Source organism: Legionella sp. ST3F1 (assembly GCF_048553315.1).
Classification (GTDB): Bacteria; Pseudomonadota; Gammaproteobacteria; order Legionellales; family Legionellaceae; genus Tatlockia; species Tatlockia donaldsonii.
The window spans coordinates 1-57,671 of sequence record NZ_JBLZIO010000020.1; the positions used below are offsets into that span (position 1 = coordinate 1).

The following is a 57,671-nucleotide window of genomic DNA, read 5'->3' on the forward strand; positions in this document are numbered from 1 at the left end:
CGTCGGGCCCTTGGCCCGACACCTATCTTGAACGAAGCAAGGAATTCGGCTTCGTTGCAAAAAATATAAAAGCTACACAAATGCACAAATGGGGGCAGGGCTTAAATCTTGCATGCAACAATCAAAATACAAGCCCTGACCCCATACTGCGCTGCATATTGCGATAATATTGCCAAGAGGAACAAGAGAGTATTTATAAGAGAAATGGAAAGTAACTATTTGTAAAAGGTAATAGTCTCAAAAAACGGTCGTTTTTTGAGACATTGAATAAGTGATCCCCTATTAATTAAATACTTATATTAGGCATTGGTTTCAGACGTGTATTTCGGATGGGGTTTAATTGGAAAAGTAGTTAATGTCGTATTTTTGTATTCTAAATGTCGTATTTTTGCTATAATTTTTAACATGTGCATTACTTTTATCTATTATGAAACGTCAGTCACTGAAAGAACAAATAGAAAATAAAATAGCTCTATCTAAAGAGCAGGTATTTCTACGAGCTGATTTTGATAATAGCAAATATGATCAGGTAGGGCGTGCATTACTCATTCTTACCAAAGAAGGAAAATTGATACGAGTAGGATATGGTCTCTACGCTAAAGCACGCCCTAATAGGCTAACTGGAAAACCTATGTTTGCAGCGAAAGGTGGGTTTGTACAAGTAGCTAAAGAAGCTTTAACACGGCTTGGTGTTAAATGGCGTCTTTTTCCTGAATACCAAGAAAATTCCCCTCAAATACCCGTAAATGCCCAATTTGTTGTGCCTTCTAGATTTAGTCGTAATATAAGAACAGGCAACTACAGACTATTAATAGTAAAGAAACGTGAGTATTGATACCTCATATTTTTTAGATATTGCTGATTCTATGGGGATCAGTAGCCCTACGATAATCGAAAAAGATTATTATGCGGTTCAGTTATTAAAGGAATTAAGCACAATTTCTTTAAGTGGGTATACTTTAGTTTTTGCAGGTGGTACCAGCCTTTTGAAAGCTCATTTTAATACCTTTCGCATGTCAGAAGATATAGATATCAAGTTAGTTCCTTCCTTAGATATTTTAAAAGAATCAAGAAGTAAGCAAAAGAAATTGCGCAAAGGGATAGAAGAAGCTATCTCCGAAAAGTTGAATGCATCCAGTTTATTTTTTATAAAAAGCATAAAAAAAAGAGATGAAGGTAAATATCAGCATTTTTTAGTCGAATACCCAAAAGAATTTGCCGAAATAAATGCATTACGCCCTGAATTGCAGTTGGAAATCACGGAGTCTGGGAATTTTGATGAAGCAGTTGAAAAACCAGTTAGCTCAATGTATGCGGAGGCCATGAAATTAGAGCCTGAAATAAAAAGCATTCTTTGCGCCTCAGTAGAATTAACTGCTAGCGAAAAATTTATTGCACTACTTCGTAGAATTGCGGCTTTCGAAAGAAATCCTTCCCAAAAAGATGATGCAACACTAGTAAGGCATGTTTATGATCTTCATTTAATCATCAATCACCATCCTAATTTAAATAAAATTACTGAGCTCGTAGAAAAAGTTATTCAGGATGATATCTTAGAATTTGGAACGCAACACATAGAATTTAAGAGGAGCCCCAAAGAGGAATTAAACTTTGGTCTGGAAATACTTTTGAACGATCATAAATATAAAAATAGATATGAAAGATTTATTGGCCCTTTAATTTTTCATCCCTCTCCAGCCAGTTGGGACGAAGCTATTAAAACAGTGGAGGAAATGGCTGAGAGATTATTAGGTAAATAGTGTGTTATTTTTATCCATTTGTTGATAATACCGTTAAAGTAATTTAGTGCCCATGTCGTCCAAAATAATATGTTATTAAGAATGGAGCCTCATAATTGCAATTTTGGAAAAATGTTTGATGCCAATATCTGAAGAGACTATCCTAACTTTAATTCAACACAATTTGGGCTTGCGTTTAACGTCCAGCAAAAGCGAACCTATTACGGGTGCATATGGGGATGCTGTTCCATTATCTAATCTTGCTTGTGCAGAAGATATTATTTTGTTTATCACTTTAAGCTGTTATCTTATTGACAATCCCAACGCAGAGGATATTCGAAAACAACTTCAAGATATTTACCATCGTTATACATGCTATAAATTCGATCATGACCCTAAAAGGAAATCTTTAACATACGTACCTGAATTAATAAGTACTTATGCAAAAATATTAACCATTGGTGATAGTGAGAACATAGAGGTTACTCCAGTTCAATTACCTGAAAATGAAGAAAAATATTTGTTGAAAATATATACGCTTTTTGGTGGTAGCTTATTTCCAGCATTACTGTTTAATAAAGATGGCCAGTATTACAATGAACTTCCTTTCTTGCGAGGAAAATTAATCGATAACTTTAATAAACTTCTAGACGAGCGTTTGGCTATAAACTATACCCATTATACTCATTCAAACACCATGTATTATGAAATATTGCAGTGTAAATCGGAACATTACTCACATTGTTATGATATGGATCGTTATCCATTAGGCAAAGCGGGAAAAGCATCTTTTGAAGGCACTGATATATTAGCACGCATTGAATTTTCCACAATAGTATCGCCAGAATGTCACATGAAACTCATACACCAGTGGCTACATTCTATATTGCAAAATGTAACCTCACTTACAACATTATCTGAAACATCGCAGCAAGATAAAGATATCTCATTTACAACTCAAGCGGAGCCAGCTTTTCTCGATCGTTGTACACAATTTTGTTCTAATAATAAATCCACCCTTATTTTAACAGCAATAGGCCTTTTTGCCACAGTCAATTTATTTGCCATGATTTCTCCAAAAGAAGAATCAACATATCAACCGCGGTAAGACATCAAAGAAGTTAGCAAATCACTGAAAACAGTAGGAGTAAAATTATTCTTTACTTTAAGCTCAGCTTTGATTAGTATTTTGATAAATGAACACTTATCAAAAAGGAAACTAATATGCCACGAGGCGGTAAGCGAGAAGGCTCTGGGCGGCCAAAGGGTAGTAACACCTACGGCGAGAGCACGCATCCATTACGGATACCGGCCTCACGGTTAGAAGATGTAAAAGCCTTTCTAGCAACTGGCGTTACCAATTATGCGATGCCCTTGTTTTCAAGCACAGTACGAGCAGGTTCACCAACTTCTGCCGATGATTATATAGAAGATTATATCGATTTAAACACTCATTTTAGCAAACAACCAGGGAGTACATTTTTAGTGACTGCCTCTGGTGATTCCATGGTCAATGCCAATATTCAAGATGGCGACATGCTAGTTGTGAATAAAGATATAAAACCCACGCACGGTAAAATTGTAATCGCTTCTGTGGCCGGTGAGCTGACTGTTAAGCGATTGGCAATCCTACCAGGAAGGATTCATTTAGTTGCAGAAAATCCTAATTATTTACCCATTGTTGTTAATGATGAAACGAGTTTAGTCATTTTAGGTGTTGTTACTCATATTATTCATTCCGCCACTTAATTGTAAAACCAGGAGAAAATGTATGCTTACTCTATTAAAGAAAATTTTAAATGCTCCTGATCCAAAAAAGGAATTAAAAAACCGAACAAAGCGCGTAGTTAATTTAGACAGAATTCGAACTATTGATGAATAATTAAATTCAAGAATGTTGGAAGTAGGGACGTTAGTAGTAAATAGCCAAGGAGGGCATGATTTATAGATATCTTCCGTTAGACCAGCATTGCCGATCATGGATAACTACATCTTATACACAGAGTAGCTCCCCATCTTATTCATCACTCTTAATCGTTAGCTATTAAAACAACAGTCAGTCAATAACTGGCTTAGGAATTTATTTACTCAAAATTCTGATGTACGGGATAAGGTGGGCAAAATGTCACAATCAATAAAACAGATTTTACTTGTGGAGGATGAACTTGAAACGCGCTTAATCATTCATCTCATGTTACATCTACGGCAATTCGAGGTGGATTTTGCTGAAGATGGCCAAGCAGCAGTGAAAATGGCTAACAATAAAGAATATGATTATATTTTGATGGATATTGGGTTGCCTAAACTAAGTGGAATTGATGCTTGTATTGCTATAAGAAATAATGAAGCACAAAAAATGCAGCTAAAAGTAACACCCATAATTGCTATTTCTGAGCGTGTTCAACTTCCTGAGATTGAACAATGCCTTGAAGTAGGTATGAACGCTATTCTCCTCAAGCCAATACAACCCCAATGTTTTGAACGATTAATAACTTCTTTAGAGAAAGAATCTTCTTATTGAGAGGAGAGAGTAATTAGACTTTATATTCAACTGAATAGTGCAACTTTAGACCGAGAAAAACATTAGGTTTTAAAACACCAACGATGTTATTTTTGTCCCAGACAAATGATGAGAAAAGAGCGGTTGCATTAAAGAGTTGAATCCGCGCCTCCACAAGCTTCGATAAGTCTGATACATATATTTAATCAGGCCCAAAGAAGTGGTAAGAGAAGAATTGGTGGGCAAAGGTTTTCTTTCCCTTCTGTCAACGTATAAATTATTTTAATATTAAAAGAGAAGACGATATTAACAGTGAAATCTGAGTACATCATAATAATCAACTCCGACAAAAGATATTAACTTAACACAATTATGGTACTTTAGTTGGATACTGAAAGTGAGATCTTATTAAAGCATTCCACTCAAGGAGAGAATCACATGAAACGTGTATTATTTGTCGGACAGAAACCGGAAACAGTCGATTTTTCCGACCCCGCTTTACCACCAGGCTTCAATGCAGAGAAAATCCATATTGGGATTGCAATTGGGATTAACAAATTGGAAGAACGCGGATGGCAAGCGGATGAATGTATGATCACACCCGACGAAAGGGGTTGCTCAACATTAGAGAAGCAGCTTACATCGACAAACTATGATTGCGTGGTCATTGGTGCTGGCATGCGACTACCATCTAAAGGATTAGTAATGTTTGAAAAGGTGATCAACCTTGTACATAAGGCTGCGCCTACTGCGGCGATTGCTTTCAATACGAGACCGGAAGACACCGCAGATGCGGCTGCAAGGTGGTTACAAGCAAATTGAGGATGTGAAGGGCGGGGGACACTAATTCGCTCAAAGAAGGCAGTGGGGGTAATCTTCCTGCCAGTTATCACATTTACTCTATCTGCTTTTTGTTTAACGGTTTTTTCATGCGTTACCCTTAGTATTCAATCTTTGTTTTTATGTTGATTTTTTGGCTTAGTGTTTTATGTACTGGACAACGATCGGCAATCTGCTCCAGACGTTCTTTCTGTGAACTGGATAAGTTACCTTTAACAGTGACGGTGCGTTTAATTGTTTCCATATAACCTGTAGAGTCATCACAGGCATCACAATCCTTTTGATGCAGGCGCGTATGGGAAAGCTCAACCTGGACAGAGTCCAATGGCCATTGGTTTTTATTAGCAACAAGACGAATGGTCATTGCTGTACAAGCACCCAGGGCAGCCAGAAGATGCTCATAAGGATCGGGACCCAAGTTTTGTCCACCGACTTGTTCTGGTTCATCCGCTAACCACTGGTGATCGTCGCTGTAGACTCGTTGTGTAAACAGGTGGTCCTTTTCTTCAACGACAACATGGCCCTCAGCAACTGATTTAGACGGTTTTTCTTTCTCTGGCAAGTTAACAAGATATCGGCTTGCCCAGGCAGTGATTACTTTAGCAGCATACTGAGCGTCTTCTTGCCGACTCAATAAATGATCGGCTTTATCCAGACTAATAAAACTTTTAGGGTGAGCGGCTGCTTTATAGAGTTTTTCTGCCTCATCAATGGATACGATTTTATCAATGGGTGAATGCATAATCAGTAAGGCCTTACCGTTAGTGCTTCTAATCGTTTGCTGATATTGATCAATATCCTCAAGAAACTGTTTTTTAATTGAAAACTGCTTTGGGCCCAGGTTGACTTTGGCACTGCCTTTGTTTTCTATTTCAGTCAAATCAGCAGAAAAATGTTCTTTGACATGTTGTGCCGTGGCGGGTGCGCCAATGGTCGCAACCGCCTGGACTTCTTTAATCTGTTTTGCAGCCAGCAAAACCGCAGCGCCACCCAGGCTATGACCTATAAGCATGACGGGTGCTTGATACTCATTCCGTAAAAAATCAGCCGCTGCAACTAAATCGTCTACATTAGAAGAAAAGTTTGTTTCAGAAAAATTCCCTTCACTACGTCCAAGGCCAGTAAAATCAAAGCGCAATACGGCAAATCCATTTAGGGCCAGCTCTTTAGAGATGCTTCGTGCTGCTGCTATATCTTTCCCACAGGTAAAACAGTGTGCGAATAACACATAGCCGAAGCATTCACTGACAGGTAGCTCAAGCTTACCTTCAAGTTTTATATTGTTACTGTAAAAATAAATAGTTTTTTGCATAGAATTTCCTTATTAAACTTATCTTCCCTGGAGTACTTTTCTGGCTCGATAGATTAATACAAATGCCTTCGTTTATGCTACTTTGAGCATCTCGCATATTTCATCAAAAGACAATTGTTCAAAGAGGTTATCGATGTATTTCTTAAACCTACTCCAAAGGTTGAAAGCAAATTAGAAGCTAAACGTATTGAGTTTGCTGACTTTAATGCTTCTCTTAAACGCATTCAAAAAAACATGCTAAGAAAAAAATAAGTCAGGGATGCCCCTTTGTGCCCTAAGCAATTCTCGGAAATATTCAATAGAGTACCTCCAAGAATTCGTGCGAAGCAGGGAGGTAGCTTTATAAATATGGGGTTAAATGAATACGACGAGCAGCAAGTCCAATAAGAGCAATGACACAAAAGCTAGCCCCCATATAGAATGTAAAAGATGGACTGGCGTATTCCCACAAAAATCCAGCCAGCATACTGGCTACCAGCATCATTAACCCGCTTGCTAAATTAAAAAATCCATAGGCAGTACCACGTAAATCGATAGGTGAAACATCGGCTATCATCGCAGCCAATAAACCTTGAGTCATGCCCATGTGTATCCCCCAAAGAGAAGCACCTGCCATAACAGCTATCCACTGATTAATTGCAAGCAGTATATCGGCAACCATTAAGACCAATAGGCCTATCATTAACAGCCTGGAATGACTCATGTTATCAGCAAGTTTTCCGAATGGATAAGCAGAAACAGCATAAAAAAAACTCATGATAACCATTACAAAAGGTGCTGCAGCAATTGACATTCCAACATTCATTGCACGTAACACAAGAAACGCTTCACTAAAACGGGCAAGGGTGAAAATTGCTCCAATGGCAACAAGCCACCAATAAGCCATACCTAAACGAGATAGATTTTGACGCTGAAGCGGATTGATGCGCTTTTCATTCGGCTTCTGGATTTTTGGTTCAGTTACCCCAACAATAAGGAGTAAAACAGATAAAATTCCAGGAATGACTGCAATCCAGAATACTGCTCGGAAATGATTAGCAAAAAATACCATCAATCCGCCTGCTAATAAAGGACCCAGTACGGCACCTATTGTATCCAGTGATTGACGAAGCCCAAATGAGCTGCCCCTTAGATGACAGGGTGCAATATCAGCAACCAGTGCATCACGAGGAGCTCCTCTGATCCCTTTTCCTACTCTATCGAGTACTCGGGCACATAAAACAACCCCACTGGTCGGTGCTAAGGCAAACAATGGTTTTGATAAAGCACCCAATGCATAACCAATAACAGCGAGCGCTTTTCTTTTACCTAAATAATCACTCAATATACCTGAAAAAATTTTCACAATAAGTGCAGTGGATTCTCCTACCCCTTCAATGACACCAATTGTAAAGGTGCTTGCACCTAAGGTAGTCGTTAAAAATAATGGCAATAAGCTATGAATAATTTCTGATGAAATATCCATTAGCATGCTGACAAATCCTAAAATCCAGATGCTTATCGGAATCTGTGATAAAACCGAATTTGATTTATTATTCATGGTGAGTACAAGGTTTCAGTTATTTATTTATAACACTCAGCGAAACAAAACGTCGATTTTTTTAGTCGGATCTCGAGTTAAGCATTTAACAATCTATTAAAACTTAGCCCCCTTTGGATGTCAGCCACCACTCTATGAGAGGAAGGAAGTTTCCCTTCATCGTTTATGTGCTCTCTCTTTTCTGCCAGGGGTGTTGAGAAATTAGGTGGTGCTGCTTAATACTCTGCATTATATTTATAACGTTAACAAGGCTGTGACATTACCCAAAATATCTGGGAGATATTATGGACATTATTTTACCTGATCGAGTGAAGCTTCATTATGATCAAGCAGGTTCTGGCCATCCGACGTTTATTTTTGTACATGGTGGTGGTGCAGATACATCACATCTTGCGCCCCAATTTAATTTTTTTTCTGCTTATGGTACGGCTATCAATATAGATTTGAGAGGATATGGAAAAAGCGATAAACCAAGAAAATATGGGACTATCGAGCAATATGCCGAAGATATAGCATATCTTTGCCAGCACTTGGATATTAAAAAACCCATATTGATTGGCCATAGCATGGGTGGCATGGTCGCTGTAGAGTTTGCAGCCAAATATCCATTGCTTCCTTCAGCGATTGTTTTAATCAGTTCTGGAGTATTGTTTCCTAAGGCAGCCTTAGACGACGAAGAAAATGTTCTTCGAGGTCTTAAAAGCCCTACTTATCGTACCGCCATTCAAAAACTGATTGACCAAATTTGCCTACCGTCTGATCAGTTTAAATCTCATATAGAAGACACTTTTTTTGCAATTTCACAAGCGCAATGGATCTCCCATTTTGAGACAATGTTTGCTTGGAATAAACTAGCCCCTAATCGTGTAAAAACTTGCAAATTACCCCTGTTATACATTGAAGATAGTGGTGGATGCTATAGTGATTTAACTCTTTTTTCAAAGCTTTGCCCTCAACTAATTATCGGCAAGGTTGTGGGTGCAGGCCACTTTCCGACCTTAGAGGTGCCCGACCAAGTGAATAGCATGATAGCGCATTTTGTAAAAATATATATTACGAACAGAGGGCTATTAAAATAGTTAGTCAATTAACAGGATATTGCCCTCACGCCGTACACCATTTTTGAGAATAATTCACACAAAAGAGCAATGTTTCCAGATTAGAAAGGGGGCAGTAAACCTGGTTGGAAAACGTTACAAAATTATGCTCGCGCCTGTGGGTTTGAAAGTTCAATGAAAGTTAACGATTTAAATTCAGAACGCCATAGAACATAAATGACAATTTCTGATTATTATGGAGCAATATTTCATTGAGGATTAATGGATTTTCGCTGCCAAGCTTCTTTCGATAGCTCCCATACTTCATGCTCTTTAAAGTCAGGATCGACAAATTTAGCTGGCTTGGTATATAACAATCGAGCTCCCATTTTATCTTTAATTCGATGAGATGGGCCATTACCTACGGCATTGGTGAAAACCATTTTTTCAAACCCCAGGACGTCAAAGGCGTAGTTTGTAATAGGAACTAACGCTTCTGTCATAATGCCCCGACCCCAAAATTTCTTGCCTAGCCAAAATCCACGGTTATCTGGATTCGCTTTGCGCCTCAGTTCAATAGCACCTATCAATTCGCCAGGGGATTTTTGGAGAAATATACCCCATAGCCATCTTTCTTTACCTAAATAAGGAATGATTTCTTGGTTTAAATAATCCCGAACACCTTCAGCTGGGTATGGCCATGGCACAGAGGCAGTTAAATACCTTATGACCTCATAATCTATGAAATATTTTTCATAGTTTGGTAAATCCGCCTCAGTCATTTCGCGAATAATCAAGCGCTCAGTTTTAAAAGTTGGGATCATGTTGCTTTCCAATTAATGATGAGTATAAATAACGATAGAGTGTAGGCTTGGAAATTTTTAAACTTAACCAATTTATTCGATTTCGCGCTAAACGCCAAACAACCAAAAGGTCGCCAAGAGGAGCAATTGAGTATCTATAAGGATTCTCGAAGATTACTATTTCCTCTTTTAGAAACATACATTTCAGAATCAGCAAGAGCCATTATATCTCCAAGTGTTTGATGCTGTTTGGGATCATATTGGATTACACCCACACTGAATTGAATTGTATAATCGGTTGTTGTTGCAGATTTTAATGAATCTTTTAAGCGTTGAATAATACCAGATACATCTTTTTGGTTTAGTCCGGAACAAAATACACAAAACTCGTCACCACCTAACCGTGCGATTACGTCATAATAGCGAAAGTTTTGGAGAAGACAGTTTGCAAAAATTTTTAATACCCTGTCACCTTCCGCATGCCCGAATTGATCATTGATGGACTTAAATTGATCTAAATCAAAAAATAATAAAGTGAAAAGCTGATTTTCACGTTGGCACTTTTGAAACAAATAGGAAGCTAGCTTTAAAAATCCCCTACGGTTAGATAACCCGGTTAATTCATCAGTCATAGAGAGCTGCAATTGCTCCAAATCCATTTCGACCATTTGAGCAAGATCGTAAATCACATTATGGTCAACTTCATTTCTTGCTCTAGGCTTATTATCAATTAAGCAAATCACACCTACATTATATCCTTTGATTTTTAAAGGACAGCCTACATAAAATCTGAAATTGGGTTTCCCCAGGACAAAAGGATTATCATGAAATCGCTCATCTTTGGTTGCATCTTCAACGACCATAATTTCATCTGAAAGAATCACATGGCCACAGAATGATGTCTTTCTTGCAGCTTCTTTTATGTCAAAACCTTGTGTAGATTTCATCCATTGGCGCTCTGCCTCTAGAAATGAGATAACAGAAATAGGAACTTCAAAAAGCTTGCATGCAATACGTGTTATTCTATCGAAGCGTTCCTCTTGCTCCGTATCTAGTATTTGTAATTTATAGAGAGTAGCCAAGCGCTTGGCTTCATTTTCGGGTATGTCTGGAGGAATCATATTGTCTCTGCAAATCAATGTAAAATATCCATATGAAACATTATAGTTGCCCTTTCGGGTATCGACAGGAAAGGGGACAAAAATTTTATTAACAACCGGAATATAAATGGGCAGGGCGTGTGTAAACGGGTTAGGGCTTGACGCTTGTATTCAATAATCAAAATTGAAGCCCTGCCTGAGATTTTCCTACTTGTACAAAGAACCTCTTATATTTTTTTATTGGTACCTGCTGGTCTTAAACAATAAGGGGGAGGATTGGGATTAGTTGTTGAACAATTACCTCCCGCAACTTTATTTAATTCTTTAGTGGATAGTTTTTTACCTTGTTTTAGAGGTTTTTCTGACTTGAGTGATTTTCTATTCATAGCAAACTCCGCACGGCAGTTCAAAGACAATATTCAGTTGTCACTGTATAATTTTAGTACATATCAGTGTCTTTCACATTATTGGTTTGGTATGAGGTTATATCCATCAGAGGTAGGGCCTGACTTGGTAGATAATTAGACTCCTGTCAAGAAAAGCAGGGGATATCTGGAACAAAGGGCGCCTCAAAAAGATGAACGATTATTCATTCCACGTTAAGGGGCATGGTTACAAGTACTGGATATTTAGCGGATTTGCGAAAGAGTTTTAAAGCAAGCGTTGGCTTTTTTGCCTGAACACGAAAAATTTGCATTTAATCCACATAAATTAAGGCATACTTTCTTGAAGAAAGTCACTGATAAACAGGGGAGTTAAGATGAGATTTATATGTAATATAGATAAAACAGATCGCATAAATCGGATAATAATTGGTTTAGCACTGTGTATTGCGGCACTGTTTGGAATGGGAAAATATTTTTATATTGCATTAGGACTGGTATTGATCATAGAGGGCATTGTTGGTTGGTGCTCTATCCCCTATCTGCTAGGTAAGGTCAAGCGGCTGTTCTTAAGACGATAAAAGAACGAACTCTTGCTGGTCTTGAAGCTGCTCGGGGGGCGGCAAAGATGATGTGGGGAAGACTACCACGATGCAGAGACTTCATCATTGTTTAACGAGTCTCTTTCTGGCATGAATGAGATTGATCCTGAAAAGAGTAGTTAAAAAATAACTCAGTAAATCGCATTGCCAGGTTAGGCTAGATAGGCGGGAAAACCCAAATCTGAAATAGCTGGGACATTAAAAATTGGTAGAACGTCTGTTCGACGCACATTATTGTTAGATAATAAGGAATCATTTAAATGGGTTATCAATTAGAGATTATTACGGACACGTCATTGATGGAGGAGCAGAATAAAGTTGTTCGAGAAGGCATCATTAGTTTCAATGAGCCATTTATAGGTAGTAAACCAAAAAGATTTTCAGTTTATGCTAAAGACAAAAATCAGATAATAGGCGGGGCTATTGTTTATGCTCATACAACGTCAATTTATATCGATGTCCTGTGGGTAGACAATAACTATCGAGGCTCAGGTATTGGGACAGATTTATTAAATGCTGTCGAACAAGAAGCCTTGAAGAGAAACATTAGCGAATCAACTTTAGACACATTTTCTTTTCAAGCTGAAGAATTTTATTTAAAACAAGGATATACCCATTTGGGAACTATTAAAGATTACTTAGAAGGTTATGACCGTATTTATTTAAGAAAAAAACTGAGATGAAACCAATGAGAGTGGGTTAATTAAAATAACCATGATGATCTCCAATGCTGTTTATATCGTGAACAGGAGCCTTTTTTACCAGGATCCCGGCCGGGGTCAAAGGGGGGCCTCATGATAACTAATGCTCCTTTTAATCAGTTAAACTCCAGTTAGTTACTTTAGGAAGACACTCAAATCCTGGACTTGCAAAATAATAACCTTGCATGAGTGAAATTCCATTTTCTTTAAACCACCTGGCTTCTGCGGCTGTTTCTATACCTTCAGCAATAATTTTTATGTTTAGTAGCTTTACAGTTAAAATAATTCCTTTAACCATAGCTTGTTTTACTGGGTTAGAATTAATATTACGAACCAATTTAATATCAATTTTAATGAAATTCGGTTGAAAATCAGAAAGCAACCCAAGACCGGCATATCCCGCACCAAAGTCGTCAATGGCAGTTGCAAAACCCCGGTTTTGATAATACTGAAAAATAGTAAGTAACTTTTTTGGATCATGAATTTGTTCACTTTCAGTCACTTCGAAAATAATTTTTCCTAAGGGAAAATTTGCTTTTTCTGCGGCGGCTATAGTAGTTCTTATACATAGTTCAGGTGAGTAAATTGCATTTGGTAAAAAATTAATTGAAATACATTCCTTCATTCCAAGTTTTTGAGCAAGAAAAATACTTCGTATACGGCATTCTTGATCAAATCGATAACGATTTGTATCGTTAACTTTGGAAAGAATCTCTTCTGCCCCTTCTCCTTTTAATCCTCGAACTAAGGCCTCGTATGCAAAAATTTCTTCTTTATTAACATCAACGATGGGTTGAAAAGCGAAGGTAAAATCAAATTTGAGATTAGTTTCACATAATCCACAGGCAGGATTTAATTGATCCTTTAAAGTCCTTTTTTTCAAAATTAGTTCCTTTTAGGCCTAGAGTTTACGTAGCTTATAGGGTTCTTTGCTCTTTACCACGGCATTTAATGGTTTGAGTCCCTGATTACCAAAATAGGTATGACCCAAATCACTATAATGTCTAAAGAAAAGTTCTGACAGACATTTTACAGGACTTTTTTCGGTTAAAAAAAGTATGGCCAAAAAATCAGCTTTAAAATCAGATATCGTTTCAATTCTGGCTAAAAAGCTCATGATTTTTTATCAAAGTCTTGGTCTGATTTTATAAATAACTCCCCTTTTGGCCCTATGTGTACGTAGACCAAATCCATTGAGTAGAGAAGCTTTGAAAGAGGCGCCGTTATTTATGGGATTCCAGTCCAATCGTATGCTTGTCAAGGGCACAATCGCGACTGTAACATAGAGGAGAGCTTCATTCTATTTGTTAAAGACTCCTATGGCTTGGATTAAGCTGGATACATCACAAACCAGGGCCGAAGAAATCGGTAATGCCTCAACTCATGCGATTGGAGCATTATTAAGTTTAGTCGCCCTTATTTTATTAACTCTATTTGCTGCCTATCAAAATGACAGCTTGAAAATAGTATCAAGTATTGTTTTTGGTTGTACTTTACTCTTGATGTATGTGTGCTCTACCGTTTATCACAGTATGACGGATCCAAAAATAAAGCATTTATTCCGTATCTTGGATCATGCGTCAATCTATTTGCTAATAGCTGGAAGTTACACACCATTTTTGTTAGTGACGCTTAATGGCTCTCTAGGATGGACCATATTCACCATTATGTGGTCTTTCGCTTTAGTTGGAATATTATTCAAATGGTTTTTTGTTCATAAATTTGACCTGCTCTCTACACTAATTTATCTTTTGATGGGTTGGATGGCTTTGATCCTTATAAAACCTCTTTATCAATTATTGCCGCCAGGGGGATTAACCTATATCGTAGCAGGAGGTTTATGTTACACGGTTGGTGTTATTTTCTATATTTGGGAGCGATTGATATTTAGTCACGTGCTTTGGCATTTGTTTGTCTTATCGGGGAGTATTTGCCATTTCTTTGCAGTATTATTTTATGTGATCATTGTTTAGTACATTGTACAATAAATGACAACTACTACATCACCAAGGTAATGTAGTAGTAAAAAATGCCTCTCGTTAAAGAGCCATTATATTCTGTGCTTGAGGACCTTTAGTCCCTTGCGTTACAACGAATTGCACTCGCTGTCCCTCAGTAAGCGTTTTAAAACCAGAACTTACAATCTCTTTAAAGTGGGCAAATACATCTGGGCCAGACTCTTGTTCAATAAAACCAAATCCCTTCGCTTCGTTAAACCACTTCACAATCCCATTTACTGTTGTAGACATGTGTATATCCTTTAATTTTTTATTAAAATGCCTTTAATAGGCGAAAGTAGCTGGAAACAGGTCAGCAATAAAACTACAGTACGAGGGATTAAATGAATAAAACGACGATTTGGAGAATGTAAAAAAGACATTTTTCTAGCTGAGGTAATAGTAGTACTATTTGTGTTAACAAGCTAGCTCTATTTTTTACAACGATTAAATTAAATAGCTTCAAAAGGTAGAGGCGTCAGCAAAGACTCTCAGGTTCAACTCAATAGCTGCACTATAAATTCATGTTCCCCCACCAACGGTTTGCCCTAGAGCTCTGGAACTTCCACCTTGATGCAAAATCGACAAAGGTTAAATCATACAATCAGCTGGATTAGAAGGAATACTTATCTTTCTATAAAACACGGAAAACGATACTTGCGGTATATCCACTAAATTTTATTCTGATTCCTTTGTAGAAGCTGAGGGCAGGGTAGCCAAAGGCTCTGTTGCAATAAATATAAAAGCTACAAAAAGACAAAATCAGCGCGTAGCTTAGTCATACCAATTAAACAACTGGTTAATAAATGAGACTTCATTACGAGTGTCCTACATCCAAATATTAAATTGCCCTATTTTTAAAAATAGGCATCACTTCAAACCATTTAATAGTGGCATAAGCTGTTTTCATGGATTGAAACCCTCTACGGGATTAATCAGCTGCTTGAGTTTTCCGTGATCTGGTTCAAGTCGGTTTTTACGATGTTTAATTTGGTGATGCTCAACGTTAGTTAACCTGTCTTACCAACTTGGAGTGGAGGGTTCATAACATGGGTGCCGCGGGTATAGATAGCCATCTACACCAGGCCCAATTGATTGACAGGCCCGCTCAGATTTTCACGTGACTGCGTAAGATCGGCTGTTCTTACTTTATCAAGCTGTTGGATAACCGCTAAATCACAGCTTCCCATACCAGCCGTCCATAAAAGAGTGCTAGTCGCTTGTGCACTCCTGCCCCGTACTAAAGCGAAATTAAAACCGAGACCTGAAGAAGACGAAGCGAGAGGAAACCAAGATTTATCATTCGTACGATAATTAGTGATAGTGAGCACTCTAGGCAGGTTTTCTTCATTAAAGGAAGGTAGAGGGTCAAATGATCGATCGGGCCTGCAATACTCGTGGGCGATGTGGGCAGGAACATCCCTTTGGGCCCTACCAACCGATAGCAAGCCCAATTCTCGGTCGTGATGACTCCATTGATCAAAATTGAGCACATAACTGTCAAGTGCTGTAATCAATGAATGAAAATCAAACTGCAATTTTTCACTGAGCGCTTTTGCTGAAGAGGATGTATAAAAGAATGTGGAAGTGCCCGGTGGTCTATATTGCTCTAATATTTTTTTAAGCGCCTCATATTCTACCGCTGTAAAGGAAAGCTTTTGATAATTGTGTTCGGTGGCTTGTTGTATTTTTGGACTGTTATGACCCACTATCGTTTGTAATTGACGAAACTCATCAACACTTAAATTTTTCAACACAAAACTCATATCATAATGTGAATTTTGGTAAGATACGCCATGTTGTTGATAAGCAAGCCCCGAAAGCTCAACCTCATCGATTTTTTCTAATAATATCGCTTTAGTTTCATTATCCATGTGTCTTTCTAACATGCGGCACATGTGGGTATCTTTAGCCCAATAGGCGTATTCATAAGCAGTACAATGAAAAGTTCGTCCTGAGTAGTCAGTAAATTTACCGGACATTCTGAGTAATGTTTGAATATCCTCTGATGATTGCAAAATAGCATTTGCTTCACTTTGTTTGCCTTTCGCCACATCAGTTAAAAGCTCGCGGGCTTTAAACGCAGGTAAAGCACGACATGCATCGACAATTTCTTTAGGAAGATTTTCCCATTGCACGTCGCTCAGTTTATTCAGGAGTACTTCGGGGGGAATATCAATCATTGAAACCAATTCATCTTGAGGCGTAGCCGCTTCTTGATGTGTTTGAGCGTCACTGCGAATCTCGTCAAAATAGTGTTTTTTTTCGCTTGTTATAGGCACAATATTCGCAAAATCGGTACAAATTAAACCCCTACTACTTGCAAAAAGGCCATTTTCGCCACGGGCTTCTGTATCCAGGAACATGAAATCATCCATGTGGGGATTTTCTTTGGTAGCGGTGACAGTACGGAAAGTGGTTTCAAATTTTTGTTGAATAGCGGCTTTATCATTTGGGATTCCATTATCCCCTGTGCTTAAATCACGTGATATATTAAATGACTTTTTATGAGCATTGAAAAAAGTAATAATCGCAGATTCCACATCATCGCCACGAGATAATGCTTGCGACACAATCTCGACGAGCTCTTGACTTAAGACGGGCGAGCTATCCAGAATCACCCCAAAATTTTTATCACTGATCTCTTTAGCTCGACAGTAGACGTTTAAAACACTCAGGTAAAATTGCGTTAAAATAGATAAACGCTCGGCTCTTTCCGCTGGATTGTCTGAAACTTCCAGATAAAAAGGTGAGCCTTGCAGGGTACTGGGTAGGTTCGGTGCACAAAGACCTAACAGGGCATTGATATACTCTATAGGCTGGGTATTTTCATCAAATCCCATTAACCTATCAATATAAGCTTTATCGACCACTTGCTCCTGGCGACGCTCATCCACCCTTTTTTTAAAAAAATCATCCGGTACATTATACTGCGCTGCTAGTGTGGTTTGGATCGTTTCAAACGATGCATTTTGCGGTAGTGCATTTAATACTCTAGCGAGAAGCTCTTCGCGTGGATTCGATTTTCCTAGTCGAACTGCAGGAAAAACCTCATGCATTTTATTATACAAAGGGGATAATGGGATGCCTTCACTATCATTGAATCTATTAATCGTAAACACTGGATTCACCACTCTGGAATAAGGGTCCTGAGTGAGCGGCCTTAATTGTACACTGTACAAATTTGAGGGCCGTGCGAGAAAGCTACTCACAACAGTTTTATAGCTATTTCGCATGCCAATGACTGCCTCAAGGTATAGATTGATTTGCTCCAAGCGTTCTTTTTTGGCTTGATACTGCATATCACCTTCTTCTAATAAGGAAAGATGAAATTCAAGCGTGCTTTTATAGGACTCCAATTCCTTGACGGCACCCCCTTCAAAAAATGCCTTTAATTCCAAGTCTGACTTACAGGTGTTATCAGTACTGATATCAAGGCCAGCAATAAAGGGAACCAGAAGGTGAATGCGGTTGGTTGAAGCATTAATACGGATGTAGCGAAAACTGCTTGGTTCACGCAAGGGTATTAGCATGATAAATGGCTTATGTTTAATCGAAATATCTTAATTATAGGCAATCTAAAAATTTTATTTGCCTGGCAATCGTTTAATGGCTGGAGCCAAAGCCAAGCTACATTTAAGAGCCAAATGGGTTGGTTTGCGAGACCCGTAGGTTCGCTTTCCTTTGTCTAACAAGCTAATAGGCGATTTTGATGGTGTAAATGATGGCTTAATAGAATAGAACGAAAGGAGGCTGTAGTATTTATTAAATAAGAATTTTTATTAAACAACAAGACTAAATATTCTTCGGGAAAAAATCAAAAGCATATATACTAGCCATTTTATAATCTCAAAGGATAATTATATGCCTACTAAAGTGTTAGATCTCCCTAAAACACATACTGTTAACTACTCCTCAAAACCGCTCAATGGCAACGATGAGATTATGGAAGTTAGTCCTCAAGAGTTTGCAGAGCAGTTTAATTTTGAGTGGCACGATGATTTATTTATTGAAGATACATGGGTGGAATCGTATCAAAAAAAGAAAAAGGAATTGCATACTTTAGCTTGTGGTTATGCAGTTTATTCAGACCTTTATCCTCAAGAACCTATTGATGAATCGGTTATTGCACGGCAAATGCCTTTTCTTCCAAGGGTAATTAAACAGCAACAGCAACTAGCCGAGAAGTATTTGAAAGAGATTGAAACAATTATACCTAATCTAGTGGTGTGTGAAATTAATGATCAAGTTGGTAAAGGCTTATTTTGGAGAGGTCCGGAAGTCCTAAAAAAGGGGACCGCAATAGCCTGTTATGCTGGAATCATGGACGCCTCTCTACCAGGTACAGACACTTTTTCGGGTTATGGATACACGGTTCCAGCACACCCTCTATTTAAAAATCATTCCCTTGGCGCTAGAGGTGTAATCAATGGATTTCAGGGCAATCATGCGCGTTTTATACAGCATTTTCCTGATGCAGAGAATCTTTCTCAACATTTTAAGTTAGATCCTGGTCTTCAGGAACAGGATATTGCCACTGCAAATGTTGAAGCACTTAATATCGTATATGATGGAATGCCTTTAGTCGTGCTCGTCACTACCGAAGATGTCTTACCTAATTCACAATTTGGTTTTGATTATGGGGCTAGTTATTGGGCAAAGGCTTATCAGAATTGCCAAATTGAACCTTTACTATTTACCAGGCATTCAGAAACGCTTGATCCTAAAACCTATGAAAGGTTGGATTTAAATCTAATTTTAGGTAAGGAGGCTGTATCTTTGCCCCTTATCAATATTATGAAATGCCTATTAGCAAATCAACCCTATACTGTTATGGATGCCAACACAAAGAACATCATTGAATTATCACCTACAAAGTTGACCACCATGGTGATTGAAGAACTTGAAAAGCAAAACGCAGCACCAAATACCATTGCATTTCATTTCTTAAATTGGTTATTGCGGATCAAGGAAGCCCAAAATTCTGGTGGAAACTATGAAAGTAAGTTTATTAATAAGATTCATTCTATATTATTAAAACATTGGCTACAAAACAGCTTTGATCACCGTATTTCCGCTAAAACAAAAATACCTTACATCGACAGGGTTATGAGCGCAATTACAGAATCGATGACCGCGGATCAAGTCTTTTTAGAGGTAAGAACGAAGCTGAATTTCACAGACGATAGAGATTTTTATACTAAGCAATTACGAGAGATGCGTAGTGAAATAATTAGTGCGATGAAAACTTATAACGACGACAAAGTAGCCAGTAAAATGACACCCCCTGAGGTGAAAAGCCTTTCCCTCTGAAAATCCTCTCTATGCACCTATTGTTGAGAATTACCCCTCGACGAGGTGAGAAACCTACATAGGGCTAGTGCTTGAATTTTGATTTTCTACAAGCACTGGCTCTATTTATTCTCAATCAAAGGTAATATTGCATCAATGGATTAGAGAATTATCAGTCATAGATAATCAGATTGGTTTAGTAGCCAGTTCGGTTTTCACCCAATTATGGCGTAGACGGGTCTGAAGACGAACTGACAAATTTGTGCGGTAGTTGGTCTATTCAAATTTTGTCGGGCTTGGGTAACTCATCAAATCGTTTCAAGTCTGCTAACTGGTCTTCCCAAGCCGAACGACTGGCAAAATAAATATGGGCAGTTGGCTCCAAAGAGCTATCGTTATCCAGTGATCCTGCAGGTAAAACGACCTGAGAATTGTCTTCCTGTCGAGGAAGCGGGCTTCCACAAAGAGTGCAAAATGCACGTTGCTTCCTTGTTCCCTTCAACGCGAAATAAGTGATATTGTTTTCACCACTTTCCCATACCAATAGAGCATTGCTAAAGAAAACATTTGCCCCGTGGATGGTACCTGTTTCTTTTCTACATCGACTACAATGACATAAATACATCGCTTTCGGTTTTTCTCCGGTGATGACATACCGACAAGAGCCACACAAACATTCACCTGCATATTGATTCATTATCGAAACTCCCAAATTCTCAAGCAAAAAATCCCCTTAAGTATACTTCTCTAAAAGTTAAAAAATAGAGAAACGTGAAGCATTAAAGCCCGCCCCTATGTTCGCCGCTGAGTTCTCTCTTGAGGATGGACTTCTCAACTTAGTCGAAATTTGAACTATTATTAAAAAATACCTTCTTTGCTATAGGAAAAAAATATGAAAAAGTCTCCAAGGAATCCTTCTAAAAATAAAAATAAGAAAATCGTTAAAAACGAGGATTTAAAAAATATTTCTGGAGGGGGTTTAAAAGATGCATTCAACCCACCTGGACACAATGAAGATTTGCCTGATCCTGGTGATGAGATTCGTCGAATACTTAATGAGAAACTTAACCGTTAGTAGCATGAATTATTTTAAATAGGCAACAAGAAACTCCGACCATCACAGCCTCATAGTCAACGCTTGAGTTTTGTATTTAACCATCAAAACTCTGCCCCCCCTGGTGGACTAAATCACGATCGCTTATGCCGTATTTGCAATACCAACGAACATATTGCAGCATGAGAACTCCATGAAAATGACGTCATTTGAAATCGATTGGATTTTTAGATATTTACTGCGCTATAAAAAATGCGCATTATAGCTTACTCTTTATTTTTGTAACGCAGCCCGAAATACTACCCGGAAATGGATTTTACCCATGCGAAAACTAGTTAAAATAACTATTGCACTAGTTATTTTGTTTTTTTTAAACAATGCCTACACAGGTATCCCATTATGGACTGTTATACCTGATCCAAATTACCCGACTAGTCTGTATCTCACTTCTATGAGTAAAGCAAATGTCGTCTATACCATCACCAACAAATCACACCAAACACATACGTTGGCGATGCAACCCATTCGAGGGGTAACTCAAATTACTTCAGGGGACAATTGTTCGAGTGTATTCACTTTAGCGTATCAAAAATCTTGTACACTGAGCTTATCAATTAATGGCAATCTTTTGACCGGCAATATACACGGCGGACCTGTTGTTTGTGAGCAGGGAGGTACCTTTGCGTGCTATCAACCCAGTTTTCCCAATGTCTTGAATATTACCTTTATCCCTATTGCAAGGTATCTAATTACGCCTGTAGCAGGGGTCAATGGGGCAATTAATCCTGATAATCCGCAGACAGTACTCGCTGGAAGTAGCTTAACGTTTACTGCCAGGCCAAACTCCGGATATCAGGTTGATCAATGGTTGGTAGATGGCGGTATCGTTCAAAAGGGAGGAAGTACTTTTACCCTGGCGCAGATTGATACCAATCATACCGTAGAAGCAACCTTTACCCGAAGCGGCACACTCTTTGCTGGCACAGCCGGTGGAGAAGTTTATTTCTCAATCGATAATGGCTTAAATTGGAATACGACAACAACTCCCTCACCTGGATTTTCAGTCAACAGTGTCTTTGCAACACCGAATACACTTTATGCAGGTAGTGCAGATGGTAAAGTCTACTACTCGACTAATAATGGCGTTACGTGGAATGCAACTGCAGCCGTTCCAGGTGGAACAGCGGTAAACAGTGTCTTTATTACCTCCATCGGCAATGTCTTAACTATTTATACCGGCACCCAAGACGGGCATGTGTATTATTCTATTGATGGAATAACCTGGAATGCAACAACTAATCCGGGGGCTGGCGCAGTCAATAGCCTTTTTATTACCCCTGCAAATACGCTCTATGCAGGAAGTAATGATGGTAACGCTTATTATTCTACCGATAACGGTACTAATTGGATTCAAATTACAGGGCCTGAATCCAACTTATCTGTCCCCATCCAAAATATTTTTGCGGCCAATAATCAGCTGTATGTCAATATTCGCAAAATTTCATCCAACAGTACCTTACCAGCCGGAACGGTTGATTTTGAATACACCTACACCAGTAATAGTTTGACGAATACCAACCCTACATGGAATTTATTATCGCAAATAACGTACACCTTATTTGTCAATGCAGATGCCAGTGCAATTTATGCTGGCACGCAAGATGGCTATATATTCTCATTAACCACAGGCGATGAGCTGGGATTTATTACCTATAGCCCTATCTCCAGCTTATTTTTTATAAGTTAATCTAGGGAACTCTTTCATGACAAAACTTAAATTTTTGTTGCCATTGGGGTTTATTGTTATGACTTCCTTTGCGGCTCAAACAACGACTATAGTCAGTTTACCTAACCCTGGGGCACAGTTACTTAGTAAAGCCCGCTTAATTAAGGGGGCTGCAGCAGACACTCAATTCTCATTTAATGTTTGGTTAAAATTACGTAACAAACAAGACCTGGATCAATTGGTTCAGGATGTTTATGATCCTAAAAGTCCACGTTACCAGCAGTTTTTAACGCGCGCTCTTTTTGAAGAAAAATTTGCACCCGGCCAAGAGGCAGAAGAAGAGGTATCTCATTTTTTTCTGAATCATGGGATGCAGGCCAAAATAGTGAATCACAGTATTCGGGTCACAGGTTCTGCGGCACAAATTGAACAGGCCTTGCACGTGCAAATGAACTACTATCGCTATAAGCATAAAGTTTTTCACGCCAATGCAGGCACCCCGAGACTATTGCCTGAGATTGCTCAATATGTGGCTGAAATTACAGGACTAAATACCCTACCCGAATTTCAGGAAAACATCGGTCATGCTAAAACGGAAACTCAAAGTACAACTCATGATTTAAATTTCCTCGCGAATAATTTCATCCCTACCGCACTCCCTACTACTATTTCCTTACAAGGATTTTCTGGCGCCAATCTACGAAAAACGTATAACGTAGGTAATATTCCTAAAATTAATGGAGTACGTTTAAATGGCTCCGGACAAACATTAATCATTGTCGATAAATGCGGTACCAATGGGCCTGCACAAATCTTAAGTGATGCGAATCAGTATTTTAAGATGAATGACATTGCTCCCTTTATCATTTCTGGCCCTGCAAAAAATTTTGCAATCGTGAATCCTGATGGAAGTCCTTTTACAAATTGTCCAAATGCATCCTCGTTCAGCAGAGAGATTGTCCTGGATATTGAAGCGTCGCATACCATCGCCTCAGGAGATAATACCGTTTTGGTTTTAGGTACTGATCAGCGAACTACTTTAATGGATGTCATTAATACCTTAATACAGAATAATTATACTATTGCCGGTTTTACCAATGCGTATGTAATATCGAATAGTTGGAGCAGCCCTGAAAGCTTTGATGCGGCACTTGAATCAAGTTTACAGCTTGCTGCCGCTGCGGGAATTAGTATTAACTTTTCTTCAGGTGACTGTGGTGATAATACCTATACCAATGCAGGCAAATGTAATGGCTCGTGGCCTTCAGCCCCGACTGTCGATTATCCGTCAAGTTCAGCCTATGTGACAGCCGTTGGTGCAACCGCTTTGTTTGTCGACAATCATTACAATTATGCTTTTGAAACCGTTTGGGGAACTGTGGAATCGGTCGGTGGGGTATTATCATACACCGGAGGAACCGGTGGTGGAATTAGTCAATTTTATGGGCCAGTTCCCTGGCAAAGTTCGATTAGCAGTTTTACCGCAGGAGGCTATGGCGTTATAAATAATTTTGGCAACCGTCGTGCTTTGCCAGATGTTGCCATGTTAGGTGATCCTCGTACAGGTTTATTGATTATTGCTAATGGGACAGAAGTACAAGATGGCGGTACCAGTTTAGCGTGTCCCTTATTCTCTGCAACGCTGGTATTAGTGAATCAGGCACGCAGCCTTCTCAATAAGGCCACACCCATTGGTCAAGCAGCACCTTATTTATATCAGCAAAATAATCTTTTATTAGCGAACAGGGCAATTAATCTTATTATTCCACCGAGCCTAATGATTAATGGCGCTACTCAACCCCCTTCAACATTAATACATAATACACCCGCTCCCGCTTCGTCATTTACAATTGCTAATGTGACCTTTGGCTGGGATTCGTCTCTAACACTTGAGCCAGAAAATCAATTTTGGAATGATGGAGTAGGCGTGGGCTCGCCGAATATCCCTAATTTTGTAATGGCCATGGCCAATATGTAATGGATTGATAATGTAGAAAGGGCTTGAATTTTGTATTTAACCATCAAAACCAAAGTCCTGTCCCCATCGTTTTGAAAAGCATGCAGCAACCTTCCAAATGTGAAGTATATATAACGATAAAATTACCGATGTGATACGGTGTTCCGAGCTTGGGAGTAACAAAATAGGTTGGGTGATAAGGTCGGGCACAGGACCCGACCGATACTGCATCAAGCAAGAATGGCTGTTTTCAGAATTGGACCTTCGTCTACGCTGCTTTTTTCTCTCAGCACTGGCGCATAGAGCAATGAGTAACGGCAGCGCAAAAATCGAGAAGCATGAGAGCCTGGGTTCTCTATATGGGAAGGCTCTTCCTCTTGTGAAGGATTTGATAAGTCCTTAAACACCCTTACTTCCTCATTAAACGCATTTAAAAACTTTAAAAAATTAGCAGAAAATTGACAGGTTTCTGACAATTGACTAATTTTTTCCAGTTCCGCTATGATGAGGCTAATTTGCTCAGGATCAGCATTCTTGTCATTGAATCTTGCTGCACACGCAAATTCAACCTTGAGTTTATATAATCTTGCATAAAGGTTGCTTTCCAAATGCTGCATTTTAATGTGCTTGAAATCCAGGGCTTCAAGTTTTTCAATCAGCACATTGGCACGCTTTAACAAGGAGGCATTTTTTTCGTTGTTCGAAAACCCTTTCAATGTATCAACCAACGCCTCTTTTTCTCGATCTAATTTTCCAAGCTCGCGGTTCTCCTTTTCCCAATCAATGACATAATTCTCGTCCATTTCAAACGCTTCCTGATTTCTATCCTTTAGAAAACCTGAAACATTATTGAGCACGGAGTCAGTGAGGGCTTTAATGGAATCTTGCAGTAGTTGCTGACGCATGTTGGGTTGATTAGTGGCGCTTGCACTATTAAGCACTTTGCCAAATTTAACGGGTTTTGCCGGTTTTAATTCGTTACTGGTCGGCTCTAACAATTGACTTCTTTCATAACCGTCGTCGGAATCATAAGGGGCAACCGGCGTTTTCAACCTTTCTCTTAACAAGTCATTAAGTGGCGCGTCAATTTCTTCTGATAGGCGGAAAGTGCTACGATCATCTTGCAATCGCTTGAAAATGTGCATTATTTTCCGTCCGCCACCTGTCCTCCTGGTCATTTCTTCGCGCTTCTCATCTTTGCTTTCTAACTCAGATACGGTTTTATTACCATCTTCCAGGAACGTGACATCGCGCTGTATTAGAGGCATGGCAGGAATGACCGCTTGTTGGGCATTGAATATTGGTTTTAAGGCCTGACTGACAAGTAGCTCGTTAGACATTTTGTCCAAGGCGTCCTGACATTCCGGTGATAAACTGGCAAAAGTTTTCTTTAAACGGCCAATTTCGCTGCGTGAAAAAACGGATAAAATAGCATGGCAACCGGAGTAATCTTTGAGCTCGTCAAATAGATAATGAGCTACCCAAATCCAGCGCTCTATAATAATGGCTCTTTCTTCAATTGAATTGGCATCCAAAATAAGCCTTCCCACATAATCAGCCAAATTATTGTACTGGGCAGTATTGGCCATAATGCTGGGGGAACTCTTGAAAGCCCAGGGAGAAAATAATTCCGACGCTCGAATGTTTAAAAATAATTCTTGATCAATCCTTGCGATGGTTTGCGCGTAACGTATGATAACTTGCTTATTTAAATTTCCGACTTTGGCTGCAAAAATAGGGTTTGTTCTGATTTTGCTTTTCACTGCAGGATTCATAAGAAAGTCATTAAACGCTTGAAGGTCTAAGTTATTTGCCTTGAATCGGCTGATTATTTTTTTAAGGAGCTCGACGGGATTATGGTCGTCTTTGATTTGTTTCCTTTTGATGCTTATTTGATCAAATAGAGGTTTGCAATCGGGCGGTGCGGCTTGGAACGCTGCAACAAAACCCTTATTAAATTTTTCAAAAGTTTGCTTGCCCTTTGGGGTGTAATTAGCTTGCTTTAATGTATTATAGGTTTCTGCCATTTCTTTATACATGGCCGCGAGTGCTATTTGTTCCTTTTTAACCCGTTTTTGCAGACTATCTAATTCGTCCAGACTAGAAATTTCGGGAAGTTTTTTGCTGAGGTATGCGTTTAGACTCTCGTATTTTTCCAGGTACTTTGCCTGGTATTCAGAAAGTGCAGTAATATATCGTTTCATTTGCGTTTTCTTCATCGGCTACCTCTTGTTTTTGTAGTTAAAACTTAATGTACAGTTGTATAGTAAGGTATGGCATGCTCCCTTGCAAAAACCTGGTTGAATTATACTAGATTAATTTATAAAGGGTATCTGTCTATGCGAGAATAAAATATTATTTTGGTTGTCTAAATTTCTTTTCCTAAAACCCGTAACCGGGAATACGGCGACTTGCAGCAGAAATCTTTCGAAATTAGAGGCCTGTCAAGTGACAATTGAGAGCAAATGGGGGTAGGGTTTAGACTATTAATCCCGTTAAATAGCTTAAAAAAGCTGAGTCTGGAATAGATAATTTTTCAACCTATCTTGTTCCCCTCAGCCGCAGTTTTTCCACATAACCTATGTGATTATTCTACAATTTCTGTTACCTTTTAGCTTGTATTATCCATGTCAATATGGAAAACGATTAACTACATTATCAAGTTATTTAAAGGATGAAGAAATTGATAAAAAATAAATATGGGCTTCTCTTGGCTTTCGGATTAACTTCGATTGTAGTCCAATCCAGTATTGCTGGTGTGTCAACAGTAAAAAAGCAGACTGTATGGAAAGATCAAGTGGAAAAAACGGAAAGTAGGGTCTGGAAGCCGCTTGTTGCTTTGTCTGCTGGAGCAGCTTTTAGTAACAAAATAGGTCGTTCAGAATTTATTCCTATTAGAGATCCTATTGAGGATCAATTTTTTAGTTATGCGGCAGACCGTTCAACGCAAGGAAAATTTATTTATGGCGCGTCTTTGGGAATAGAATTCTTATTAAATCCCAAATGGTTTTTACAAACGAATGTGAGTTATTATCAACCTATGAAGTTTCATGCCCATGGCATAGTGACGCAGGGGGCGGATGCACTATCAGTCGATTCATTTTCTTATACCTATGATATCCAGGTGCGGCAGGTATTATTTGAAAGTAAGTTATTATATAACTGGCTCTACCGCTCAATGTCTTTTTATCCCTATATTTCAGCCGGTATCGGGGTGGGGTTGAATTCAGCCAGAAATTACAATGTCAATATTGTTCCTCCATTCACTACCTTTAGTAATCAATTCACGAATGAGCGAAATACGTCTTTTTCTTACAAAGTAGGTCTGGGTGTTGATTATGAGGTGGCTACTCATGTTCGAGTAGGGGTTGGCTATCGGTTTGCCGACTTTGGCAGAGTTCAACTTGGAAATGCTTCAATTAATCAAGTTCCGACATTAAATAATTTATCACAGTCTCATTTATATACCAATGAAGTACTGGGACAGATAACAGTGGTAATTTAAACGAATCTGGAAAATTGATTGATTTAATGATGACAGGCTTATTTCCACTTTAGAGATTGGCTTGGTACTGAAATAACGAAATCGCTGTTTCATTTGATAACATAACTAACTCAAAGGATGAGTAATGAAATACAACGCTTGTTTTTATTCGATTGGTTTGGCAGGATTTTTGGTGTCGATGACGAGTCATGCCCTACCTTTCACGATTATTCCTCAAGGGACTTTACCTACATCAGTTAGCCGAGGAGGAAGTGTTGATGCGGCCTATACTGTGACAAATAATACGTTAACAACTCGTGTTAATAATTTTGTGAGATGGTTTCCTCCGAATGTGACTCAAGTGCTTGAACCGACCGATCCAACCGTTTGTACGAGACAGTTTACTTTAGGGCCACATAATTCGGTTAATCAAAGTTGCACCTTAAAGCTAACTATATCGGGTGTGGTAAATGGTAATGATCCTGATCCTACGCATCATTTATTCGTTTGTTTTCCCGGAGGAAAAACCTGTGCGGGCCCGACGCCGGCTAATTCATTAAATGTGAGTGAAGCGAGTAATGGACAAAGTCCCACCAGGCTGTCTACGGCTGTAGGGGGATATCAAGTTGGTGCGGATAGCTTCCCCCTTGCTTATACCAGTAGTGACAATGGAGCGACGTGGACTGCCTCAGTGCCTCCTACTACAGGTCTTCTGGGAGTAACTTTCTATTTTGGTGTCGGGTGTAATGGAACGTTTTGTTCAGCAGTTGGTTTTTATGTGGATGGTTCTGGAGTCCAACTTCCGGTTTCCTCTTCAAGTTCAGATAGCGGCGTTACCTGGAGTGATCCCTATTTTCTTTCAGTAAATGGTCTTCCTCCTGCTGGGCCAGGTAGTCAAACCTATACTCCAGCTATTAGTTGCTCTGGCAGTAAATGCTCTGCTGTGGGCTTCTATGAAGAGCCAGGAGGTTCTCATAAGCCACTGACTTATTCCAGCTCTGATAACGGTGTTACCTGGTCAGAACCCTATCTTCCTTCTACAGCCGGGTTACCAGCGTTACAAAACCACTTTTTGGGTACTGTCAGCTGTACTGGTACGAATTGCACCGCTGCTGGCTTCTACAATACCGTATTAAATCAACGCCAGCCTTTAGTTTATCGCAGTACTGATAATGGGGTGAGCTGGTCGGCACCAATTATCCCCTCTGTAGCAAGCTTACCGGTTGGTAATAGCAATCCTAAAATACTTGGGATAAGCTGCTCAGGAAATAATTGTACTACCATAGGGCAATTTGATGATCCTGTTAACTCGATTCCATTCACCTATTTAAGCTCTGATGGTGGACTGACCTGGTCTGCTGCGCATGTACTATCTATAGCGGCTCTTCCCGCGGGAAATCAGGGGGCAATACTTAATTCGATCAGTTGTGTAGGAAATAATTGTGTTGCAGTCGGATATTATGTTGATAATGCCACTAACAGACAATCGGTTTATTATACGAGTGCCGATCGGGGGGTGACCTGGTCTCAAGCCTTATTTCCCCCGACAACAGGTATTCCTCTTACTGCCACAGATACAGCCTTATACAGTACTTCTTGCATTAATAAAACTTGCTCTGCCGTAGGTTCTTATAATATAGGTGCTACAACATTTCCTTTAACGTATTATAGCGTTGATAACGGCGCAACATGGACCATTTTTTTACCAAGCTTACCCTCCACCCCTGGCACTATTTCTGGCGGTCTTTTTGGTGTAGGTGGCTCACAAAGTGGTGTTTTACTCACCTAGAGATTATCCATTAGCCGGTTTTCTTCGGTGAGGTCAGGGCTTGAAGGTTGTATCCATGATCAAAGTTCAAGCCCTGATCCCATTGCACTGGAAATCCAATTCCCAAATAAGTTGCCCTGTCTGTTCGATGGCCTGCTGCCCCGCAATTAATAAGTTAAAGCCAGCCTTTTTTCCTGGGGCATATCTTCAACGACATTTATAGTATTTTTCAGGGTATTGAATACGTAAACCGCAGTGGGGATGACCATTGAGCATATAAGGGTTGTTGCGATTGGAGTACCCAGCATGGCTGCTACTGCGGTTAACGAGCCTAATTCGATTAAAAAACTTGATGTATCTTTCAAAAAAGATCTAATTCTTGGGTTTTCTTCTAAAAAAGAACTTTCCTCAATGAAATCCTGCGTTATAACCTGAGGAAAAGCGCCCAAGAAATAGGCTAGGGCACCTATCCCAGCGAATGTGGCGAAAGTACCCGCTGTGCTTGCCATGGCAGGGCTAAAAAAAGAAAGGCTATATTTTCCTATAATTCCGCTAGCACCATTGACTAGAGCTCCAATTGGTGCGGAAATAGCTGCTGCAACACCAATTTCTACTAAATCAATCCGAACTGAAAAAAAATCTGGTTTAATAGCTCTGATTTGCTTCGATATTTCTTTTCTCACATTTTCAGAAGAGTTTGATAATACCTTACGAATATTAGTAATTTCTTCCTCTGACAAATCCTCATCTTTAATTAATGGAAGAAGAAGTAAGTAAGAATCATTTAATTCTTGAAACAATTCTTTCTCACCGTCCTTATCAGGGTGATACCTTAAAACCGCTTTTTTATACTGGCTTTTCAAATTTTTTAAATCAAAATTTTCAGGACCAAAAAGTTCAATTATTCTTTCAAATTTCTTTGGCATATTGATTTTATCGCTATCACTACAAGTAGCACATTATAACCTACAAAAATGATTAGCACAGGCGTAACTAGAGGGGCAAGCCATGAATATCCCGTCAAATCGGTGCGTGATCAAAATTTGCCCAGCCCATAAACTGTATTGAATCGTAGTTGATAGGACCACTTGTCCGGCTAACCGTAGCCAAAATCAAGCCTTGACCACAGGGTACTGGTTACTGAGCTGACTCCTCTCTGAAATTCTTAATTTTCCCTTAATGATGCCTAGATATAGTGTGCCCTAAAGTAGGGTATCAGGCGAAGTAATTAGTGAAATCATCTAAAGGCATTAAAAGGTTAATAAAGCTCGATAAAGACTATAAAGACGAGAAAAAAGCAGAGCGACTAATTTCGAGTTTTTGGCAAGAAGTGGAAAACACCGATTTAAAGGATCAATCTTATTTTCAAAATCAAATTCACGCATTAAAACCTTATTATTTTTCACCTATAAAGCAATCGAATTGCATCATCACAATTAACCAGGAAGGAAAATTTATTAATAAGAAAGGCGAGTTCCTTGATGGCCGATATATTTTTATAGTTAATAAGGATAAGCAAATCATTGCATTGCCAGCCAATCCAAGGTTACATCATTCGTTTCTAGCTAATGGCAAAAGGGTAAGGGGTTCGGGATACATGGTTTTTGAGAATGGAAGTTTAAAGGGCATTGATAATGATAGCGGGCACTATAAACCTACAATTAAACAAATGTATGAGCTTTTATTTTATGTTGCGAAGAAAGTTCACAATCAAGTTACGTTTACCGATTATAGCCATCAAGAGGACAATTTTTTTTATAAATTTAACTTAAAACAGATGATCAGTTCTATGAAAAGAGACGGATATGACTTTGAACTGCTGAAGGATAGTGCTGTAAAAATTAGACCTGATGTAGTTCGGTTACCTAGAACGGATATAATGAGTGAGCGTCTTGCGTACGTAGAAAAAAATATCGCTCAATTAAGGTATAATTTAAATGCACGGCTGTGTGAGAATGAAAGTTTCGATGAACCTGTTTATCACTATGTGAGTCTGGCCGAAGACGGTGATACCCAAACGAGTGATAAAGAAAATTCTGATATTGAAGGTTTGATGGCTATAACCAGTGGAGGAAGGCGTTAATACGCTGCTTAATTAGGAGTCGACTGTTCGAATAATGTTCATAGCAGTATGATCGGCCAGCCAGCTTGGCCGTCATGGAGCATTGCGTAATCAATGTTTACTTAAGACCTATAAAGTATCTTTAAATGTTTCTTTCATGCAAAAAACAACCAGCAACATGACCAGGCCTGAAAACATCAGATAAAAACCAGGTGCTATTATTGTCCCTGTTATTTTGATGAGATAGGTTGCAACGAGTGGCGCAGTGCCGCCAAAAATAGCATTCGATAAATTATAGGGCAAGGACATGGCGGTGTAGCGTATTTTTGTTGAAAACATTTCAACTAAGGCGGCAGGAACAGCCCCGTAACAGAGTGAAATTAATATCGCAAATGCAATTTGAGTCAGCAGAGCAGAATAAAAGGTTCCGCGTGTCATGAGTAAAAATAAGGGGTAAGAGAACAGGAAAATGGAAATAGCACCACTTGCCAAAATAGGTCTTCTTCCGAATTTATCCGATAAATGGCCGACCCAAGGGATAACAAATAATATAATAACCATACTAATTGAATTAATAATTAATGCGGTATGAAGGGAAAACTTCATATAAATTGTGAGGTAGGTGGACAAATATACAAAACACAAATAGAAACCCATCGCAGGTAAAAACACAAGTAATGTCGCTTTTAAGAGATTTAATGGATGCTCACGAAAAGAGTCCAGCAAAGGATGCTTGGCTGTATTGCCCGCTTCTTGAAGCTTTATAAAATCAGGGGTTTCAGGCATTCGTAAACGAAGATATAAACCAACGGCTCCTAATACAACGCTAAACAAAAACGGAAATCGCCATGCTATTTCTGCGTAGGCCGTTTGTTCGGACAAAATACCGGTCAATGCTGCAACGGTCGATCCTAAAAGTAATCCTGCAAAGGCACTAAACATGACCAGGCTGCCATATATTCCGCGTTTCTTGGAAGGAGCGTGTTCCAGAATATAAACAATAGAACCAGAAAACTCTCCGCCTACGGCTAATCCTTGTAATAAGCGACAAGCACATAAAAGAATGCCGGCCCAAATGCCAATTTGGGCATGAGTGGGCAACAGTCCCATAATGACTGTTGATACGGCCATTAAAATAACCGACGTTGCCAAGGTTTTTTTACGTCCATACCGATCCCCAAAATGGCCGAAAATAATAGCCCCTATAGGACGCATTAAAAATCCAACTGCAAACACTCCGAAGGTTTTAATAAAGGCTGTTGTTTGATTATCTGTTGGAAAAAACAGGGCAGAGATCACTGAGGCAAAATAACCATACAAAGAAAAATCATACCATTCAAGAAGATTACCAATCATCCCTGGAATAAGGACTTTATTATTTTTAGAGGGCAAATCAACCATATTAGCTCCCTGGCCAAGAAGCATTTTTCGTCTTCATGAGGAGGACAATATTGTTACATCATATTGTATTAAAAGGATATTCCTGTCAAACAGCAGCAAATCTCATCCAAGCCTACCGTCCTTTGTTTTAAAGAGTAGCGTCAATTTTACTCTCAGTGTTAAATTTCTCTGTTTCGAATTTAATGAGGTTAAGTAAGCGTCCTAAAAGATAGCAAAATCTGGGGTTATAGCCCGCATGTTCTTGTTTTTTTCGATTAACTTTTATTTTGCGAAGGTGCTCCAAGTGACTCTATAGCTTTGTTTGCAGCAGGATGCACTTATAATTTACCTCATTGTTCATTTTTTTTGCAAAAAGATAGCTTGTCATATATTATGAGCATATATATAACCAATTAAGAAGAAGAAATGCCAACGCAACTTTGGGATACTTTTCATGCTAAATTTCCAATATTTGCATACGAGCCAGCAGAAAAAATTAAATTCCCCGCCTATGAAAAATCGTCAATCCAATATAATGATAGCCAAGCGATTAAGAAAGAAGTCATTAAAAATGCTTTTAAGGCGTTAAGCGAGGGTAAGGGTTTGCTAAAACAACGTACCCGGGTATCCGCTCAACTATCTGGATTTAAGTTTTTTTCAAATCAACTCAACCTAGAAGAAATTAAGGAAATTTTAGCTCATGCGGCTAAAAACAATAAACTCAATACGGACATTGTTCGCTTTACTTTTTCAAGTAGTTTAATAGAGGTGGCTATTGAAGATCTCAAGAAAGAAAATGTTCTTCAAGACAAGCATATTAAGCGCTTGATTGAATTGAGAAAACAATATAAACCTGAGCAACATGAGTTATTTAAAAGTTTAAACTTTCAAAAAATACATCGATTAGTAAAAATTTTGAGAGAGGGGCAGTTAACTAGCCCAGAGTTTAAAGAACTATTCGAGGACCCGCAATTTCCCCATATGGTACTAAAGTTAATGGATTCCAAATTGGGAAAAGGGATAAACTATTCACAATTATTTACTATGCTTGAATTGCATCAAGCAGTAAACCCTCGAAAATCACAGGGTAAAGAATATAAACAATCATTTAGTGACGAAGAGAGTCGCCCCTTGCCGATTTATCAAATTTTAGATGAGTCAGGTGATTTTACTCCAGAAGCAAGACAATATTTTCTTCCCGCGCTCACCAGTAAAAAAGGTCCCCCGTTAAATGAAGAGGATCTGAAAGAAATGATTTCAAAATTACCTCGATCAGAGCAAATTTTTTACCGATTAAAGCGGGGTACGCAGGGCTCACTAGGTCATGCTATTGATACAGAGGGAGCTTTTTATTATTCGGATAAGAACGAGAAGCTCAATTTTATGGAACCCTCTTGTGGAGTAAGAAATGCTTTAGGCCTACTCCGTTACGGCGCAGATTATGCCCCTGTAATCCCACAACTTGGCCCTAAGACTATGGCTATGGTGCATAATGCTCTTAAAGGGGGGTATCGAGTCGGCCAAATGTGTATTGGCTCCGGCTTAACAAAAGGGTTTTCGCCCGCTGAAGTTCATCTTTCAGAAAATGAAACTTTTTTCACGATATTTAAGCATGATGTTTATCATAGTGAAGTCGTTTCACCTATACCCGAATATTGCCGAAAGGGCTTGCTTAAGATGATCGAGGTTGTTTTTGATGGTGCTAAGTTGCCACAGTCCAGCTGGACAAAACAATTGTGGTACTGGGCGGACGCAGATTATCGATTTTTTAAGATGACCAAAGAAGCAAGAAATTGGCTGAGAGATGTACCGCCAGATCAATTAAGTCCAATGGAACAGTTTTGTGTAATGTTGGATACCCGACAAACGAGTGGAATGAGTACATATGGGGGCTTGATCGAAAATAATCGATTGGGGTCTACCGAAGGAATTCTCGTTCTATTAGATATGGTTGAGCATCCCAAAAAATGGAAAGAGGAGATTGGATTAGATCCGGATGATTTTCCCGATGGTAGTAGGGAACCATTCAATGTTTTGCATGTACCTCAAAACTATAAACAGGTATATCAACGGTTAAAAGATACTGCTATGGCAATTCCTGATTTTTTTGGCAGGAGCAAGGCAGAGCAAGTCTTTCTAATTCAAATCCTGGAAGCTTTTCCAGAATTGGAACATAACTTCGGTAAATTAGCAGCGTTTTCGTCACTACTTCAAAAACAGGATGTATTTAATTGCATAAAGTTATTACCCACGACTCCAACTGCTGCAATAAGGCAAGACCCCGAGTTGTTGAAAAACAGGAATGGTCTGGTTTTAGCTATAAATGGGCAATATAACGAGCATCAATTAATTGGGGTAAGAAATCTCTTTATAAACACAATGAATAGTCCAAGTGTTCTGGAAAATATGAGTAAGGCAGAATTATCCCGGCAAATAACATTTTATAGAGAGTCACAAAATAAAATTACGGATTTTATTAGCAATATAAAAACTGCGGGGTATTCTGACCCTATACTTAATGGTTTAATAACTCAACAAGAAAAAAATCTAAAAAGTGGAATTCTAAATTATGCTTCTCTTACTGAAATTCAACGATATTTGTTAAAAATAACTGAAAAAAAATTGAGCTTTAGCTTATTCAGAGGCAAAGCTGAAGTACTTGCTTTAGGATTCGCCCAGAAATGGCTGCCAGAGATTAACAGGCTGATAGAGTACCTCAACAGTGCCGCAAGTCAGGTTTATTCTGAAACTCATCAATCAGATATTGATATTTCAGGTTTATTCACAAACAACTAATTATACTTGCGCATGAGTTTTATTGTCTGGCGGTAAAGAAAGTGTTTGCAACTTGCAACCTTCAATCTCTAAAACGTCTGATAATCGCTTTATAATTTCATCTTATTCTAAACCGATCAAATCCCTTGGCATTAAGTGGTACCTTATCAATCAAATTTTGTTGAATTTTCAACAGGAAGAGCCCAGGACTAATTAGAAATTGACAACTTTGAGCAGTAGCCTAATCATCGTTTACCAAACATAACGTTGTCTTAACGTAAAATGCTCTTGAGGTAAGTGAGTATTTCTTCCCTCAATTAAAAGAATGGTATTTCTTAAAATAATTAAAATTTCTTTAACTACTTGATTTTTAATTGTTACACAATCCAAGACTTGCCCCCTATCCCTAGTTCTCTCATCATTATTAAAAGCTAACTCTCATCCAGTTCATCCAATAGTTTTGCAAAATCAGGATTCAAATCAATAGAGAAATCAAACCATTCTTTAGGTTCCGGGTATTGTTTTAAATAAGCAGCTTTTTGCTCTTCAGTCAGTGCATGCCAAAAAGGGCGCCAAACATAATCCATCCAGGGCTGGCCAGCTTCTCGCCAAAAAAATCAAGGGGGCCGAATTCTGGATAGAGAATCCAGGGTGGTTCAATCATTTCAGTTTCTTTCAAATCAATGGTGGGGTATCGAATTGTAACTGATCATAGTGATGAAATGGACTTCCCTTCTCACAGGGGGGATAATATTAGTTCCAAGAGGCGTCTATTTCATTACACCAGCCCTTATAAAGACATCAGGGGGAGGAAGTTTTCGCCTCTGAGGGGATATGAAGGATTGAATCAAAGAGCAATATAAGTTTGAAATTTTGTTTTTCTAAAATCCCTTATCTCCATCTATACTGAAAAAAACGATAAAATTAACATGGTACTGTTATGCCTCCAAATACAAAAGTTAAAGAGTTTGCCGGGTCGAATACAAATTTTCAGCGCGTATTGGCAGGGAAAGTGACTGTCCAGGATTTCTTTACCAAGCCGGAATTTGCTGAAGACAAAGAAAAATTCATGAGTATCTATAAAGAAGCAATAGGAGAACGTTCGCCGGATAGCCTTTTTAATGATGAAAGTGTAGCTGCAGCCTGGATTGCCAAGCTTAGATTTAATCAGAAGATGACTGATGAGCAGTTTACAAAACTCATTAATCGCTCTGAAGAAATTTTTAAAGGCAATTTTGATGATTTAAACTTAACTTCGACGACCCCTGAAGAAAATGATAACTGCGCGATTATGTGGGGCATTGAGGCGTTAAACGGGACTCAAGCCTTTGACTCCGGCGCAACCCGTGTCCGTTTACCAACGGGAGTCGCTCCTAAAATAGTCAAAGCTTTAGAAGATGGCGGTGCATTTGCCAGGGATAGTACCCATGCTACTGGCACAAAACTAGTCGATAAAGGCTTAGGTAAAGATATCGCTCAAGAATCTATGAGGGCCTTCACGCCGAGGGGAATGGGCGCTCTATTAGTTGTCCCTACTTCCCCCGATGGAAGTGGTACGATGGTCAAAACCCCCGACGCTCGTCTTAGCCCACATATAAAAAAGGGGGACTATGATTTGCTTTTAAAACGAGAAGACTATGGTTTTAACGATTCCATCACTCATAGCCTTGTCCATTCAAAAGTTGGTTTTTTAAATCATCTAAGAGAAATCAGAAGCCAATATCAAGAAGGAATAGCCCTGATTAGAAACAAATCAGATCTTGCTAGAGATGCCGAAGCAATCCATGGAAAAGGCCCTCAAATTCATAGAAAAGAACATTTAAGTGAACTTAAGGGACAGTCCAAGACCTTAATCGATATCCTTGAGGCAGGAAAAGAACAGGGATTATTTAGTGATTTTACAACTAAGTGGACTATCCGCATAAAATGGCCTCCTTTTGAGAAAAAAATCGTATCAGCTGATCCGAATAGCCGGAAAGGGGTAGGGGATTTTTTACATCAAATAGCTGAAGCTGAAAAAGAAAAGCCCGAATTTAAAGAAAAAAATAAGGAAAACCTGGACAAAGTCAGAGGCTTATTACAACAAGCGGAAGAATTGCGCTCGGGTCCTTTTGAACGCTGCCGTGAAGGCAACGAAGTATTGGTAAACTGTCAGTCAGGTAAAGCGCTATTAGCTGATCCCATTGCCAAAAGTACCGATAACAAACCTGTTAATAGAGAAGAACTGGTTGAAGTCGGGATGGTATCGGAAACCGATCCCGAACTTAGTAAGGTAAATCAACAAACTCTGAAAGATTCTTTGCGGGATTTTAAAGAAGAGCAGGAGAAAGTTTCTCAAGATACTCCTAAAAGCCATTTTTAGGACTACGCATACTAAATGCGGGGCAGGGCTTGAAGCTTGCGATAGTAAAAATTCAAGCCCTAATCCAGGTATGCTGAGCTTTAAATTGATCATTCAATATGAGTTTTGTAGCTTTTGCATTTTGCAATGCAGCCAAATTTAATACCAATTACGCCTCATGTTCTGTTAGGAATATTATTGCTTGATTAAGACTCCTTCATGGATCAAAGAGCTGGGATACAGGATTACTTCATCGCCTGACTCTAAACCACTCTCTATTACTGCCTGATCCGGATTATGGTGTTTAATCATTATTCTCTTCTTATAAGCTCTGTGTCCATTTACAACATAAACTGCCCAGTTTTCTTCGTCTCTAAATAAAGCACTCATAGGCACCACAAGAGAATGAGCCGACTCAAAAAGGACAATTTCTACATCTACCCTATAACCATCTCCAAGATTCTTCCATAATTCGTAGGGTGTTGTTATATCAATAATGACATTGACCCGCTGCTCTTCTATTCCAAGCGCTGATATTTTCGTATAACCACTTGGTTCAACAACTCGTACACGACCTTCCAAAGGATAAGCCCCTCCCCACCGTCTTATGATTACTTTTGCATGAGGCGGAATTTGTGCCGCATCCTCGCTTAATATATCGGCGACGATTTCAAGACCTACAACATTAGCAATGTCCATAATTTTTGTACCAGGCTCAACGGTGGTTTCGCTTTTTTCGATAACTCTCAAAATTGACCCAGTGACAGGAGAATGAATCTCGACCTTCTCCTGGTGATTCATTGTCTTGATATCGGTTCCCGAAAGTGATGCTTTAACTTTTAAAATGTAATGCTCTGCTGCATGTAACTTACGTAATACGGCATTATATTCTTTCTGTCTCAATTGATATTCCAATTGAGTATGTTCTAATTCTGTTTCCGAAACGAAGCCCTTTTTAGCCAATGGTTCCTTTCTTTTCAAATCCGATTCGGCGGTCTTAAGTGCTGCTTCAGCACGAATCGACTCTGCTTTTGCCTGTTCATATAACGCCTCAGCCGTACCTAACTCTTGCTCTAACTCTTGTCTGGCTCGAATATCAAGCAAAACTGGGATTTTTGGTCTTATAGTAGCAATTACCTCATCCTTTTTTACTTTATCGCCTTCAAGCCAATTGATGCGTATAAGTTCACCTGAAACCGGAGAAACAATCGTGTATATTTTTATCGCGCGTGTTTTTGCATCATCTTCAATATACTGAACAAAGTGATCGTACTTTACTTTTGCTGTTTCAACCGGGATGCCTTTATGAGAAAGGAGCCAGAGGATAACACCAAAAACGACAATGATTGCCAGTGAATATCCGATTAGTTTTTTCAAATTCAGGTTCATTATCTTCATTAGTCTGTTACCTTTAAGACAGAGGTCAAATTCAGATGGCTTGCTTTACGCTGAATAATATAAAAACTAATTAAACTGGCAAAAAATATAACCATAATTGAGATAATATAGGTTTTAAGCTCTATAACAAATGGAATCTTAAACCAATCGGTTTGCATTAGTTGCAGTATAGACCAGGACAACAGGTACCCAGTGATTAGCCCTAAAGGGATAGCAAGTACCATTTCAAACAGGTGATTTAAAATAAGTAACGTTGATACTTCCCCCTGAGTAAATCCTAAAACTTGTAATGTAGTTAACTCTCTTGCTCTTTCTGCCAAGGTAATACTCGCATTATTATAAACGACGCTAACCGCAATAATAATGGCAAAACCTGCAAGAATAGTTGTAAATACAAGGATATGTTTCGCAAAGGTTTCTTCAAATGTCTTAATGATCGATGTTTTAAAAGTAATGGTACCTATCTTGGGTATTTCTTTTACCTTTTTATACAAATTTTTGATGTTTTTTGTGTCTACAGTAATAGCTGCTGTGTTGATTAACCGATCCTCATTTAATAAATGATTAAGGGCTTCAATTTCCATATAAGCAAACATTCCTACATAGTCATTTATAATTCCTTGTACTTTCAATTGAGTTTTTGCTTTGTTCCCTTCAAGTAGTTCAACCTCAAGCTTATCACCAATAGCCAAATGCAGTCGTTCTGCTAACCCTTCGCTGATTAACAAGGCATGTTTGGGAATATTCATTCGATTAAGACTTTTGTCTAATAATAGTTTCAGTTTGTTATTTTCAGGGATACCAAACACCGAGGACAATTCACTTCGATGTTGGTAGGTTAGTCGAGCAGGTACAACACGATAACCTTCGCTATTGGTGACCCCCACAATTTTGTTCAACTCCATTAAAGCTATTTTATTAACGGGATTAATGAAGCTGACGGCAGCCTGTTCACGTTGCGCCATTATAAATTGAGTATTTATGAGATAACGTATAGCGTCTTGCCAAAATAATCCTAGTATTACGATAGCCATTGCTAATGCAATACCTACGCAGGTCAATATTGTGCGTAAAAAATGGCGGAAAATGTACCGGGACACCATTTTTATACTACTGGGAAGCCGGGAAAAAAAGTGAAATTTTTCAAGGATAGTTGCTCGATACATCATAGGGGTTGGCGGCTTCATCGCTACAGCAGGCATAAGATTTATTACCTGACGAATTGCTCGCAATGCCCCCAGAATAGCAGCTAAAAAACAAATTAAGACTCCAATGATGGCTGCAAGGTAGGAAAAAACATACGGGAATTTAGGGAATCTAAAATAGTCGGTATATAGATGGGTCATCAAGTTACCAAACCATGCGCCTAATGACACCCCCCCAAGTGCTCCAATAAAAATAATAATCAGAATTATTTTAATATAATGATAGGCAATAGCGAAATCACGGTAACCTAAAGCCTTTAACGTTGCTATTTGCTCGCGCTCTTTACTTATTAAACGCCCTGTCACTAAATTTAATAAAAATGCTGCCACTATTAAAAAAACAGGGGGGATATAGGTCGCAATAATTTTTTGCTGTTTTATTTCATTCGTTATAAAGCGATCGGATATCTGATCTTTGCGTGTATAGCTAATAGTTAAACCATAAGAATGAAAAATTCTTTCTAATTGAGTTATTACAAATTGTTCTGAGGCATGTGGTGCAAGTTTAATATTAATATCATTAAAAGCATCCTGCATTCCAAATGCAGCACTTAACGCCTTTCGATTCATCCAAAAAACACCAAAATGCCGATTGTCTGGAAGCAAATCCTCCCCGCGGATGGCATATACATACTCGGGTGATAAAACAATACCAACAATTTTTAGCTTTTCTCTATATTCATTTAATAAGGCAATAATACTATCACCAGGTTTTAAATCATGACTCTTTGCAAAACTTTCATTGACTACTATTTCATCCGGACAATTCTTATCTGGCAGCCTTCCCTGGTATAAAAATAATTGATTAAGAGCAGATGTTTTATCAGATATTGATATAAAACGGCCTACAGCCGGTTCAGGCATCCAAGGTAAGTCAAGCACGACATCTTCTACAATCCGGGTTTCCACCTGGGCGACCCCCGAAATTTCTGTTATACGCTTTTCTAAATAGTTCGGTGCTCTTTCCAATGAGGCAAATACATCCGCAAAATGATAATTTGAATAAAAATCCTGTTGCGCGTTTTTCAAAGACACATAGGTGTTAACTGATGCGAGTAAGACACTCACTCCACTGCAAACCACCAGGGCGATAGTAATAATTTGACTTTTTAGTTTGATAACATCACGCCATAATTTTTTGTTTAATACCGTTACCATTCTAATTCTTCTGGCTTTCGCTTGGATTTATTTTTTAATATTTTACTGATTGAACCATCGGCTATATGAATGACTCGATCAGCCATCTCACTGATCACGATATTATGAGTAATAATCACTACGGTGGTATTCAGCCTCTTATTAGCTAAGGCAAGGGTTCCTAAAACAATTTTACCGGTTTCACAATCAAGTGCTCCTGTAGGCTCATCGCATAGAAGAACATCTGGATTCTTGGCTATAGCTCGAGCTATTGCAACGCGCTGTTGTTCTCCTCCAGATAATTGCGAAGGGAAATGGTTCATGCGATTTTCCAAACCAAGTAATTTAATTGCGTCTTCAGGATGCATGGGATTATCTGCAATTTCGGTAACAATAGAAACATTCTCTAAAGCAGTCAGGTTGGAAATCAGATTATAAAATTGAAAAACAAATCCTATATGCTCGCGTCGATATCGGGTTAAATCATGTTGACTCGATGAAGTGATAATATGATCTTTGTAAATTACTTCACCAGACGAGGGGACATCCAAGCCCCCTATAATATTTAAGAGCGTAGACTTACCACTGCCAGAGGGCCCTAAAAATACGACTAGTTCTCCTTGATATAAGTCAAGGCTAACGCATCGCAATGCATGGATAACGACTTCACCCATTAAATAGGTTTTAGTTAAATTTCGAATAATAAATGCTGGGATGTGTGACATTAAAAATCCATTTATCAGTGAGTATTCTCTTTAGGCTTCCCTACTAATTGTAATCATTTGTATCAAATTGTTGGTTGTTAATTGCATTTAATTACAATCTGAATAGAGTTTGCAAAATTAGTCAATTATTCAAGGCAAAATGACGATACCTACGACTATATAGAATATACTGCTACGAGTTCAATCCAGTCTATTTGCAGATGGCAAGAGGGCGGTGTTGCCTTAGGTCAATGTCCCTATCGGCTTAAACCATAGAGCTGTTTGGTTTTGGAGAATAAATACCCTGATTACACTATGCGCCATCAGGCTTTGGTGGCTGATAGCCCGCAAATAACCTCCTTTTTGAAAACTAACAGCCATCCATCTTTTCATTTTTTTTACAAAGTTTACAAATCAGTTGCATTCATTCCGTAATCATTCCTGGTTATTATGTAAAGGATTTTTACTAAATAGGAGTTGATAATGGGTCTGTTGAAAACTGCAAAAGAAGGTTTAAACAGTTTATTAGGCGGTGCTAAAGTTACGCTCGACGAAACTTCAAGCGGCCTAAAAAGTTCCGTTGAAAGTTTTATTGGTGATATCGTAATTAGAAGCACTTTCAATCGCGCAAAAACTGGTATTTTAAGTATCTTGAGTGAAGACAGTCCTTCTCCTGCAAGGCTTGCGAAAAAATCAGAACCTACTGCTGATGCTCTTCCCACGGTCCCTGCTGTAACAAGCAGTAATGATTTAATGGCCAGGTTAATGGGTAATTTCTCTGAGCCCTTAGCACAAGCTGCCAAAAAAATGGCTGTGCAATTTGATGACACGCTTACCAATGTAGGTGATGAGATCACCAGGGGTTTAAAGCGTACCATTAAATCAAAGGTTGAAAGCATTCAAGCGGATGATGTAGTGAATGGTCTTTCCCAATTCCTTAACGGTTCTTTACAAAAATTGAGCGGGGAAGAAGGGGTTCAAGATAAAAAAGAAGGTGAAAATTCAACGTTCAATCTCAATGGAACTATCCAAATGTTTGGATGGGTCTTAATGTCTGTCGGAACGTTGTTGCTGGCTGGCGGCTTAAATCAGGGAATTTTAAACCCCGCACCTGTTCAACCTGTACCCGTTCAACCTGAACCCGTTCAAGAAGAAGCGCCAAGATTCTCCTGCTAATTCCACAGGGTCAAGTCCCCCATAAAATGGATTTTAGGTGAAAATAAAAATTATTATTGATTTGACCCTAATTTTTCGAATGAACACTTAGATAAGCCAAAACCAGTCCATTTGATCTTGTCAAGCAAATGCATGTACTCAGTTAATCAATGTTCTGCATACTAGTTCAAATTGATTTGGATTTGCTACAGGTTGTCCTGGCCCTTGGGAACTTGCTCTTTTCACTGCTATAAATCGTTAACTCCAACTCACCTCTCTTTTCATTCCTTCCTATTCTTTTTATGCTCATCGAAGAAACGTATAATATCATCTGGATCAAGTTTAAGGTCGGGAAACCGTTGTGTGCCTCCAGAAATATTCTTTAAATCCTCTTTTTTTACAGTTTCTTTATTTCTATTTTTTGAAGGTTGTTTTGAAGACTTTTTCATGGTGTTGTCCTAAAAAGAAAGGTATTTTTTAATCATAGTCTATATTTTCAACAAAGGCGGAGGCATTGGCCGCAATCGAGGTGCACCTCTAGCAAGTTTTTGAGGCATTCATCGTTTAAAATAATTCAAAACTCGGGAAGCGAATTTTATAACTTTAAATTCACGGGCTTTAAATACGGTGTCAATAGGCGTTTGGAAGAGATGATTGGTGTAATTGGATAAGGTTTTTGCAGCGATAGCCAGTACAAGGTCAAGAATTTGTTTTTCCTGATACCCGGCATGAATAAATTCTTCCACGCTTTTTGGCGAAGGGTTTCCGCGTGACCATAACATTTCGCGCGTAAACTCAATCAGTGTTTGCATTTTTTGATCAGGGACAGGGTTATCATTTCGTATAGCATCGACTGTGTCCTGGGGAACTTTTGCCTGAAATTCGGCTGCAGTGGAATGGGCAGCGACACAATAATCACAGCCATTTTCATAACTGATGACCAAAAAAATAATTTGTTGTTCAGCGGCTGAAAAACCTGAATGCCTGGTGAAATTATTATAAGCGTCCAAATAAGTTTGTAAAATTTCAGGGGCATTGGCCATCGCCCTGAATAAATTGGGAATCATTTTTGCCTCAGTTTGAGAGCGCTCAAAAAGATCCTTAACCCAATCGGAAGAGGCTTTTTCAACGAGGGTTGCTTTCATGGTGTATTTTTCTGTCATATCCATTCCCTTATTTAAGACACAAAAACCTGAAATTTATTAGCAAGGAAGTCACATTAGTCTATTATCATGCCTGAAAGCGGTGATAATATTATCACCTCCCACACTCTCTATATTTAATGATAGCGTATCCTAACTGAGAGATAATGACATGGATGACAAAATTGTTCTAACCGGGTTGATTGGTTTAGTGGCGGCTGTTTTGGTTGGTACTGGAGAATTCTTACTTCACTTTACCAATCAGGGCTATGATTCCAAAATTCCTTATCATTTTATGCTGGATATTTCTCGCAATCGCTTAACGGTCGGCCATTTTATTGCTGTATTAGCGGCGCCGTTGTATTTGGTTGGGTTTTGGCATCTTTATAAAATGTTGGAGCCTGCGGGCGGTAATTTACCTTTAATTACGACCATGGTTATTGGTTATGGCTTTATAATGGGAATAATCTGGATAGGTTCACGGGCAATGATTGGCTCTATTATTCAATCGAAAATTGGCCCATCCGATTTAGCTGCCCTCATTCAATCGTATCAACTCTATGATGAATCCTTACTGCAAATTATTCGTTTTACCACCTTACTGGGGTCAGCCGGCTTTATTTACCTGGTCTTGAATGGCAATACCGCTTATCCGAACTGGATGTGGGTTTTTAATCCCATCTTCTTATTAGTATCGGTCTTTTTAATTTATTTGATTATACCTGCGGTTGGAAAGTACATCATGCCTATTGCAATGAACGTGACCTATACCATTTTTTTCGCACTTTCAACCTACATTGCGTTTAGACTCAGATAACAAAAGCGAATGGATTCTGAATCAGATGATTCAGAATCCATTGTGTATAGAAGACAAAAGGATGTGAAAATTATTACATGGGAGACTCAGCCATCTCAAACTTAATCGTGCTGTTTATTGCAGGTGCTGAAATAATTTTTTCCTTCCCATTCATGTAATGTACCGTGAGCGACTCAACTTGTTGTTCGTTACCCAAACCAAAGAAAATTTGATTTCCCTGATAAGCGCATAAGCCTTGGGTAGGCACAAAAAACCGTGTTAACGTTTTGCCGTTTGTTAGTTTTAATTTTAAAACTGCCCCAAGTGCCTCCGGTGCATTAGGCATAATAACCTTGATATAATTATTATTTCCACCCTGGTTAATAAAGGCTTTCAAGGGACCCGCTAAATTGGTATAAACCAGATCAGCATAGCCGTTTCCACTGAAATCAGTACTCAATGGTGAAATGGCATAATAAGGATCTTCAGCGTTTGCCTGTTTTTCAATGGATGCATAGGTGTTATTGGGCAATTCCTTTAAAACGCGTCCGGGTAAGCGGAAAATCCAGTGTAGAGGAAACTGGACATAATTTTGGGCGATTACCAAATCTTGTTTGCCGTCGTTGGCGAAATCCTGAAAGAGAACGCCCCAGCCAAATTCGTAATCGGCAGTTTTAGTTTGTTTGGCCACGTCTTCAAATTGAAAATTGCCGCGATTCGCCAGAAAAATATTGTCCCTTAATAAGTACTGATTTTTGTTCAAATCGCCGCGTACAATGAAATTTGGAGGTGTTGAACCAATATTCCACCAATAAAAAGGACCTATGTTACTAAAGAACAAATCGGGAAGCCCGTTGTTGTCATAATCGCCCACTGCAATACCCATGGGATAGGAGTAGACAGCCGAAGTGGGGTTGGGCATATTCTTAAAGGTTAAATTACCCATATTTTTATAAGTCCTGACTTGGCCGGTATCGTGTGCAACCACCAGGTCAAGTTCATTATCCCCATCTAAATCAACAAAGACGCCCTGAAAAGTATTATGAATATAATCAAGTCCGGCTGCATCGGTTATATCGGTAAATGTATTGTCGCCATTGTTTTTTAAAAGCAGGCTTTTAGCGCCATAGTTTTTCTTATTAAATATCGTTTGACCTTCTACATAAGCCGGTTTCAGGTACATTGCAATGTAAAGATCAACCGTTCCTTTTTTCTGTAAATCTGCATGTGCAATAGAGATAGGAGCGAATCGTTCATCAATTGCGATATCAAGCTTCTTAACAGTAAAGACTCCTTGATTATTTTCATAAAAATAAATACCGCTGTCTCTGGCTACAAAGAGGTCGGGTAATTGATTCCCCGTTGCATCGACGGCGACGACGGCGTAGGTGGTATCATTGGCTGGTTTGGTTAATCCGGCTTCGTTCGATACATCGATAAACTGGTTATTTCGATAAACAAACAATTTATCGGGCTGATTATAGCCGCCGCCTGCAAACAAATATTGTTCCCCCTTGCCAAGAAGATCGAAAATAGCTGCTCCCATAAATGGAAGGGAGTGATTCTTGTCATATTGATGAGTAAAACCCACATCCACTTCCTTAAAGTGAGGAGTAGATTCGGTATAGGTTTGCTCCGGGTAGGGGTTGGTAGGCCAAGTAATTTTACGGAAAGTAATGGCGAGAACAAGAATGATTAGGAGAGTGAAAATAATTTTCAAGATCATTTCAAGATCCTTCTACTTAGATCTAACTATGTAAATCTTAGTATTTAATGGAAAAAAATCAAATAAATAATCGTTGGCAATCTGGAGAATAAACCAGGCAGTTTAGTTGTGGAAATGGATAGCTTGATTACGCTAGGTTTCAGCAAGGCTTTGGGTTGACACGATGACAATTTTGGAGGAGGGCTTGAATTTTAAGCCCCGATTCAAGCTTTGCCCTCCCTGGTTTGTTCGATTAGGGATGGGGTACTTCCATCATGAGGTTCTCATTAGACTTCCCATCAGAGTTCTGATGAGTGCTACTCACTAACCCCTTCCAAACCACGATCAAAACGATTCCCCAGAAAACAATATTTAAAACCCCGGCTTCACCCGCCATATAAATGTAATAAGGGTTTTTCACATTGAATTGATAGGAACAGATTTGCCAAGTGGCATTAGAGGCCGAGTGGAATAGGACGCACGGCCATAGGCTTTGGCTTTTCCAGCGGATCCAGCCTATTGCAAAGGACATTAGTACGATTGTGACTGTAAACAGTAAGGTGTTTATCAATAAATTACCTTCTTCGTAATAGGTGCCAGGAAAGATAAAGATAAAATGCCAAACAGCCCAGGTGATTCCAGTAAGAAACAGGCCAGGTCGTAAGCCAAATAAGTTGATGAGCTTTGGTTGTAAAAATCCTCTCCACCCTATCTCTTCAGTCATTGCCCAAAGCAGAGGCCACATGAACATGAATAAAAAGGTGTGATAAATGACAGTATATGCGGGTAGTTTTAAATCCAATGAGAAATACCCTAAACGAGTTGCCAGTAGATAACTGGTTACAATCGCGGCAGCGGGTAAACTAATAGCAATGAGGTACCATTGCACGTTACCCAGGTTAAAAAGACCTAGCTCTTTAAATCCCACCATTTTCTGTCTAGACAAGAGAATCAGGCCTAGTACTACTACGGCAGGGGCAGCTTGTGAAAGCGCATTCGCTAAAATAGAGTTTGAACTGGTTAATAAAAAAGTTAATGCGAAGGTCGTTACCGTAAAAGCGCTTATAATTTTTAGTTGATTCATGAATTCTCCGGACTCACATTCGATTAATTCAAGCTAAGAGAGCAAGGATTAACGCTCTGTAGTGATTCCTGAAAACATTGGCTTTTTCCGGAGAATCACCGCAAAGTAATAAGATTATTGAGCATTTTTGGGGTTTTTAAATGCACGTTATAAGTGCTGATAGAAGGAACGGCAATCAACTACCAGCTGACTACAATTAAACTGCGCTCATACTAGACGATTTCGCGTCTATTTTTCAATGGCTAGTTGGCAAGAAAACTCGTTATTTCCTCTGTGTTATCCCCATGCTTGCAGTTTGGGTGCGAATTTCTTGCATCAGTAACCGACGTTCATACGATTGATTTTTAGCAAAAAAAGTATACAAAGAGGCATTATTTGCTTTATCGGGCGAGATAGTTACTACAAAATCATGCAAGAAACCAATATCGCGCTCACTCCTACACCATGCACCGACTGGCATATCGGGCACCAGTAAATTTAAACCATTCGCAATTAATGTCTTCATGGTTTGCTCGGTATACTCTGTTTTAATTAAAGAAAACAGGGGGGGTAATCCTTTCCTATTGGGGCTATTAAGGTAGGGGCGCATTAGTTTATGTCCCAATAGCTCCGGAACGTGTAATTGTTTAGATGCAAGGACATGATGCATGATAGTGTCACCAAATGTATTGATGCATGCAAGCGGTAAATGCTTGCCTTGTACGCTATTGAGCAGAGCAATTAAAATATCAGGACTATTAATACAAGTTAAACTGGATTCGTTATACTTTTCTGGATCATAGGCAAATACGTCACATCCCTCACTAATGAGGTAATTGAGTGTTGAATAATCGTAGTGTTTATCATAACTACTCTTGATAAGCCATTGATCTCCAATACGGTAGCCGTAGGGCGCTTGATAGACAACTAATCGATGATTAATTTGTAATTTAAGTAATAGTGTTTCTATAGTCGGCGGTTCTTTGTTTGCGACAAAAAATAGAAGTGCCAGCAAAATATCAACGTGAGTTTTGAATGGATCAAATGACTCCGGTGTTGGAAACAAAATTTTTAAGGCAAGCCACTGTTTCTCAATTAATTGAGGTGAACTATTTGTATTAGTCGTTAGCAAGCAGGGGCCTAACAACCCTTTTTGTAAGAGCGTTTGACGGACTTCCGAACTATTGATTAAGGCGCTGATATCGCGATCATCGCGATACAAAAGAAACTCATCAATTAACGCTCTACACCATATATCGCTTTCATGACGATTTTGGATAAGCTTGGCTATCTTATTAATTGTCTCCTTTTTGACTACCTCTTTTATTTTATTTTTGTCGTATGGTGTTAATTCATATTTTCCAAACATTCTCATTCCATGAATAAAACAGGCATTATAGAAAGTTGGCTGGTGAATAGAAACGGCAGGACTAACTCTCATGGATACAATAATGAAAACAGTAAATTGGTAGGGGGAGTAACAATGAGATTAACAGGCAAAGATGTAATGCATGCCAATACCACGCAATAACTCATCTTTTACCTACTGGCATTATATAAAGAGGGGTTTCTTCTTTAGGAAGTGCAAGTATTGCTCTAAAAGCGGGCTCATCCAAAGCCCCTATGATAACGGTTCCAAGCCCTAGAGCAGTGACTTGTAAGCACACGTTTTGTGCCGCATGTCCAATTTCCATATGTACATATTGTTTGCCGCGATTGCCATATTTCTTTGTAGTTCTGGCATACACAGCAGTCATTACTAGATTAACTGGTGCAAATTTTATCGAATTTTGCTGCAGAGCGGCTGCTGTTAACGCGGTTCGCTTATCGCCTTTGACCATGAGTTGTAGCGCATGTTCTGCTGGTAAATAATGATAGACGCCCGTCGGTAAACCACGAACGTTGCCACTAACCAAGTAAATTTCCAAGGGGTACAAGGCACCTGCTGAAGGTGCTGTACGAAATCCCTCTGGCGAAGTGATACCTTGTGCCGCCCAGAGTAATTGTGATACTTGCTGCAACGTTATAGCATCCTCTTTATATTGTCTTATCGACCGGCGCTGTTTGAGTGCTTTTTCAAGGGAGGTTGTACTGTCATAAAGTGGGGCGGGCAATTTTATTTTGGTCTCAGCGGTCACTCGTGAGGAAGGACTTGGTTTATTAATCTCTGGTATAACCAGGCTTAAAATCATCACTCCCGTAATGACAAAGAATAGTATCCAAAGCTTTTTCCTTGAACTATTAGTCCAGTGCATATCTATTTCCCTTAGATGATGTTGTCAGCAAAATCTGAAATATTATTGCCTTGACTTATTTTTGACAGACGACTGACCAATTAACCGCCTGTAAAACACGCCCTCCTGTTCACAAACTCACATGATTTTCTTGCGCTAACCATTCTTTGATTTCACGCTGAGAATCGTTAATCACCTGAATTAATTGATGGTATAATTGTTCTAGCTTGTGAGTGTGGCCCGCTTTATGATAACGCTCTAAATACTGACAAGCATATTTAAGTCGAATTGTTCCACAATAAACTGCGCCGCTTTTAAGCTTATGGGCTAAATCTTCAACCTTATCCCAGTTTTGCTCATTATAGGCGCTTTGAATCTTTAGTGAATCTCCAGGAAGTTCCTGATTTAACATCAATGAAAGCAACTCTCGAAGTACATCTTCATTACCAAGATTGGTTATACCTGTTTCCAGATCAAACAGTGGATAATGATCTAGAAGAAAGAGTTCGTCTTCTGTTTCAGGCAAATCGACGCCTAACGTTTTCGTTTTTTGTATGTTGCATGATTTAATAAATTGATTGATTACCGTTTGTAATGTTGCTAATTGAATTGGTTTACTGATGACCATATTCATGCCTGCCTGTAAGGATTCTGGCTTGGCAGCTATTAAGCCATGTGCGGTTAAGCCGACAATAGGAATAGACGGTAGACTATTGTCAGTTTCCCACTTGCGGATGGCTCGAGCTAACTCGTTACCTGACATGCCAGGTAAGCCAATATCAGTAAGAATTAAATCAAAATGTTGAGAGGTAGCTAGTTTAAAGGCTTTTTCACCATCCGTCGCTGAAACAAAGCGACAACCCGTTTGTTGCGTAATGGTTTCTACAATTTTCAAAGCAATTAAATTGTCTTCTACCAATAAGAGGTAAGGCGAGTCGCTATCAGCGGGCAGTTCTAAACTGGAGTTTGAGGGTTGAATGTTGATCGGTTCTTTTGAAGAGGAGGTATTGGCAGGTTGAATAGGCTCAGAAAAGACGGCATCTTCTTTTTTTCCGATAGCCATCGATAAGGTGAAATAAAAGGTAGTTCCCTTTCCTTCCTCGCTTTCTAATTGAATTTTGCCGCCTAGAAGAGAAACGTACTTTTCAACAATGTGTAATCCCACGCCATGGCCATGATATTCTCCTTTATAAGAAGGGGAGATGCGATAAAATCGTTCAAAAACCTTGGATTGTAATTCCTTAGGAATACCAGTGCCTGTATCCGTGATTCTAAAATCAAGCTCTATGCGTTCATTAGTCTTTGAACGCTGGGAAATGCCTATTAGGACGCGCCCATTTTCTGTAAATTTTATGGCGTTACCCACTAAATTAAGTAGAATCCGGTGTAATTTAAACCGATCTGAGACAAGAAACTGAGGGATTTGTTGATCAATTTTCACCTCTAAATTTAAGTTTTTCTGGTAGATCATGGGTTGTTCCAGCCGAACAATACCTTCAATACTTTGGCGAAGATCGAACGTTTCCTGATGGATATCTTCTTCACTGACCTGTTCAGCAGAAACGACATCTAAAACGCCATTAAGTAATTTTAATAATTGCTCACCACTTTCATTAACCCAACGTGCATACTGTTTTTCTTGAGGATTACCGGCACCTTCTTCCAGGAACTTGGACATCCCAATAATACCACTTAAGGGTGTACGGATATCATGACTCATGTTTGCTATAAATTCTGTTTTTGCCTGATTAGCCGTCTCGGCTAATAGTCTCGCTTCTTTTAAAGCCGTGATATCGACCGAAATTCCTGCAACCCCCACTACTTTACCTGTATTATCTCGCAGTGGGACGCGACTTGTTAAAAGGTTTAACACGGTATTGTTAATATGAGGAATAGGGGGATCTTCAATACCAAAAATGGGCTGCCCCGTAGTCATAACCTGTAGATCATCATTTTTTAATTTTTCAGCAAGACCTTTAGGCCAATTGCATAACACTGCAAGCTCCTCATAGGATTTTCCTTTGAATTGCTCACGAGTCATGTTTAGCATAGATAATACATTTTGGTTGCAGCCTAACATTAAGCAATCTTTATCCATCCAGTAAACATTACACGGCATATTCTCAATAAGGGTTTCCAAGCGAAATATTTCGTTATGCTGTTTTTTAATTTCATAATTAGTTGTTTGCAAAATTAGGAAATTGGTATCATTAATTTTGATTCGCTCAATAAGCCATGTCAGACTGAGTTCCTCTCCTGCATTCGCGGGAATGGAGTGAATTAAGTTCGCGCCCAAGAAACGCTGCCAGTCCTGCTTGGAAAAACAATTTTTAGTAGATTGAAGACAGAATTCATTAAACGATTTCCCTAGCGCTTCCGCTGCTGGGCAATTAAATAATTTTTCAGCTATGGGATTATAAATCACAATCCTCGATTCATGGTCTAAAAGAATGATGGCTTCCTGACTATGCGCCACGAGAAACTGCGCGAGTTGATTATGAATAATTAAGTCGTTGTGATCGATTTTCACGCTAGTATGTTATCCTTATGCCATTTTGGTAAGTAACAAAGTAATAAGTACTCGGAGTTTTCCTGGTAATCAATTTATTGTATTTCTTTTGAATTATATACCATTGAGGATCCTAATATGGAGATAACCACCTGCCTTATTGGTGAAGATAGTTTAGTTATTCAGTGTGGTGATCAACTTTTATCCCGCAATCATCGCATACACTTGGTTATTTCGCCACTGCACAGTGTTCAAGAGTGGGCTGAAGAACATGGAATTTCCTGGATTGCCAGTATTGATAAGCTTGCAAATATCGAGCCTTTTCAGGTTGATTATTTGTTCAGTATTGTGAATAGTCGCATTTTATCAAAATCAATTCGAAATTTAGCCCGCTGTTATGCCATTAACTATCATGATTCACTTTTACCCAAATTTGCAGGTCTGAATTCTACCTCCTGGGCACTTGTTCACAACGAAAAAGAGCATGGTGTCACATGGCATATCATGAATGACAAGATTGATGAGGGGGAGATTGTTTATCAACAGTCCTTGCCAATCCATCCTAATGATACGGTGCTTACATTAAATTTGCGTTGTTATGAAAATGCGATTTCATCCTTTACTCAGATGATTAAGCTTATCGAAGCCGGTTTGCTTGCACCTAGAAAGCAAGTGCTTGATAGGCGCAGTTATTTTGCTGCAAATCATCATTTACCGTGTTTTGGATTTATTGATTGGCGGCTTTTTTCAGCCAAAACGATTGAGCGCATCACGCGAGCTTTATCCATTCAAAAATATAGTAATCATGTTGGCACCTTAAAATTACTGGCAGACAGGGACTATGCGATTGTTTCCCAGGTTGAGCTGGTAAGCGCTCCCAACACCGCTGAGAATAAATTAGGTACAATCCTGGCTATTGAAGAAAACGGCCTTGTCGTTAGCACAGTAGGTCAACCTATTAAATTTGTTGAATTACTCTCCTTGGCAGGTGAGCCAATTTCAATTAAAGATTGGGTCAATAGTCATGGCCTGCAAGTTGGGCAAGTCTTACCTTACTACAGGGTAAAAGATATAGAAGCGCAAAGGAAATACCACAGCTCTGCATTAGCTAACGAGCGCTATTGGATTAGTAAAATAAAAGCGATATCTGAGCATAATACTTTTAACCTACAGCGTCTCAAACAATCGATGGAATTTGAACGTTTGGAAACATCCATCAGCTTAAATGACATCTTCCCCAGCAAACAATTTGATAACAAGGTAGAACTGCTATTAACAGCCATATTAATCTATTTGTATCGCCTAAATAACCAGGAACAGCTATCAATTTCAATTGTTCAGCCTGAGTATAATCATCTTCAAGAGCAATTCGGCCCTTTATTTTCAGGGTTTTTACCGTTGCTTTTCCATAAAGAAAATGATTTTTCATTTCAAGAGGCACTTGAATCGGTAACCAAATCATTGGTCGAACTCGATAAGCGCTCTGTATTTCTGAGTGATATTGCTGCAAGACACCCTGAGTTGAAAGGAAGTCAAATGGAATCAGGGATTGTTATTAATCTTTCAGGGGCTAATAAAGATTATCCTTGCCAAACGGAAACGGTGCTTTATTTTAATTTGGATCCGGATAGAGGTAAAATTGAGATTCTGCATCGTATGGAGCTGAACAGAGATGATTCGTTACTGAAAGAACTCATGTCGCATTGTACCCAGCATCTCGTTAATATTCTTATCCAGTTAATTAATCACCCTTTTGTTAGTGCAAGAAAGTTTTGCTTTTTGACACAAGCTGAACGTTACAACTTATTGCAGGTATGGGGAAAAGGAAAGACGAGATACCTGCCTGAAAAATCACTGGTAATGCTTTTTGAAACCCAAGTGGCAAACAATCCAGACAAGGTGGCTATTTATTTCAATCATTTATCAGTCACTTACTTGGAGCTGAATGAACTCGCTGAGCGGGTTGCCAATCGCATACGGCAGCGACAACTTCCTCCACAACATTTTATCGGATTGTACCTTCAGCGAAGTATAGAGATGCTTGCTGTGATACTAGGGATTTTAAAGGCCAATTGTGCCTATGTTCCTCTGGATACCAAATATCCTTTACTGAAAATAGAACAAATTGTTGAAGATGCTAATCTTTCTTGCCTTTTTATCCAGCAAAAATCAGTGGAACAATTTAACGATTTTTTCAAGCAAAAAGAGAAAAAGGTTGAGTTGTTAACCGTCGAGGCTATTTTATCGACTCCGCAAAAGGCCTGCGAGCAGGTACCAGACGGGTTAACCATAACAAATAAGATTGCTTATATTATGTTTACTTCGGGTACAACAGGGAGGCCAAAGGGAGTTGTTGTCACCCATAAAAACATTATTAATTATTGCAAGTGGTTCACTGAGACAACCCATTTTGATGAAAAATGTACTATTGATTTCTCGTCATCCATTGCGTTTGATCTCTCTGTGCCTTGTACCCTTGCTCCTTTATTAGTGGGGGGGGCCATTGCTATAGCCACTGATGCCCAAAAAACAAATCCACAACTTTACCTGACCCATCTTAAAAAGCACCTGGTCACTCATGCGGAGTTAACCCCTGGTTATCTTGAAATGTTGTTGAATTACCCTCAGGAAGTAATTGATTTGGTTCATTTACGTTATTTGTTACTCGGGGCTGATGTGGTTTTAAGTACTGATGTGAAACGATGGTTATCGTTATGCCCTCACCATCAGGTCATCAATGAATATGGTCCTACAGAAACGACGGTGTCAGTCACTTCTTATTTTGTGAATAAGGATGAGTTGGATAATGGAACCTCAGTTCCGATTGGCCAACCGGCTTTTAATTCGACCGGTTATGTTCTCGATCAATACAAAAATCTCTGTCCTTTTGGTGTAAAAGGAGAGCTATATATTGGTGGAGCTCAAGTAACCAAAGGTTATCTGAATCGGCCTGACCTGACACAAGAGAAGTTTATCCATGTAGATTTCACCAAGCCCAATGAAGTGCTTTATCGTACGGGCGATATGGTGTGTTGGTTGCCAGGTGGAAGTTTGCAGTTTTTTGGAAGAAACGATCACCAAGTCAAAATTCAGGGTTACCGTATCGAATTACCGGCTATTGAATCGATTTTGGTTAAATTCCCTGGAATTCATCAAGCAGTGGTTGTCGTGATGCGAGGAAAATCAAAAGAAGCTTATTTGCGAGCCTATTTGGTGACTGATAAAAAGCCAAAAACCAGCAACGAATTAAGGGAGTATTTGGCTGACTATCTGCCTGGCTATATGATACCGCGCGAATTTTGTGTCATAAAATCAATTCCTTTAAAAGAGAATGAAAAAATAGATTTTACTTCATTAGAACGGCAAGGATTTCAACTTTTACGATTTAATGAACAAGATACAATTGATGCATTAACACCCCACGAAAAGGAAATCAAAGGAATTTGGGAGCAAATTTTTCACAGGAAGGTCCATTCTGCCCAGGAGGATTTTTTTGCCATGGGGGGCGATTCACTCACGGCTTTGCAGCTCATATCCACTTTAAAAACGCATTACAATTTAAATTTGCCCCTGCAATTAGTGTTTGAGTATCCAACTATTTCAAGTTTAGCGACCAAAATTGATGAGTTTTTAGCGAGTAAACGTTCAGAAAAGCATTTTTCTATCAAAGCAAATCCTTTAATTAAACTGGCAACCGGTAAAGACGAGCCGCCTTTGTTTTTAGTGCACCCCGTGGGTGGCTCAGTCTTTTGGTATAAGCAATTAGCTTCATATTTGCATGGTAAATACACTGTTTATGGTATTCAGGATCCTAATCTGGATGGAATGCTTCTTCGCTTTAACGCTTTGGAGGAGATGGCCAGTTTTTATTTGCAGGAAATAAAAAAAGTGTATTCAGGTGATCAATACTGCCTGGGAGGAGCCTCATTCGGCGCTACAGTTGCTTTTGAAATGGCAAAACAACTCGTCAATGAAAAAAAATCCATTCAATTTCTAGGGTTGTTCGATGGGTGGGCTCATTATCCTCATGACTTAATGCAGGAAGATACATCCATATTCTTAAGCCAGACAGAAGATAATCAATCCACGATCAATAACAAGACAAAAGAGTCTTTATATGAATTGGAACAATATCGAAAGACGTTATTACTCAATTATAAACTCTCTTCCTTGAAGGCGGATGTGACCTTATTTAAGGCAAGTGAATTATGGCCTTCATTTAAACTCATT

The 57,671-nt window shown here is 39.0% G+C and carries 45 protein-coding genes and 1 pseudogene (1 of these 46 running past the window's edge); 22 read left to right on the top strand and 24 right to left on the bottom strand.

Going from position 1 to position 57,671, the window contains the following annotated elements; translation table 11 throughout:
• Window positions 1-427: 427 nt before the first annotated feature.
• The 6 genes from ACN4Z1_RS12730 to ACN4Z1_RS12755 all read left to right on the top strand — a co-directional run bounded on the left by ACN4Z1_RS12730 (window position 428) and on the right by ACN4Z1_RS12755 (window position 5,061).
• Window positions 428-835, top strand: coding sequence for a conjugal transfer protein (locus ACN4Z1_RS12730; protein ID WP_419386029.1), 408 nt, complete (start codon window positions 428-430; stop codon window positions 833-835).
• Window positions 825-1,760, top strand: a complete 936-nt coding sequence (locus ACN4Z1_RS12735; RefSeq protein WP_419386030.1) for a nucleotidyl transferase AbiEii/AbiGii toxin family protein — start codon at window positions 825-827, stop codon at window positions 1,758-1,760. The genes ACN4Z1_RS12730 and ACN4Z1_RS12735 overlap by 11 nt, the downstream gene beginning before the upstream one ends.
• A 118-nt stretch (window positions 1,761-1,878) precedes the next feature.
• Window positions 1,879-2,847, top strand: a complete 969-nt coding sequence (locus ACN4Z1_RS12740) for a hypothetical protein (protein ID WP_419386031.1) — start codon at window positions 1,879-1,881, stop codon at window positions 2,845-2,847.
• Between the two features lie 116 nt (window positions 2,848-2,963).
• Window positions 2,964-3,488, top strand: coding sequence for a LexA family protein (locus ACN4Z1_RS12745; RefSeq protein ID WP_058443873.1), 525 nt, complete (start codon window positions 2,964-2,966; stop codon window positions 3,486-3,488).
• A 373-nt stretch (window positions 3,489-3,861) separates the two neighbouring features.
• The gene (locus tag ACN4Z1_RS12750; protein WP_115220774.1) at window positions 3,862-4,260 is read left to right on the top strand and encodes a response regulator; all 399 of its coding nucleotides are present in this window, start codon (window positions 3,862-3,864) and stop codon (window positions 4,258-4,260) included.
• 417 nt (window positions 4,261-4,677) lie between these two features.
• Window positions 4,678-5,061, top strand: a complete 384-nt coding sequence (locus tag ACN4Z1_RS12755; RefSeq protein WP_228363997.1) for a hypothetical protein — start codon at window positions 4,678-4,680, stop codon at window positions 5,059-5,061.
• 118 nt (window positions 5,062-5,179) lie between these two features.
• Here ACN4Z1_RS12755 and ACN4Z1_RS12760 read toward each other — a convergent pair whose 3' ends face one another.
• Window positions 5,180-6,391 carry an alpha/beta fold hydrolase gene (locus ACN4Z1_RS12760; protein ID WP_419388209.1) on the bottom strand — a complete coding sequence of 404 codons (1,212 nt, stop codon included), beginning with the start codon at window positions 6,389-6,391 and terminating at the stop codon, window positions 5,180-5,182.
• A 340-nt stretch (window positions 6,392-6,731) separates the two neighbouring features.
• A complete protein-coding gene (locus ACN4Z1_RS12765) occupies window positions 6,732-7,862 on the bottom strand; it encodes an MFS transporter (RefSeq protein WP_419388210.1) in 1,131 nt (376 codons plus the stop codon).
• Window positions 7,863-8,215: 353 nt separating this feature from the next.
• Here ACN4Z1_RS12765 and ACN4Z1_RS12770 point away from each other — a divergent pair, with 353 nt between their 5' ends.
• On the top strand, window positions 8,216-9,010 hold the full coding sequence (locus ACN4Z1_RS12770) for an alpha/beta fold hydrolase (RefSeq protein WP_419386038.1): 795 nt from the start codon (window positions 8,216-8,218) through the stop codon (window positions 9,008-9,010).
• Between the two features lie 227 nt (window positions 9,011-9,237).
• Here the strand turns inward: ACN4Z1_RS12770 and ACN4Z1_RS12775 are convergent, their stop codons facing one another.
• The 3 genes from ACN4Z1_RS12775 to ACN4Z1_RS12785 form a co-directional block, all read right to left on the bottom strand.
• Window positions 9,238-9,792, bottom strand: coding sequence for a GNAT family N-acetyltransferase (locus ACN4Z1_RS12775; RefSeq protein ID WP_419386039.1), 555 nt, complete (start codon window positions 9,790-9,792; stop codon window positions 9,238-9,240).
• Window positions 9,793-9,926: 134 nt separating this feature from the next.
• On the bottom strand, window positions 9,927-10,892 hold the full coding sequence (locus ACN4Z1_RS12780) for a diguanylate cyclase (RefSeq protein ID WP_419388211.1): 966 nt from the start codon (window positions 10,890-10,892) through the stop codon (window positions 9,927-9,929).
• Window positions 10,893-11,098: 206 nt separating this feature from the next.
• Window positions 11,099-11,257, bottom strand: coding sequence for a bacteriocin (locus ACN4Z1_RS12785; RefSeq protein WP_228363991.1), 159 nt, complete (start codon window positions 11,255-11,257; stop codon window positions 11,099-11,101).
• 374 nt (window positions 11,258-11,631) lie between these two features.
• Here ACN4Z1_RS12785 and ACN4Z1_RS12790 point away from each other — a divergent pair, with 374 nt between their 5' ends.
• Window positions 11,632-11,835: a YgaP family membrane protein gene (locus ACN4Z1_RS12790; protein ID WP_370634568.1), complete on the top strand. Its 204-nt coding sequence runs from the start codon at window positions 11,632-11,634 to the stop codon at window positions 11,833-11,835.
• A 281-nt stretch (window positions 11,836-12,116) separates the two neighbouring features.
• Window positions 12,117-12,539: a GNAT family N-acetyltransferase gene (locus ACN4Z1_RS12795; RefSeq protein ID WP_228363990.1), complete on the top strand. Its 423-nt coding sequence runs from the start codon at window positions 12,117-12,119 to the stop codon at window positions 12,537-12,539.
• A 130-nt stretch (window positions 12,540-12,669) separates the two neighbouring features.
• On the opposite strand, the gene ACN4Z1_RS12800 is transcribed toward ACN4Z1_RS12795, so the two are convergent.
• Window positions 12,670-13,440 carry an EAL domain-containing protein gene (locus tag ACN4Z1_RS12800; RefSeq protein ID WP_228363989.1) on the bottom strand — a complete coding sequence of 257 codons (771 nt, stop codon included), beginning with the start codon at window positions 13,438-13,440 and terminating at the stop codon, window positions 12,670-12,672.
• A gap of 436 nt (window positions 13,441-13,876) precedes the next feature.
• Between ACN4Z1_RS12800 and trhA the strand changes: the two genes are divergently transcribed.
• Window positions 13,877-14,530: a PAQR family membrane homeostasis protein TrhA gene (trhA, locus tag ACN4Z1_RS12805; RefSeq protein ID WP_115220334.1), complete on the top strand. Its 654-nt coding sequence runs from the start codon at window positions 13,877-13,879 to the stop codon at window positions 14,528-14,530.
• 66 nt (window positions 14,531-14,596) lie between these two features.
• Here trhA and ACN4Z1_RS12810 read toward each other — a convergent pair whose 3' ends face one another.
• From ACN4Z1_RS12810 to ACN4Z1_RS12820, 3 genes and pseudogenes are all read right to left on the bottom strand, one after another.
• Window positions 14,597-14,806: a cold-shock protein gene (locus ACN4Z1_RS12810; RefSeq protein ID WP_228363988.1), complete on the bottom strand. Its 210-nt coding sequence runs from the start codon at window positions 14,804-14,806 to the stop codon at window positions 14,597-14,599.
• Between the two features lie 616 nt (window positions 14,807-15,422).
• Window positions 15,423-15,520, bottom strand: a pseudogene (locus ACN4Z1_RS12815) (IS6 family transposase); the annotation flags it as partial.
• 110 nt (window positions 15,521-15,630) lie between these two features.
• Window positions 15,631-18,087 (bottom strand): hypothetical protein, encoded by a 2,457-nt coding sequence (locus tag ACN4Z1_RS12820; RefSeq protein ID WP_228363987.1) that lies wholly within the window; start codon window positions 18,085-18,087, stop codon window positions 15,631-15,633.
• 331 nt (window positions 18,088-18,418) lie between these two features.
• On the opposite strand from ACN4Z1_RS12820, the gene ACN4Z1_RS12825 reads away from it, so the two are divergent.
• A complete protein-coding gene (locus tag ACN4Z1_RS12825; protein ID WP_228363986.1) occupies window positions 18,419-19,867 on the top strand; it encodes a hypothetical protein in 1,449 nt (482 codons plus the stop codon).
• Between the two features lie 259 nt (window positions 19,868-20,126).
• Here ACN4Z1_RS12825 and ACN4Z1_RS12830 read toward each other — a convergent pair whose 3' ends face one another.
• Window positions 20,127-20,543, bottom strand: coding sequence for a GFA family protein (locus ACN4Z1_RS12830; protein WP_228363985.1), 417 nt, complete (start codon window positions 20,541-20,543; stop codon window positions 20,127-20,129).
• Between the two features lie 195 nt (window positions 20,544-20,738).
• Between ACN4Z1_RS12830 and ACN4Z1_RS12835 the strand changes: the two genes are divergently transcribed.
• From ACN4Z1_RS12835 to ACN4Z1_RS12845, 3 genes are all read left to right on the top strand, one after another.
• Window positions 20,739-20,921 carry a hypothetical protein gene (locus ACN4Z1_RS12835; RefSeq protein ID WP_228363984.1) on the top strand — a complete coding sequence of 61 codons (183 nt, stop codon included), beginning with the start codon at window positions 20,739-20,741 and terminating at the stop codon, window positions 20,919-20,921.
• Window positions 20,922-21,222: 301 nt separating this feature from the next.
• Complete coding sequence (locus ACN4Z1_RS12840; RefSeq protein ID WP_228363983.1) at window positions 21,223-22,647, top strand: InlB B-repeat-containing protein; 1,425 nt, start codon at window positions 21,223-21,225, stop codon at window positions 22,645-22,647.
• A 16-nt stretch (window positions 22,648-22,663) separates the two neighbouring features.
• Window positions 22,664-24,604: a S53 family peptidase gene (locus ACN4Z1_RS12845; RefSeq protein WP_228363982.1), complete on the top strand. Its 1,941-nt coding sequence runs from the start codon at window positions 22,664-22,666 to the stop codon at window positions 24,602-24,604.
• Between the two features lie 209 nt (window positions 24,605-24,813).
• Here the strand turns inward: ACN4Z1_RS12845 and ACN4Z1_RS12850 are convergent, their stop codons facing one another.
• Entirely contained in the window at window positions 24,814-26,787 is a 1,974-nt protein-coding gene (locus ACN4Z1_RS12850; RefSeq protein WP_228363981.1) for a RasGEF domain-containing protein, read from the bottom strand.
• A 470-nt stretch (window positions 26,788-27,257) separates the two neighbouring features.
• On the opposite strand from ACN4Z1_RS12850, the gene ACN4Z1_RS12855 reads away from it, so the two are divergent.
• Window positions 27,258-28,088 (top strand): outer membrane protein, encoded by an 831-nt coding sequence (locus tag ACN4Z1_RS12855; protein WP_419386044.1) that lies wholly within the window; start codon window positions 27,258-27,260, stop codon window positions 28,086-28,088.
• A 124-nt stretch (window positions 28,089-28,212) separates the two neighbouring features.
• Window positions 28,213-29,856 (top strand): sialidase family protein, encoded by a 1,644-nt coding sequence (locus ACN4Z1_RS12860; protein ID WP_228363979.1) that lies wholly within the window; start codon window positions 28,213-28,215, stop codon window positions 29,854-29,856.
• Between the two features lie 146 nt (window positions 29,857-30,002).
• Here the strand turns inward: ACN4Z1_RS12860 and ACN4Z1_RS12865 are convergent, their stop codons facing one another.
• Window positions 30,003-30,761, bottom strand: coding sequence for a J domain-containing protein (locus ACN4Z1_RS12865; RefSeq protein WP_228363978.1), 759 nt, complete (start codon window positions 30,759-30,761; stop codon window positions 30,003-30,005).
• Between the two features lie 305 nt (window positions 30,762-31,066).
• On the opposite strand from ACN4Z1_RS12865, the gene ACN4Z1_RS12870 reads away from it, so the two are divergent.
• The gene (locus ACN4Z1_RS12870) at window positions 31,067-31,918 is read left to right on the top strand and encodes a hypothetical protein (RefSeq protein ID WP_228363977.1); all 852 of its coding nucleotides are present in this window, start codon (window positions 31,067-31,069) and stop codon (window positions 31,916-31,918) included.
• 108 nt (window positions 31,919-32,026) lie between these two features.
• On the opposite strand, the gene ACN4Z1_RS12875 is transcribed toward ACN4Z1_RS12870, so the two are convergent.
• Window positions 32,027-33,298, bottom strand: a complete 1,272-nt coding sequence (locus ACN4Z1_RS12875; RefSeq protein ID WP_228363976.1) for an MFS transporter — start codon at window positions 33,296-33,298, stop codon at window positions 32,027-32,029.
• 405 nt (window positions 33,299-33,703) lie between these two features.
• Here ACN4Z1_RS12875 and ACN4Z1_RS12880 point away from each other — a divergent pair, with 405 nt between their 5' ends.
• Window positions 33,704-36,073 carry a hypothetical protein gene (locus tag ACN4Z1_RS12880; protein WP_228363975.1) on the top strand — a complete coding sequence of 790 codons (2,370 nt, stop codon included), beginning with the start codon at window positions 33,704-33,706 and terminating at the stop codon, window positions 36,071-36,073.
• A gap of 410 nt (window positions 36,074-36,483) precedes the next feature.
• On the opposite strand, the gene ACN4Z1_RS12885 is transcribed toward ACN4Z1_RS12880, so the two are convergent.
• On the bottom strand, window positions 36,484-36,639 hold the full coding sequence (locus tag ACN4Z1_RS12885) for a hypothetical protein (RefSeq protein ID WP_228363974.1): 156 nt from the start codon (window positions 36,637-36,639) through the stop codon (window positions 36,484-36,486).
• Window positions 36,640-36,992: 353 nt separating this feature from the next.
• On the opposite strand from ACN4Z1_RS12885, the gene ACN4Z1_RS12890 reads away from it, so the two are divergent.
• Window positions 36,993-38,414: a hypothetical protein gene (locus ACN4Z1_RS12890; RefSeq protein ID WP_228363973.1), complete on the top strand. Its 1,422-nt coding sequence runs from the start codon at window positions 36,993-36,995 to the stop codon at window positions 38,412-38,414.
• A 174-nt stretch (window positions 38,415-38,588) separates the two neighbouring features.
• Here the strand turns inward: ACN4Z1_RS12890 and ACN4Z1_RS12895 are convergent, their stop codons facing one another.
• From ACN4Z1_RS12895 to ACN4Z1_RS12905, 3 genes are read right to left on the bottom strand one after another with little or no spacing between them, the layout of a single operon-like run.
• Window positions 38,589-39,791 (bottom strand): efflux RND transporter periplasmic adaptor subunit, encoded by a 1,203-nt coding sequence (locus tag ACN4Z1_RS12895; RefSeq protein WP_228363972.1) that lies wholly within the window; start codon window positions 39,789-39,791, stop codon window positions 38,589-38,591.
• Window positions 39,791-42,154, bottom strand: coding sequence for an ABC transporter permease (locus ACN4Z1_RS12900; RefSeq protein WP_228363971.1), 2,364 nt, complete (start codon window positions 42,152-42,154; stop codon window positions 39,791-39,793). The genes ACN4Z1_RS12895 and ACN4Z1_RS12900 overlap by 1 nt, the downstream gene beginning before the upstream one ends.
• Window positions 42,148-42,858 (bottom strand): ABC transporter ATP-binding protein, encoded by a 711-nt coding sequence (locus ACN4Z1_RS12905; protein WP_115220353.1) that lies wholly within the window; start codon window positions 42,856-42,858, stop codon window positions 42,148-42,150. Before ACN4Z1_RS12905 ends, ACN4Z1_RS12900 begins: the two co-directional genes overlap by 7 nt.
• A 462-nt stretch (window positions 42,859-43,320) precedes the next feature.
• Between ACN4Z1_RS12905 and ACN4Z1_RS12910 the strand changes: the two genes are divergently transcribed.
• A complete protein-coding gene (locus tag ACN4Z1_RS12910; protein WP_228363970.1) occupies window positions 43,321-44,013 on the top strand; it encodes a hypothetical protein in 693 nt (230 codons plus the stop codon).
• Window positions 44,014-44,273: 260 nt separating this feature from the next.
• On the opposite strand, the gene ACN4Z1_RS12915 is transcribed toward ACN4Z1_RS12910, so the two are convergent.
• Both ACN4Z1_RS12915 and ACN4Z1_RS12920 read right to left on the bottom strand, forming a co-directional pair.
• Window positions 44,274-44,441 (bottom strand): hypothetical protein, encoded by a 168-nt coding sequence (locus ACN4Z1_RS12915; protein ID WP_181879306.1) that lies wholly within the window; start codon window positions 44,439-44,441, stop codon window positions 44,274-44,276.
• Between the two features lie 108 nt (window positions 44,442-44,549).
• Entirely contained in the window at window positions 44,550-45,155 is a 606-nt protein-coding gene (locus ACN4Z1_RS12920) for a carboxymuconolactone decarboxylase family protein (protein ID WP_228363969.1), read from the bottom strand.
• 151 nt (window positions 45,156-45,306) lie between these two features.
• Between ACN4Z1_RS12920 and ACN4Z1_RS12925 the strand changes: the two genes are divergently transcribed.
• Window positions 45,307-45,951 carry a DUF6796 family protein gene (locus ACN4Z1_RS12925; RefSeq protein ID WP_115220356.1) on the top strand — a complete coding sequence of 215 codons (645 nt, stop codon included), beginning with the start codon at window positions 45,307-45,309 and terminating at the stop codon, window positions 45,949-45,951.
• A 73-nt stretch (window positions 45,952-46,024) separates the two neighbouring features.
• Here the strand turns inward: ACN4Z1_RS12925 and ACN4Z1_RS12930 are convergent, their stop codons facing one another.
• The 5 genes from ACN4Z1_RS12930 to ACN4Z1_RS12950 form a co-directional block, all read right to left on the bottom strand.
• Entirely contained in the window at window positions 46,025-47,656 is a 1,632-nt protein-coding gene (locus tag ACN4Z1_RS12930) for an FG-GAP repeat domain-containing protein (protein ID WP_228363968.1), read from the bottom strand.
• Between the two features lie 232 nt (window positions 47,657-47,888).
• Window positions 47,889-48,719, bottom strand: coding sequence for a CPBP family intramembrane glutamic endopeptidase (locus tag ACN4Z1_RS12935; protein WP_228363967.1), 831 nt, complete (start codon window positions 48,717-48,719; stop codon window positions 47,889-47,891).
• Window positions 48,720-48,981: 262 nt separating this feature from the next.
• Window positions 48,982-50,067 (bottom strand): hypothetical protein, encoded by a 1,086-nt coding sequence (locus ACN4Z1_RS12940; protein WP_228363966.1) that lies wholly within the window; start codon window positions 50,065-50,067, stop codon window positions 48,982-48,984.
• A gap of 163 nt (window positions 50,068-50,230) precedes the next feature.
• Entirely contained in the window at window positions 50,231-50,953 is a 723-nt protein-coding gene (locus ACN4Z1_RS12945) for a SagB/ThcOx family dehydrogenase (protein WP_228363965.1), read from the bottom strand.
• A gap of 109 nt (window positions 50,954-51,062) precedes the next feature.
• A complete protein-coding gene (locus ACN4Z1_RS12950; protein ID WP_228363964.1) occupies window positions 51,063-53,462 on the bottom strand; it encodes an ATP-binding protein in 2,400 nt (799 codons plus the stop codon).
• Window positions 53,463-53,579: 117 nt separating this feature from the next.
• Here ACN4Z1_RS12950 and ACN4Z1_RS12955 point away from each other — a divergent pair, with 117 nt between their 5' ends.
• Window positions 53,580-57,671, top strand: partial view of an amino acid adenylation domain-containing protein gene (locus ACN4Z1_RS12955; protein WP_228363963.1) — the 5' portion only. Its footprint extends 135 nt past the window's final position; 4,092 of the gene's 4,227 nt are visible here — the first part of the coding sequence; it begins with the start codon at window positions 53,580-53,582; its stop codon lies beyond the right edge, outside the window.

Bases quoted from the DNA above. Each gene is read 5' to 3' on its own strand.
- ACN4Z1_RS12860 (WP_228363979.1), top strand. From the start codon at position 28,213: ATGAAATACAACGCTTGTTTTTATTCGATTGGTTTGGCAGGATTTTTG.
- ACN4Z1_RS12770 (WP_419386038.1), top strand. From the start codon at position 8,216: ATGGACATTATTTTACCTGATCGAGTGAAGCTTCATTATGATCAAGCA.
- ACN4Z1_RS12830 (WP_228363985.1), bottom strand. From the start codon at position 20,543: ATGAATCAATATGCAGGTGAATGTTTGTGTGGCTCTTGTCGGTATGTC.
- ACN4Z1_RS12920 (WP_228363969.1), bottom strand. From the start codon at position 45,155: ATGACAGAAAAATACACCATGAAAGCAACCCTCGTTGAAAAAGCCTCT.
- ACN4Z1_RS12900 (WP_228363971.1), bottom strand. From the start codon at position 42,154: ATGGTAACGGTATTAAACAAAAAATTATGGCGTGATGTTATCAAACTA.
- ACN4Z1_RS12765 (WP_419388210.1), bottom strand. From the start codon at position 7,862: ATGCTAATGGATATTTCATCAGAAATTATTCATAGCTTATTGCCATTA.
- ACN4Z1_RS12865 (WP_228363978.1), bottom strand. From the start codon at position 30,761: ATGCCAAAGAAATTTGAAAGAATAATTGAACTTTTTGGTCCTGAAAAT.
- ACN4Z1_RS12740 (WP_419386031.1), top strand. From the start codon at position 1,879: ATGCCAATATCTGAAGAGACTATCCTAACTTTAATTCAACACAATTTG.
- ACN4Z1_RS12925 (WP_115220356.1), top strand. From the start codon at position 45,307: ATGGATGACAAAATTGTTCTAACCGGGTTGATTGGTTTAGTGGCGGCT.
- ACN4Z1_RS12850 (WP_228363981.1), bottom strand. From the start codon at position 26,787: ATGAAACGATATATTACTGCACTTTCTGAATACCAGGCAAAGTACCTG.
- ACN4Z1_RS12755 (WP_228363997.1), top strand. From the start codon at position 4,678: ATGAAACGTGTATTATTTGTCGGACAGAAACCGGAAACAGTCGATTTT.
- ACN4Z1_RS12825 (WP_228363986.1), top strand. From the start codon at position 18,419: ATGCCTACTAAAGTGTTAGATCTCCCTAAAACACATACTGTTAACTAC.
- ACN4Z1_RS12835 (WP_228363984.1), top strand. From the start codon at position 20,739: ATGAAAAAGTCTCCAAGGAATCCTTCTAAAAATAAAAATAAGAAAATC.
- trhA (WP_115220334.1), top strand. From the start codon at position 13,877: ATGGCTTGGATTAAGCTGGATACATCACAAACCAGGGCCGAAGAAATC.
- ACN4Z1_RS12780 (WP_419388211.1), bottom strand. From the start codon at position 10,892: ATGATTCCTCCAGACATACCCGAAAATGAAGCCAAGCGCTTGGCTACT.
- ACN4Z1_RS12935 (WP_228363967.1), bottom strand. From the start codon at position 48,719: ATGAATCAACTAAAAATTATAAGCGCTTTTACGGTAACGACCTTCGCA.
- ACN4Z1_RS12890 (WP_228363973.1), top strand. From the start codon at position 36,993: ATGCCTCCAAATACAAAAGTTAAAGAGTTTGCCGGGTCGAATACAAAT.
- ACN4Z1_RS12875 (WP_228363976.1), bottom strand. From the start codon at position 33,298: ATGGTTGATTTGCCCTCTAAAAATAATAAAGTCCTTATTCCAGGGATG.
- ACN4Z1_RS12840 (WP_228363983.1), top strand. From the start codon at position 21,223: ATGCGAAAACTAGTTAAAATAACTATTGCACTAGTTATTTTGTTTTTT.
- ACN4Z1_RS12750 (WP_115220774.1), top strand. From the start codon at position 3,862: ATGTCACAATCAATAAAACAGATTTTACTTGTGGAGGATGAACTTGAA.
- ACN4Z1_RS12905 (WP_115220353.1), bottom strand. From the start codon at position 42,858: ATGTCACACATCCCAGCATTTATTATTCGAAATTTAACTAAAACCTAT.
- ACN4Z1_RS12945 (WP_228363965.1), bottom strand. From the start codon at position 50,953: ATGCACTGGACTAATAGTTCAAGGAAAAAGCTTTGGATACTATTCTTT.
- ACN4Z1_RS12820 (WP_228363987.1), bottom strand. From the start codon at position 18,087: ATGCTAATACCCTTGCGTGAACCAAGCAGTTTTCGCTACATCCGTATT.
- ACN4Z1_RS12880 (WP_228363975.1), top strand. From the start codon at position 33,704: ATGCCAACGCAACTTTGGGATACTTTTCATGCTAAATTTCCAATATTT.
- ACN4Z1_RS12790 (WP_370634568.1), top strand. From the start codon at position 11,632: ATGAGATTTATATGTAATATAGATAAAACAGATCGCATAAATCGGATA.
- ACN4Z1_RS12745 (WP_058443873.1), top strand. From the start codon at position 2,964: ATGCCACGAGGCGGTAAGCGAGAAGGCTCTGGGCGGCCAAAGGGTAGT.
- ACN4Z1_RS12930 (WP_228363968.1), bottom strand. From the start codon at position 47,656: ATGATCTTGAAAATTATTTTCACTCTCCTAATCATTCTTGTTCTCGCC.
- ACN4Z1_RS12885 (WP_228363974.1), bottom strand. From the start codon at position 36,639: ATGGATTATGTTTGGCGCCCTTTTTGGCATGCACTGACTGAAGAGCAA.
- ACN4Z1_RS12910 (WP_228363970.1), top strand. From the start codon at position 43,321: ATGGGTCTGTTGAAAACTGCAAAAGAAGGTTTAAACAGTTTATTAGGC.
- ACN4Z1_RS12915 (WP_181879306.1), bottom strand. From the start codon at position 44,441: ATGAAAAAGTCTTCAAAACAACCTTCAAAAAATAGAAATAAAGAAACT.
- ACN4Z1_RS12895 (WP_228363972.1), bottom strand. From the start codon at position 39,791: ATGAAGATAATGAACCTGAATTTGAAAAAACTAATCGGATATTCACTG.
- ACN4Z1_RS12775 (WP_419386039.1), bottom strand. From the start codon at position 9,792: ATGATCCCAACTTTTAAAACTGAGCGCTTGATTATTCGCGAAATGACT.
- ACN4Z1_RS12810 (WP_228363988.1), bottom strand. From the start codon at position 14,806: ATGTCTACAACAGTAAATGGGATTGTGAAGTGGTTTAACGAAGCGAAG.
- ACN4Z1_RS12795 (WP_228363990.1), top strand. From the start codon at position 12,117: ATGGGTTATCAATTAGAGATTATTACGGACACGTCATTGATGGAGGAG.
- ACN4Z1_RS12760 (WP_419388209.1), bottom strand. From the start codon at position 6,391: ATGCAAAAAACTATTTATTTTTACAGTAACAATATAAAACTTGAAGGT.
- ACN4Z1_RS12785 (WP_228363991.1), bottom strand. From the start codon at position 11,257: ATGAATAGAAAATCACTCAAGTCAGAAAAACCTCTAAAACAAGGTAAA.
- ACN4Z1_RS12940 (WP_228363966.1), bottom strand. From the start codon at position 50,067: ATGTTTGGAAAATATGAATTAACACCATACGACAAAAATAAAATAAAA.
- ACN4Z1_RS12855 (WP_419386044.1), top strand. From the start codon at position 27,258: ATGAAGAAATTGATAAAAAATAAATATGGGCTTCTCTTGGCTTTCGGA.
- ACN4Z1_RS12730 (WP_419386029.1), top strand. From the start codon at position 428: ATGAAACGTCAGTCACTGAAAGAACAAATAGAAAATAAAATAGCTCTA.
- ACN4Z1_RS12845 (WP_228363982.1), top strand. From the start codon at position 22,664: ATGACAAAACTTAAATTTTTGTTGCCATTGGGGTTTATTGTTATGACT.